This is a genomic window from Kitasatospora sp. SUK 42 (assembly GCF_015776785.2).
GTDB lineage: Bacteria > Actinomycetota > Actinomycetes > Streptomycetales > Streptomycetaceae > Kitasatospora.
This window is the reverse complement of record NZ_LFMD02000003.1, coordinates 978,187-1,033,359: the sequence shown is the minus strand read 5'-3', so window position 1 is coordinate 1,033,359 and position 55,173 is coordinate 978,187. Positions and strand designations below refer to the sequence as shown.

Here is a 55,173-nt window from a genome sequence, read left to right as displayed (position 1 = left end):
GGGCGGGGCCGGGCCGGGCCGGGCCGGGGGCGGCCGGGGGCGGCCGGGGGCGGTCAGGGGTTGGTCAGGGGGTCGCAATGCCCTGGTAAAGGTGGCGCCGGCACCGCCGTCGGCCCCCGGGAGGGGGGCTTGACGAGGCAAATCGCCGGGGCGAAGGTAAGCCGCTGACATGTCAGGTGTGCTGTTGCACCCTCCTCGGCGGCAGCCGCCCGGCGCCGCCGGCCGGGAGGGCCGGGCCGCGGTGCGAGGGGGAGAGCCATGGAGCTGGAGCTGCGGCACCTGAGGGTGCTGTGCACCATCGCCGACACCGGGAGCGTCGGCCGGGCCGCCGTCCTGCTGGGCGCCTCACAGCCGGCGACCAGTACCCAGCTGCGCCGGATCGAACGCCACCTGGGCGCGCCGCTGTTCGAACGCACCACCGCCGGGGTCGTGCCGACCTGTTTCGGGGTCGAGGTGGTGGCCGCCGCGCGCGACCTGCTCTCCCGCGCCGACGTCCTGGGCCGCCGTACGGAGCCCCTGGACGGGCCGGCCCGTCGGGACCTGCGGCTGGCCGCGACCATCTCGCCGATCCTGCCCTCGCTGGTCACCAGGACCCGGCAGCAGCGGCCCGACCAGCACCTCACGGTGACCTCCGTCTACCGCTCCTCGGACATCGTCGACCTGCTGGAGCGGGGCGAGGCGGATGCCGCGGTGGCCGTGGACTACCCGGGCCGGGAGCTGCGCCACTCGCCCGTCGTGGCGCATCGCGGGATCGTCACCGAGCCCGCCTTCGTGGTCCTCCCGGCCGGGCACCGGCTGCGCCACCGCACCGAGGTCGCCCTGGCGGACCTCGCGGACGAGGACTGGTTCCTCACCCCGGACGACGGCGCCGGCTGGCACAGCGTGTTCTACGGGGCCTGCGCGTCGGCGGGGTTCACCCCGGCGACCGTCCACGAGTTCCTCGGCGGCCGGCTGGAGCTCCAGGAGATGGTCGCCGCCGGTCTCGGGATCTCCGTCGTCCAGGCGACCACCCGGCAGCTCGCCGAGGTGGTGGTCAAGCCGCTCGCCGGGACCCCGATCTGGGTCCGCTACCTGTTGGCCTGGCGCTCGGCGGCGGTGGGCGCGGACGTGGTGGAGACCCTGTTCGGCGCGGCGGCCTCGGCGTACCGGGACCTGATCGCGGCGGCACCGGCGTTCCAGGCCTGGGCTGCGCGGACCTACCGGTCGAGCAGGTCGTAACCGGGCGTCAAGTCTCCTGCACAGGTGGGAGTTGTTCGGCGGTCCGCGGCGCGGGGGCGTGCTGCCGGTTCGTGGTGCCGGTTCGTGGCGCCGTGTTATGGGCCGTGTTATGGCCGGCCTCAGAAATGTCATATGACCTGTGACATTGTTCTGATGGATCGTCGCTGGCAGAGTCATGTCGCGTTCCCCCATGCCTCGGTAGTCGTCCAGCACTTCCCCCACAGGAGAAGGGCCCACACCAGTGCGCCTTCGCATACCCCTCCCCACCCTCATGGCCGGCCTCGTCGCGGGCTGCGCCACCGCCGCCACGCTGCTGCCGGTCCCGGCGCTCGCCGCCACCGCCACCGCCGCGACCGGCGCCACCGCCCGACCGGCGGCGACCGATCCGGCCAAGGTCGTCCCCAAGCCGCTCGGGGCCTTCCTCGCGGCCGACCCGTCCGAGTCCGTCGCCCCCGCCGCCAAGCCGGTGCCGCCGGCGGTGCTCGGCCAGGTCGTGATGGGCCAGCCGGCCGGCACCGCCGTGCAGATCGCGCCCCGGCCCGCCCGGCAGCAGACGCCCCCGGCGAAGCCGGTCGCCGCCGCCCGTTCCGCCGCCACCGCCGGTGCGGCCGCCGCCACCGCGCAGAGCTGCGCCCCGGCCGACTTCGGCAGCCGCAGCGGGGCCGACCTGGTCTCCTTCATCGAGGGCTCGACCCCGGACTGCGTCAACACGCTGTTCAACGTCACCGGCACCGATGCGGGCAACATCTTCAAGGAACCGAAGATGCTGGCCGTCGCCGGCGCCTTCCAGAACCTGGCGGCCAACTACACCGGCGACAACTCGGCGAACATCCTGCAGCTCGTGCTCTTCCTGAGGGCCGGCTGGTACGTGCAGTCCTACAACGCGGACGCCGTCGGCCCGTACGACGCCGCGCTGACCAGCGCCTCCAAGGCCGGCCTGGACGCCTTCTTCGGCAGTGCGCACTGGACGGACGTCAACGACGGCAACGGCACCGTGCTCAACGAGGTGCTGGTGCTGACCGACAGCGCCAACCTGCAGGGCGACTACCTGGGCGTCTACAAGCAGGTGCTGAACAGCTACAACAGCTCGTACAACGCGTTCCCGAAGATGCTCAAGTCGGTCAACGCCGTGCTGTCCGCGCCGCTGTGGCGGGGCAACTGGAACACCGACTTCGTCAACGCCGTCAGCGTCGACCCGAGCGTCGGCACCACGCTGGGCACCTTCGCGCTGAACCACAAGGACCTGCTCGGCACGGCGAACTCCTACCTGGACGTCAACGCGGGCAACGACCTCGGCCGGATGGCCGGTGACGGTCCGTCGGTCGAGGCCGCGCTCAAGGGGCAGGTCAAGGCGGTGCTCGACGGCGCCCAGATCACCGGCGTCACCGGCCCGCTGTACGTCCACACCGCCTTCCAGGCCAACTACTACGACGGCGGCCAGTGTTCGTACTACGGCACCTGCGACCTGCCGGCCAAGCTGACCGCCGCGGTGCTGCCGAACCAGCTGGTCTGTGACAACCGCACCATCCAGACCGAGGCCCTGTCGCCCGCGGACCTGTCGGCCGTCTGCGCCAGCCTGCGCGGCGAGGACACCTTCTTCCACAACCTGGTGAAGGACAACGGCCCGATCCCCGGCCAGTACGACAAGACCATCACCCTGGCGGTCTTCGCCAACCAGGCCGACTACCTGACCTACTCCTGGGCGATCTTCGGGAACTCCACCGACAACGGCGGACAGACCGTCATGGACCCGACCGACCCCAACAACCAGGCCGTGTCGGTGATGTACCAGAAGTCGTGGAACGACGGCTTCACCGGCAACGTGTGGAACCTCAACCACGAGTACACGCACTACCTCGACAACATCTACGACATGAAGGGCAACTTCTCCACCGAGATCTCCGTCCCGGACATCTGGTGGATCGAGGGCGTCGCCGAGTACGAGTCCTACGCGTACCGCGGTACCACCGACACCCAGGCGATGTCGGAGGCCGCCAAGCACACGTACAAGCTCAGCACCGTCTTCCAGAACACGTACGGCAACTCGGACTCGGTGCGCACCTACCCGTGGGGCTACCTCGCCGTCCGGTACATGTTCGAGAAGCACCCGGCCGACATCTACAACATGCTCGGGCACTTCCGCACCGGTGACTACCAGGGCGGCTACGCGGTCTACAACAACATCGGCACCGGCTACGACGCCGACTTCGACGCCTGGCTCGACGCCTGCGCCGGCGGCGCCTGCTACGCGGCCGGCCCGACCGCGCTGTTCAGCCAGTCCGTGAACGGCCAGACCGTCACCCTGACCGACAAGTCCGTCCAGACCGGCGCCGGCCAGATCACCGCCTGGCACTGGACCTTCGGCGACGGCAGCGCCTCCGACCAGCAGAACCCGACCCACACCTACGCGGCCACCGGCACCTACACCGTCGCGCTCACCGTCACCGACAACACCGGCAAGACCGCCAGCACCCCGGCCTCGGTCACCGTGACCGCCGGCGGCAGCGGCGGCGGCACCCTGCCGACCTGCTCCGACCCGCGCACCGACGCGCTCGGCCAGAACTGCTCCCGCGCCAACCTCTCCGCCACCGCCGGCAACCTGGACTACCTGTACGTCTACCTGCCGGCCGGCACCAGCACCCTGAAGATCACCACCTCCGGGGGCACCGGCACCGCCTACCTGTACTACAACGACGGCACCTGGGCCTCGCCGAGCGCCTACACCGCCTCGTCGACCAACTCCGGGACCACCCAGAGCATCACCGTGACCAACCCGACGGCCGGCTACCGCTACGTCAGCCTCTACGCGAAGACCGACTTCAGCGGGGTGACGGTCAGCACCCAGTTCTGATCCGGCACCTCCCCCTTCCCGTGAGGGCCACGCGCGCGGCATCCTGCTGCGGGCGCGGCCCTCACGGGTGTCGTGGCCGCGGATGACGGGCAGGTTGCACGGGGGCGTGCACGAGGTGTTCGGGCGGTGCGCGTGCGCCCTTGTTGCGCTAGCGCTTCAGCGCTAGCTTGAACGGCATGGGCAAGAAGCAGCTGAACGTCCGAGTGGACGCCACGACCGCGGAGATGGCCCGGGAACGGGCTGAGCAGCAGGGGATCAGCATGAACCAGTACATCGAGCGCCTGGTCCAGCAGGACATGGGCGAGTCCGGACGGGCCTTCGTCGACGCCGCCGCCCAGTTCATGAAGGAGTACGAGACGGCCTTCCTCGCCGAGTTCGGGGAGCCGGGCGAGCTCCAGGACGTGCGCCGTTGAAGCTGGAGGTCGACCTCTCGTGGCTGCTCATGACCGCCGAGCAGTACACGCCCGGTGACCCGCAGGTCACCGACTACGGCTCGCTGCTCGCGGCCGTCACCCGGCACCAGGCCGAGATCTTCGACATCGCCGTCTACCCCGAGCCGCAGGACCGCGCCGCCGCGTTGATGCACCAGTTGATCCGGGTCCCCGCCCTGGAGAAGACCAACGAGCTCTTCGCGACCGCCGTCGCCTACGCCTACCTCGTCGCCAGCGGTTGCACCGTCGCCACCACCGCCCGCGAGGTGCGCAGCCTCTCCCGGGCCATCCGGGAGGGGCGGCTGGGCGTGTCCGGGGTCGCGGAGCGGTTGGCGGCGTGGGTGGTGGACGAGGCCGAGGAGGAGGGCGTCAGCGGGGCGGACGACGAGGACGAGGACGACGACTGACCTGCTGCTTCCTGCCCGGGCCGGGCGAGCTCAGGATCGGGCTGGGCGGGCCTGGACCGGGCGGGCCCGGGCTCGGCGGGCGTGGCCGAGGGGGCGGGCCTAGGCCGAGGGGGCGGGCCTAGGCCGAGGGGGCGGGCTCCGCGATGAGGGCCGTCGCGAACGGTCGGAAGCCGGCCCGGCGGTAGATCCGGGCGACGTCCTCGTCGGCGGCGGACAGGAACACCGTCCGTACGCCGCCGGCCCGGGCCTGCGCCACCAGGGCCGAGGTGACCGCGAGGCCCAGGCCTCGGCGGCGCGCGGACGGGAGCGTCCCCACCCCGACCACCTCGGTGACCGGGCCCACCGGGTTGTGCTGGCCCGCGCACAGCGCCTCGCCGCCGTCCAGCGCGGCGGCCAGCACGGTGGTGCCGTCGGTGATCCGCTGCGCGATCCTCGCCACCGCGCCCTCGGCCGCCAACTCCGCCACCGCCGCTGCCAGTTCGACCGCGCCGGCCGGGCCGACGGCGGTGCCGGGGTCGGCGAAGGCCAGGTGCGGGACGGCCACCGCCGCCGCCAGCTCCGGCGCGTCCGCGGCCAGCACCCGTACCGCCACCCGCTCCGGGAGGTCCGGCGTCGGGACCGGACCGTCCAGCGGGCCCAGCACCAGCAGCGGGTGCGCGTGCACCGTCAGCCCGGCCGCCTCCACCGCCGCGCGCAGCTCGGGGTTCCGCTCGGCCACCCACTCGAAGGCCTCCGGCGCGCCCAGCGCCCGCTGCCGGTCCAGGACCCGGCGGACGTCCTCGGCGGTGGCGGGCGGACCGTCGTGGCCGAGCTTCGGACGGGCGTAGTACGGCCAGCCGGCGCCCTCGCGGACGAACAGGGTCAGCGGGCCGAAGTCCTCGGCACAGGCGGCGCTGCGGGGCACGGCGTCGTAGTAGCGCTCGATCTCGTCGAGCAGGGCGCGGTCAGGGACATGATCAGCAGAAGTCACGGCGTGCATCCAAGCAGGGGTGCCGGTGGGACGCCAGCGATTTGCCGGGCGCCGTCCCGCCGCTCCGTCCCGCCCCGCCCCGCTGTCCCGCCGCTCCGCCCGGTCCGGGGCGTCTTCGGCGGAGCGGGGGCGATGGCGGACCGTCCCGGGTCGTTAGGCTGGCTGGCGCCCCGAACGGCCGGGGCGAACGGCGAGAGAAGACGGAACGTTGCTGCAGGACATCGAGCCCTACCTGGCCTGCCCCCACTGCGCGCAGGCCCTCACCCGGCACGAGCGCAGCCTGCGCTGCCCCGCCGGGCACAGCTTCGACCTCGCCAAGCAGGGCTACGTCAGCCTCCTCGCCGGTGACGCCCACACCGGCACCGGCGACACCGCCGAGATGGTCGCCGCCCGCGCCGACTTCCTCGCGGCCGGCCACTACCGGCCGATCGCCGACGCCCTCGCCGAGGCCGCCGCGGCCGCCCTCCCCGCCGACCCCGAGGGCTTGGTCGCCGACCTCGGTGCCGGCACCGGCCACTACCTGGCCCACGTGCTCGACGCCCTGCCCGGCCGGGTCGGCGCCGCCCTCGACATCTCCAAGTACGCGCTGCGCCGCGCCGCCAAGGCCCACCCCCGGATCGGCGCGGTGGTCTGCGACGCCTGGCGCCCGCTGCCGCTGCGCGACGCCTCCGCCGAGCTGGTGCTCAACGTCTTCGCCCCGCGCAACGGCCCCGAGATCCGCCGCGTGCTGCGCCCCGGCGGCACCCTGCTGCTGGTCTCGCCCACCCCCCGTCACCTGCGCGAACTCGTGGACGCACTCGGGCTGTTGTCGGTGGACGAGGAGAAGCAGCGCCGGATCGACGAGAAGCTCGGCCCGTACCTGACGCCGGTCGGACAGCGGCAGGTCGAGTTCACCCTGCGGCTCTGCGCGCAGGACGTCCGCACCGTCGTCGGCATGGGGCCGAGCGCCTGGCACACCGACCCGGAGCGCCTCGCCGCCACGCTCGGGGACCTGCCGGACCCGGTCGAGGTGACCGCCTCGGTGACGGTGGCCGAGTACCGGCGCTGAGGGCGCCGGGCCGGTCCGGCGGTGCCGCCCGGGCCCGGTCAGCGGGGTGCGGCGCGGTCGCCACGTTGGGATGAATCTGCCGAGCAGGCACGTTTCGCCCGGCCGGGCCGGAGCTAACGTCCGACGGGTGAACCGCGACGCCACCGCGCCCGCCGGGCCGACCCACCCGCGACCGGGCGCCCCGGGGCCCGACCGTCCGCCCGTGCCACGTCCCACCGTCGAGGAGCTCCGGCTCACCGCCTTCAAGTCGTACCGGCGCGCGGTCCTGCCGCTCGCGCCGCTCACCGTGCTGCACGGGCCGGCCGGGGTGGGCAAGTCCAACGCCCTCGACGCGCTGGCCGTGCTGTCCCGGCTCGCCCTCGGCGAGGAGATCGCCGACTCCCTGGACGGGCTGCCGGACCGCACCGGCCCACTCGCCTCGCCCGTCCGCGGCGGCCTCAACGGGTGCGTGCCGCACGGGCGGGACGCCGTCATCCTCGGCTGCACCGTCCGCTCGCCGCGCGGCCGGATCCGGCTCGACCTCGTCATCCGCACCGACGGACCGGCCCGGATCGCCCGGGAGTCGCTCAGCCTCGACGGCCGGACGCTGGTGGACACCGGCGAGCAGGACGTGCGCAACCGGCGCGTCAACGTCTGCTGGCACAACGACACCCGGCAGGGGGACATCCGGGCGCCGTTCCCCAGCGGCACCCTGATCACCGCACAGCTGCCGCTGCGGGTGGCCGGCTCCTCCGGCGGCGAGCGGCTGGTCCTCGCCGCCACCGAGGACCTGCTCACCGCGCTGCGCGAGGTCTTCCCGCTGCACCCCGTCCCGGCCCTGATGCGCGGCTGGGCCAGGGCCGATCCGCAGGCCCGGCTGCGCACCAACGCCGCCAACATCTCGGCCGTGGTCCACCGGCTCGCCAACGAGTGCCCGCGCCGGTACGGGCGGCTCCTGCGGGCCGTCCAGGCCGCCGCACCGCACCCGCTGCTCGGGCTCACCCTCGCCGAGCGCGAGAGCGGCGGCGTACGGCGGGTGCTGGCGGTCTTCGACGAGGGTGTGCTCGGGCGCACCGGGGCCGACCAGGCCTCCGACGGCATGCTGCGCCACCTCGCCTTCGCGGCGGTGCTGCTGACCGGGGCCGGGGTGCTCGACCTCGACGTGGCCGCCGAGGTGCCGTGGGCGCACCGGCAGCTCACCGTGCTCGCCGAGGACCTCGGGGCCGGGCTCGCCATCGAGCAGACCGCCTCGCTGCTGCGGCTGGCGCGGGACATGGCGGGGCGCGGCCAGCTGCGGGTGGTGGCCGCGTTGCAGGAGCCGACGGCGGCGCGGGAGGCGTTCGGGGCGGGGGACGCGCGGTCGGTGGCGCTGGTGGAGTGCCGGCGCGATCCGGGGACGGGGTTCACCGTGCTGCGGCCGGAGGCGGCGCGGGTGCCGGTGCAGTGCGGGCGGGGGGACGGGGGTGGGCCGGAGGCGGTCGGAGAGGCGGATGCGGTAGACCTGGGGGCGTGAGCGAACGAGTGACGAGGTCGGAGAAGCCGGGGGAGCCGGGGGAGCCGGGGGACGTGGGGAGTCCGGGGGCGCCGACGCTGGAGGGGTTGCGGCTGCGGCTGGTGGACTTCGCGGCCGCCCGGCGCTGGGAGCCGTTCCACACGCCGAAGAACCTGGCGGCGGCGCTGAGCGTGGAGGCGGGCGAGCTGCTGGAGATCTTCCAGTGGCTCACGCCGGAGCAGGCGGCGGCGGTGATGTCCCACCCGGAACGGGCCCACCGGGTGCGCGACGAGGTCGCGGACGTGCTCGCGTACCTGTTGCAGTTCTGCACGGCGGTCGGGGTGGATCCGCTGACGGCGCTCGCGGCCAAGATCGAGCGCAACGAGCACCGCTTCCCGGTGCCGGGCGAGGCGGCCGACGTCAACCCTGACGAGGGCTGAGCACCCTTGTGAGGGACGAAAGTTATCCACAACCCCCGAGTTGTCCACAGCTTTCGATCCGGTGGATGCGGGCCGGTCCGCTTCCCCGCACGCTTTCGCCGTGACCACCCGACCGCTCCGGCGGCGGCCCTGGTCGACGGCGACAGCGAGCGGAAGGAGCGGGGGCCATGGAGGCACTGCGACTGATCAGGACGGCCCGGCACGCCCTGGCCGAGGCCAGGCAGGTGCCGGACGTGCTGGCCGAGGCGCGGCAGGCCGCGCTGCTCACCGAGGCGGTGGGCGCCAGGCTGGCGGAGTCGGTGGAGCCCGAGGGGGACGAGGAGGGCGAGGAGTTGGCCGGGCTCGGCCAGCAGCTCTCCGAAGCGGGGGCGCACGCGGCGGTCTGCCTGGACCGGTCCGGCGCCAGGGCGGCCCCGGTGGGTGGCGGCCGGGCCGGGCGGCTCACCGAACTGGGCGAGCTGGCACCGGCGTTGGTCGCGCTGGACGAACTGCTCCGGGACGTGGGGGAGACGCTGGTGGTGCTGGCCTGCGGGGCCGACACCGAGAGCCTCTACTGGACGTGCATCGACGGCGTGGACGCGATGTCGGAGTGCAAGGACCTGGCCGGGCGGCTGCGCGAGGCGGTGGGCCGGGGCGGGGGAGCGGAGCGTACGGCGCTCGGCGGGGCGGAGCCCGAACGGGCCGATCGCGGATCCCCGTTACTCGTGGTCCGGCTCGGCCCGCCGGGTGAGGGCGGGCCGACGGCGAAGGAGGAGGAGCTGGCTCCGGGCTACCAGGCGCCCGGTGCGGTCGGGGAGGCCGGCGCCTCGGAGGAGGTGTCCGTGTCGGCCGGGTAGGCGGGGTCGGGAGCGGTGTCCACGGTGCCGGACTGCAGTGCGGCGAGGTCCGCGGTCACCGAGGCGAGTAGCTCCTGCATCTGCTCCAGCAGGCTCTTGGGCGTCTCGGGCCCGGCCGAGGCGCTGGCGGCCGAGCCGGTGGGGCTGCTCGGGAGCTGCGGCGAGGCAGAGGGTTCGGACATGACGGGACCTCTTCGGATCGGTGGTGAGGTGTGCCGCAGCAACCAACGAACCGCGCCGACGGCCGGTCACCGCGCACCACCCGATGCGGTCCAACTCCGGTACGCCGTAAGCCTCTCGGGTGAGCCGGGCTTGCCGCCGCCGCGCGGCCTCGGCTAGGGCCTGTCCGGCTGATCTCTGCCGGGCCCGCGGCGCACCCCCAGCCTTCGGCCGGAAGGGGGGAGGGGGAGGGGGGAGAACCCACCCCTTGCCACTATCAACCTATAGCGCACCGGGGGTCTTGCGGCAAGGCCCCGGTGGTGGCGCACAATCGCAGGCCTCAGATCGGAGCTGATGCCATGAACCCCCTGACCACCAGTGCTTTCGACCTGCCCGAGCGCCTCTCCGCCAAGGCCGACCCGGTGCTGATCGCCGGAGACGAGCGGCACTTCACGGCCATCACGGAGAGCCTGGAGCAGACGATCGCCGAACTGTCCGACCGGCTCGACGAGGTGCGCCGGGCGCCGGGCGGGGCCGGGCGGGCGGCGATGGACCGGGACATCGAGGTTCACCGGCTGAGCGGCCGCCTGCGCGCCCTGCGCCGCTACGGACTGGACCTGTGCCTCGGGCGCATCGTCGCCGCGGACGGCGCCGAGCCGGTGTACATCGGCCGGCTGGGGCTCACCGACCGTGAGGGCCGCCGACTGCTGGTCGACTGGCGCTCGCCCGCCGCCGAGCCGTTCTTCGCGGCGACCCACGGCGACCCGATGGGCCTGGTCAGCCGCCGCCGGTACCGCTGGACGGGTGGCCGGATCGCCGACTACTGGGACGAGGTGTTCACCGTCGAGGCCCTGGAGGGGCACGCCGCACTCGACGACCAGTCCGCCTTCATCGCCAGCCTGGGCGGCCGGCGGTCGGCCCGGATGCGGGACGTGCTCGCCACCATCCAGGCCGACCAGGACGCCATCGTCCGGGCGGGTTCGCGCGGCGCCCTGGTGGTCGACGGCGGTCCGGGCACCGGCAAGACCGTGGTCGCCCTGCACCGCTCCGCCTACCTGCTGTACTCCGACCCCCGCCTCGGCCGGCGGCGCGGCGGCGTCCTGTTCGTCGGCCCGCACCAGCCCTACCTGGCCTACGTCTCCGACGTCCTGCCCAGCCTGGGTGAGGAGGGGGTGCGGACCTGCACCCTGCGGGACCTCGTCCCCGAGGGCGCGGGCGCGGCGGTCGAGGCCGACCCGGAGGTGGCCCGGCTGAAGTCCTCCGCGGGCCTGGTGCAGGCGATCGAGAAGGCCGTCCGGTTCTACGAGGAACCGCCCGCCGAGGGGATCGCGGTCACGACCCACTGGTCCGACCTGTGGCTGAGCGCCGAGGACTGGGCCGAGGCCTTCGACGCCCCGGATCCGGGCACCCCGCACAACGAGGCGCGCGAGCAGATCTGGGACGAACTGGTGGCGATCCTGATGGACAAGCTGGAGCGGGACGAGGAGGAGGTCTCACCCGAGCTGTTCCGGAGGTCGCTGCGGCAGGACCGTGAGCTGGTCGAGACCCTCAACCGCGCCTGGCCGCTGATCGACGCGGCCGACCTGGTCGGCGACCTCTGGTCGGTGCCCGCCTACCTGCGGATGTGCGCGCCCCACCTCGCCCCCGAGGAGGTCCGCAGGCTCCAGCGCAAGGACGCCCCGCAGGCCTGGACGGTCTCCGACCTGCCGCTCCTGGACGCGGCCCGGCAGCGCCTCGGGGACCGCGAGGCCTCGCTGCGCCGGCAGCGCCAGCGGGCCTCGGCGGCCGCCGAGCGCGAGCGGATGGCCGAGGTCATCGGCGACCTGCTGCGGGCCGACGACGACGGCGAGGGCGCGGTGACCATGCTGCGCGGCCGGGACCTCCAGGACACCCTGGTCGACGAGGGAGCGCTGCCCGCCGCCGACGGGGAGCCGCTGGCCGGCCCGTTCGCGCACATCGTGGTTGACGAGGCCCAGGAACTGACCGACGCGGAGTGGCAGATGCTGCTGCTGCGCTGCCCGTCCCGGAGCTTCACCATCGTCGGGGACCGCGCCCAGGCCAGGCACGGCTTCACCGAGTCATGGGAGCAGCGCCTCCGGCGGGTCGGGCTCGACCGGATCACCATGGCCTCGCTGAGCATCAACTACCGCACGCCGGAGGAGGTCATGGCGGAGGCCGAGCCGGCCATCCGGGCCGCGCTGCCTGACGCCAACGTGCCGACCTCGGTGCGCGGCAGCGGCATTCCGGTCCGGCACGGATCCGTGGCGGAGCTGGAGGCGGTCCTCGGCTCCTGGCTCGCCGAGCACGCCGAGGGGACGGCCTGCGTCATCGGCGCCCCGGACTTCCGGGAGCGGCCACGGGTCCGCTCGCTCACCCCGGAGCTGGCCAAGGGGCTCGAATTCGACCTGGTCCTCCTGGTCGACCCGGAGGCGTTCGGCGAGGGCGTCGAGGGAGCGGTCGACCGCTACGTCGCGATGACCAGGGCGACCCAGCAGCTCGTCGTCCTCCGGAGCTCCTGATGGCGCGCCGCCCGGCCCCCGCCCGAGGCCGCCGTGCCGGGCCGCCGTCCACCCCCGGGCGGGCGGCTAACCCGGTCGGGTGAAGGAGATGCGCCGATCAACGGTGCCCGGGGCCAGACTGGGGCGATGGACGAGGACGAACCGCTGGCTTCGTGGGCCGCGCGGCGGGAGCAACGGCTTCGGCCGGTCGGGCAGTTGAGGGCCGTGCGGCTCGTCGACGAACAGCGGCGGGGCGCCCATGTGGCGCCGGGCGAGCCGCGGCTGATCGTGCGCTGGGACGGCTACCAGTGGCTGCCGGAGACGGTGGCCGAGGACTACGCCGCCGCCCAGCGGATCCTGTACGGGATCGAGGGCGACGGTGTGCGGCGGCCGCCCCGCCCGGCGCCGCGGCAGCGGAAGGCGCCCGGGCGCCACCGCCGACCGTAGGACCCCTCCGGCCACGGGGCGCGCCACGCGTCGGGCGCGCCGCACGCCGGGAGAGCGGCCGCAACGGGCCGGGGCAGGCGAAAGGGGCCCGGCGCGCTCGGCGCCGGACCCCCAGGAGCCTTTGCCCGCAGGTCAGTTGTGGGCGTGCAGGTCCGCGTTCAGGCCGCCCCAGGAGCCGGAGCGGGCGATGACCTCGACCGCGCCGGTCTGCGAGTTGCGGCGGAACAGCAGGTTGTCCTGGCCGGACAGTTCGACGGCCTTGGCCACCGCGCCGTCCGGGGTGGTGACCCGGGTGCCGGCGGTGACGTACAGACCGGCCTCGACCACGCAGTCGTTGCCGAGCGAGATGCCGATGCCCGCGTTGGCGCCGAGCAGGCAGCGCTCGCCGACCGAGACGACCTGCTTGCCGCCGCCGGACAGGGTGCCCATGATCGAGGCGCCGCCGCCGATGTCGCTGTGGTCGCCGACCACGACGCCCGCGCTGATCCGGCCCTCGACCATCGAGGTGCCGAGGGTGCCGGCGTTGAAGTTGACGAAGCCCTCGTGCATCACGGTGGTGCCCGCGGCCAGGTGCGCGCCGAGCCGGACGCGGTCGGCGTGGGCGATGCGCACCCCGGTCGGGGCGACGTAGTCGGTCATCCGCGGGAACTTGTCGATCCCGTAGACGGCCAGCTGGCCGCCCTGGGCGCGGACGGCCAGGCGGGCCCGCTCGACCTTGTCCACCGGGACGGGGCCGATGCTGGTCCACGCGACGTTGGCGAGCAGACCGAAGATGCCGTCCAGGTTCTGGCCGTGCGGCTGGACCAGGCGGTGGCTGAGCAGGTGCAGGCGCAGGTACACGTCGTGGGTGTCGAGCGGCTTCTCGTCCAGCGAGGCGATGGTGGTGCGCACGGCCACCACCTCGACGCCACGGCGGGCGTCGGCGCGCAGGGCGTCGCCGGCGCCGGCGCCGAGCTCGGCCTCGGCCTGCTCGGCGGTCAGGCGGACGGTGCCGGCCGGGCCGGGTTCGGCGGCCAGCGCGGGGGCGGGGTACCAGGTGTCGAGGACGGTGCCGTCGGCGGCGATGGTGGCCAGGCCGGTGGCCACGGCGCCGTTCGGAAGGGAGGTGGATTCAGCAGTCACACCGAGCACGTTAACCAATGCGGAGCTCCGGTGCCGAACACGCCCGTCGTGCGGACGTGCCCTCCGCGCGCGTCTTCCGCGTCCGCCCGCAAGATGTGTCGCCGGAAGGCCGCCGGGCGGGAAAACCCGGTGCTCAGCGGGGGTGTGCTGGGCAATACTCGGACGGGTGTTCATGTCGATCTCCACCACCGGCAGCGCCGAGAGTCCGGCCACGGACCTCGGGTTCCTGCTGCACAAGCACCCAGGCAAGGTCCAGCGGTTCGCGACGTCGCACGGCGAGGCCCACGTCTTCTACCCGGAGGCGGGGGACGAGGTCTGCACGGCTGCGCTGCTGCTGGACATCGACCCGATCGCCCTGGTCCGCAAGGGCAGGGGCAACGGCAAGGGCCGCGGCGGCTCGCCCGACTTCGCGCTCGCCCAGTACGTCAACGACCGCCCCTACGCCGCGTCCTCGCTGCTCGCGGTGGCGCTGCGGACGGTGTTCCGGTCCGCGATGAAGGGCGCCTGCCCGGCCCGCCCCGAACTGCCGCTCCGGGCCCGCCCGTTGCGGATCGAGCTGCCCGCCGTGCCCGCGAACGGCGCGGGCGAGGGCGGCGGCCCGGCGATGGTGGCCAGGCTGTTCGAACCGCTGGGCTGGCGGGTCGAGGCGACGGCGATCCCGCTGGACGAGGCCTTCCCGGAGTGGGGCGAGTCCCGCTACGTGCGGATCGTGCTCGCCTCGGAGTCCGTCCGGCTCGCCGACGCGCTCCAGCACCTGTACGTCCTGCTGCCGGTGCTGGACGGGGCCAAGCACTACTGGGTCGCCCCGGACGAGGTGGACAAGCTGCTCGCCGCGGGTGAGGGCTGGCTGGCCGCCCACCCGGAGCGCGCCCTGATCGCCCGCCGCTACCTCTCCCGGCGCTGGTCGCTGACCCGGTCCGCGATGGAGCGGCTGGAGCTGGCCCGGCTGGCCGAGGCGGACGACCGCGAGGTCGAGGAGATCGACAACGCGGTCGACGACCGGCCGGACGAGGAGAAGCGGCCTGACGCCGAGCACTCCGACACCGGGCACTCCGACACCGAGCACTCCGACACCGGGCAGTCCGCCGATCGGTCCGCCGAGCCCAAGCAGCCCTCCCTCGCCGAGCAGCGCCGCACCGCGATCCTCACCGCCCTGCGGGAGACGGGCGCGGCCCGGGTCGCCGACCTCGGCTGCGGCCAGGGCGAGCTGATCGGCGAGCTGCTGAAGGACGCCCGGTTCACCGGGATCCTCGGCGTGGACGTCTCCGTCCGGGCACTGCAGGCGGCGAGCCGCAAGCTGCGCCTGGAGCGCCTGCCCGAGCGCAAGGCGGCCCGGGTGACGCTGGCGCAGGGCGCCCTGACGTACACCGACGCCCGGTTGAAGGGTTACGACGCGGCGGTGCTGTGCGAGGTGATCGAGCACCTGGACCTGCCGCGGCTGCCCGCCCTGGAGTACGCGGTGTTCGGCGCGGCCCGCCCCGGGACCGTCGTCGTCACCACGCCGAACGCCGAGTACAACGTCCGCTGGGAGAGCCTGCCGGCCGGTAGCGTGCGGCACGCCGACCACCGCTTCGAGTGGTCCCGCGCCGAGTTCCGCGGCTGGGCCGAGAAGGTCGCCGCCGCCTACGGCTACACGGTCGAGCTGCGCCCGGTCGGCCCGGAGGACGAGGAGGTCGGCGCCCCGACCCAGCTGGCCCTGTTCCGCACCGAGACCGCCACCGCACCGACCACCGCCACACCGACCACCGCCACACCGACCACCGCCACACCGACCACCACCACGCCCGAAGGAGGCGAGCCCCGATGACCGACGACGCGACGCAGCACACCGAGCGGACAGACCACAGCGACCACACCGACCACGACGACGACCGCCCCGAGAGCATCGCCCCCCGCCGCCTCCCCGTCACCGACGTCTCCCTCGTCGTCCTGATCGGCACCAGCGGCGCGGGCAAGTCCACCTTCGCCCGCCGCCACTTCCTGCCCACCCAGGTGGTCTCCTCCGACTTCTGCCGCGGCCTGGTCGCCGACGACGAGAACGACCAGTCCGCCTCCGCCGAGGCCTTCGACGTCCTGCACTACATCGTCGGCAAGCGCCTCGCGGCCGGCCGCCTCACCGTGGTGGACGCCACCAGCGTCCAGCCGGAGGCCCGCCGCCAGCTGGTCGCGATCGCCCGCGAGCACGACGTGCTGCCGATCGCGATCGTGCTGGACGTCCCGCCCGGCGTGTGCGCCGAGCGCAACCGCGCCCGCCCGGACCGCCAGCTGCCCGCCCACGTCGTCCCGCGCCAGCACCGCGAGCTGCGCCGCTCCCTGCGCGGCCTGGAGCGCGAGGGCTTCCGCAAGGTGCACATCCTGCGCGGCGAGGCCGAGGTGGCGGCCGCCGAGATCGAGCTGGAGAAGCGCTACAACGACCTGCGCCACCTCACCGGCCCGTTCGACATCGTCGGCGACATCCACGGCTGCCGCTCCGAGCTGGAGACCCTGCTGACCCGCCTCGGCTACACCCTCACCCGGGACGCCGAGGGCCGCCCGGTGGACGCCGCCCACCCCGCGGGCCGTACCGCCGTCTTCGTCGGCGACCTGGTCGACCGCGGCCCCGACACCCCGGGCGTGCTGCGCCTGGTGATGGGCATGGTGGCGGCCGGTCATGCGCTCTGCGTGCCCGGCAACCACGAGAACAAGCTGGGCCGGGCGCTGGACGGCAAGAAGGTCACCGTCGCCTACGGCCTGCAGGAGTCGCTGGACCAGCTGGCGGGGGAGAGCGAGGAGTTCCGGGCCGAGGCGCGCGCCTTCATGCGCGGCCTGGTCAGCCACTACGTGCTGGACGGCGGCGCCCTGGTGGTCTGCCACGCCGGCCTGCCGGAGAAGTACCACGGCCGCAACTCCGGCCGGGTCCGCTCGCACGCGCTGTACGGGGAGACCACCGGCGAGACCGACGAGTACGGCCTGCCGGTGCGCTACCCGTGGGCCGAGGAGTACCGGGGCCGGGCCCTGGTGGTCTACGGCCACACCCCGGTGCCGAGCGCGAGCTTCGCCAACAACACCATCTGCCTGGACACCGGCTGCGTCTTCGGAGGCAGCCTGACCGCGCTGCGCTACCCCGAGCGCGAGCTGGTGAGCGTCGAGGCCGAGCGGGAGTGGTACGCGCCGGTGCGCCCGCTGCTCACCGATGCGCCGGGCGCCCGCGAGGGCCGTCCGCTGGACCTCGCCGACGTGGCCGGGCGCCGGATCGTCGAGACCGGCCTGCACGGGCGGGTCGCCGTCCGGGAGGAGAACGCGGCGGCCGCGCTGGAGGTGATGAGCCGCTTCGCGCTGGACCCGAGGCTGCTCGCCTACCTGCCGCCGACCATGGCGCCGAGCCCGACGTCCCGCCGGGACGGCTACCTGGAGCACCCGGAGGAGGCCTTCCTCGCCTACCGCGCGGACGGCGTCCGGCACCTGGTCTGCGAGGAGAAGCACATGGGCTCGCGCGCGGTGCTGCTGGTCGCCCGGGACGACGCCGCGCTGGAGCGGCGCTTCGGGGTGTCCGGTCCGGGCGCGATCTGGACCCGCACCGGCCGGGCCTTCCTCACCGACGGGGAGCTGGCCGCCGCGGTGCTCGGCCGGGTCCGGTCGGCCGCCGAACGCGCCGGACTGTTCGAGGAGTTGGGCACCGACTGGCTGCTGCTGGACGCCGAGCTGATGCCCTGGTCGCTGAAGGCGGTGGAGCTGCTGCGCCGTCAGTACGCGGCGGTCGGCGCGGCCGCCGGGGCCGCCCTGCCCGAGGCGCTCTCCGCACTGCGGCGGGCGGCCGAACGCGGACTGGACCTGGCCGGGCTGACCGCCCGCCAGCACCGCCGGGCCGCCGACGCGCAGGCCTTCACCGAGGCGTACCGGCGCTACTGCTGGCCGACCGAGGGCCTGTCGGGCATCCGGCTCGCGCCGTTCCAGGTGCTGGCCGCCGAGGGCGCGAACCTGGCGGTGCGCCCGCACGACGAGCACCTGGCCTGGATCGACCGCCTGGTGGCGGCCGACGACGGCGAGGAGCCGGTGCTGCACCGCACCGGCCGGGTCCTGGTGGACACCGAGGACGAGGACTCCGTGGCCGCCGCCACCGCCTGGTGGGAGGAGCTGACCGGGGCGGGCGGCGAGGGCATGGTGGTCAAGCCGCTGGCCTCGGTGGTGCGCACCGTGCGCGGCGAGGGCCGCCCGGGCGGGCTGGTCCAGCCGGGGGTGAAGGTGCGCGGCCGGGAGTACCTGCGGATCATCTACGGCCCGGACTACACCGAGCACCTGGACCGGCTGCGCCTGCGCTCGCTGGGCCACAAGCGCTCGCTGGCGCTGCGCGAGTACGCGCTCGGCCTGGAGGCGCTGGACCGGCTGGCGGCCGGGGAGCCGCTGTGGCGGGTGCACGAGCCGGTGTTCGCGGTGCTGGCGCTGGAGTCCGAACCGGTCGACCCGCGCCTGTGACGGCCGACCGGCCCGAGGGGCGCCGAAGGGGGAGTCCCGCCCCGGACTCCCCCTTCGTCCACCCCCGTTCCGTATAGAAATTCCGACTGTCGTATACACTTGCCACTTTCCGCAGCCCCGTCACCCCCAGGAGCCCGGTATGGCCTTCAACCTCCGGAACAGGCACTTCCTCAAGGAGCTCGACTTCACGCCCCAGGAGTTCCGCTTCCTGGTGGACCTCGCCGCCACCCTCAAGGCGGCCAAGTACGCGGGCACCGAGCAGCCCCGGCTGCGCGGCAGGAACATCGCGCTGATCTTCGAGAAGACCTCCACCCGCACCCGGTGCGCCTTCGAGGTCGCCGCGCACGACCAGGGCGCCACCACCACCTACCTGGACCCCTCCGGTTCGCAGATCGGGCACAAGGAGTCGGTCAAGGACACCGCCCGGGTGCTCGGCCGGATGTTCGACGGCATCGAGTACCGGGGGCACGGCCAGGAGATCGTCGAGGAGCTGGCCGAGTACGCCGGGGTCCCGGTCTGGAACGGCCTGACCGACGAGTGGCACCCCACCCAGATGCTGGCCGACGTGCTCACCGTCACCGAGCACACCGCCAAGCCGCTCCCCGACGTCGCCCTCGCCTACCTCGGCGACGCCCGCTCCAACATGGGCAACTCGCTGCTGGTGACCGGCGCCCTGCTCGGCATGGACATCCGGATCGTCGCCCCGCGCGCCCTCTGGCCGACCGAGGAGGTGCGGAAGGCCGCGCAGTCGCTGGCCGAGCAGACCGGCGCCCGGATCACCCTGACCGAGGACGTGGCCGCGGGCGTGGCCGGCGTCGACTTCCTCTACACCGACGTCTGGGTCTCGATGGGCGAGCCCAAGGAGGTCTGGGCCGAGCGGATCGAGCTGCTCAAGCCGTACCAGGTCTCCATGGACACCGTCCGGGCCACCGGCAACCCGGACGTCAAGTTCCTGCACTGCCTGCCCGCCTTCCACGACCTCGGCACCGCGGTCGGGCGGCAGATGTACGAGGCGACCGGCATGACCGAGCTGGAGTGCACCGACGAGCTCTTCGAGTCGGCGCACTCCATCGTGTTCGACCAGGCCGAGAACCGCCTGCACACCATCAAGGCGGTCCTGGTGGCCACCCTCGGCTCCTGACGGAGCGCCGGGCGCCCCCGGGAGGCCCGGTGCGAACGCCCGGCGCGAGCGGCCTCAGCGCTCCAGCTTGACGCAGGCCACCCGGTCGCCCGCCCCGTGCGGCCCGGCCGGGGTGCCCGCGTGCAGCACCAGCGAGCGGGCCTGGCCCGGCCGCGGCCGCCAGCCCACCGCCGCGGTGGCGGCGCCGTCGCCCCGCCCGTCGGTGCGCAGCACCAGCCGCAGCTCGTTGCGGTCGTTGGCGTACGCCGGGTCGGTGGACGGCTGCACCGGGTCGGGCACGTCCTGGTAGTGCGGCCCGGAGGCGGCGGGGTCGGCCCCGCAGTCGCCGGTGTGCAGGTGCACCGGGAACTCGTGGTCGGGGGCGAGCCCGGTGGCGATCAGCGTGAGCGCCGTGCGCCCGGGCGTCGAGCGGTCGGTGACGAGCCGGGCGTGCGAGCCGTACGGCACCAGGTCCTGCGCGTAGCTGATCGCGGCCGGCGGGACGAAGGCGGTGGCCGGGTCGAAGTCGGCCTCCTGGACGGAGACCGGCGAGGCGGCGGGGGCGAGCAGGGCCAGCGGCAGCAGCGCGGCGGCGAGCGGTGCGGTCATCGGTCGGGCCTTCCACGGGCGGGGCGACGGTCTCCCTGCTAACGGCGTCGGGCCGGGAAGGACACCGCCGCGCCCGGTCCGCACCGCACCGGAGGACCGCCTCGTCAGCGGTTCCGCCGGGGCGTTCGTCCCCTCGCCGACGGGCGGTTCCGGTGGTGAGCTGGTGGTGGTGCCATGCCCGCGGTGGTGATGGCGGCGGCATGCACTATGGTTTATCTCGACATCGAGATAACTTGCCCATACGATATATCTCGACATCAAGATACTTGCCGAGAGGCGCTCGCCGGCGATGCGGGCAAGGTAAGCCTAAGTAAGGCTGACCTTACCACCGCGTGGCGGCCGGATACCGCACGAAGCATCCAGAAGGAGTCAGTCGTGTCCGCGAACAGCTTCGACGCCCGCAGCTCGCTGCAGGTGGGCGACGAGTCGTACGAGATCTTCAAGCTCTCCGCCGTCGAGGGTTCCGAGCGGCTGCCCTACAGCCTCAAGGTGCTGCTGGAGAACCTGCTCCGCACGGAGGACGGCGCGAACATCACCGCCGACCACATCCGGGCCCTCGGCAACTGGGACGCCGACGCCCAGCCGAGCCAGGAGATCCAGTTCACCCCGGCCCGCGTGATCATGCAGGACTTCACCGGCGTGCCGTGCGTGGTCGACCTCGCCACCATGCGTGAGGCCGTCAAGGAGCTGGGCGGCGACCCGGACAAGATCAACCCGCTGGCCCCGGCCGAGCTGGTCATCGACCACTCCGTCATCGCCGACAAGTTCGGCACCAAGGACGCGTTCACCCAGAACGTCGAGATCGAGTACGGCCGCAACAAGGAGCGCTACCAGTTCCTGCGCTGGGGCCAGACCGCCTTCGACGAGTTCAAGGTCGTCCCGCCGGGCACCGGCATCGTCCACCAGGTGAACATCGAGCACCTGGCCCGCACCGTCATGGTCCGGGGCGGCCAGGCCTACCCGGACACCTGCGTCGGCACCGACTCGCACACCACCATGGTCAACGGCCTGGGCGTGCTGGGCTGGGGCGTCGGCGGCATCGAGGCCGAGGCCGCCATGCTCGGCCAGCCGGTCTCCATGCTGATCCCGCGCGTGGTCGGCTTCAAGCTGACCGGCCAGCTGCCGGCCGGCACCACCGCCACCGACCTGGTCCTCACCATCACCGAGATGCTGCGCAAGCACGGTGTGGTCGGCAAGTTCGTCGAGTTCTACGGCGACGGCATCGGCGCCATCCCGCTGGCCAACCGCGCCACCATCGGCAACATGTCGCCGGAGTTCGGCTCGACCTGCGCGATCTTCCCGATCGACGCCGAGACCATCAACTACCTGAAGCTCACCGGCCGCGACGAGCAGCAGCTCGCCCTGGTCGAGGCGTACGCCAAGGAGCAGGGTCTCTGGCACAACCCGTCGCACGAGCCGGTCTACTCCGAGTACCTGGAGCTGGACGTCTCGACCGTCGTCCCGTCGATCTCCGGCCCGAAGCGCCCGCAGGACCGCGTCGTCCTGGCCGAGGCCGCGCAGAAGTTCGCCGAGGCGCTGCCGACCTACTCGGCCGAGGCCTCGAAGCCGACCGCCGTCACCGCCCCCGACGGCTCGACCTACGAGATCGACAACGGCGCGGTCGTGATCGCCTCGATCACCTCCTGCACCAACACCTCCAACCCCTCCGTCATGCTGGGCGCCGCCCTGCTGGCGAAGAAGGCCGTGGAGAAGGGCCTCCAGGTCAAGCCCTGGGTCAAGACCACCCTGGCGCCGGGCTCCAAGGTCGTCATGGACTACTACGAGAAGGCCGGCCTGCTCCCGTACATGGAGAAGCTGGGCTTCAACCTGGTCGGCTACGGCTGCGTCACCTGCATCGGCAACTCGGGCCCGCTGCCCGAGGAGGTCTCGGCCGCCGTCAACGAGTCCGACCTCGCGGTCGTCTCGGTGCTCTCCGGCAACCGCAACTTCGAGGGCCGGATCAACCCCGACGTCAAGATGAACTACCTGGCCTCCCCGCCGCTGGTGGTCGCCTACGCCCTCGCCGGCAACATGAACGTCGACATCACCAAGGACGCCCTGGGCAAGGACGCCGACGGCAACGACGTCTTCCTCGCCGACATCTGGCCGTCGGAGCAGGAGGTCGCCGACGTCGTCGCCGCCTCCATCGACCAGGACATGTTCGACAAGGGCTACCAGGACGTCTTCGCCGGCGACCACCGCTGGCAGTCGCTCCCGGTCCCGACCGGCAACACCTTCGAGTGGGACGCCGAGTCCACCTACGTCCGCAAGCCCCCGTACTTCGAGGGCATGGCCAAGACCCCGAGCCCGGTGACCGACATCGCCGGCGCCCGCGTCCTGGCCAAGCTGGGCGACTCGGTCACCACCGACCACATCTCCCCGGCCGGCAACATCAAGCCGGGCACCCCGGCGGCGCAGTACCTGACCGCCAACGGTGTCGAGAAGCGCGACTTCAACAGCTACGGCTCGCGCCGCGGCAACCACGAGGTCATGATCCGCGGCACCTTCGCCAACATCCGCCTGCGCAACCAGATCGCGCCGGGCACCGAGGGCGGCTACACCCGCGACTTCACCCAGGCCGACGCGCCGGTGTCGTTCATCTACGACGCCTCGCAGAACTACCAGGCCGCCGGCATCCCGCTGGTCGTCCTGGCCGGCAAGGAGTACGGCTCCGGCTCCTCCCGCGACTGGGCCGCCAAGGGCACCGCGCTGCTGGGCGTCAAGGCCGTCATCGCCGAGTCCTACGAGCGCATCCACCGCTCGAACCTGATCGGCATGGGCGTCCTGCCGCTCCAGTTCCCGGAGGGCGAGAACGCCGAGTCCCTCGGCCTGACCGGCGAGGAGACCTTCTCCATCACCGGCGTGACCGAGCTCAACGAGGGCCGCACCCCGAAGACCGTCAAGGTCAAGGCCGGTGACAAGGAGTTCGACGCGGTCGTCCGCATCGACACCCCCGGTGAGGCGGACTACTACCGCAACGGCGGCATCCTGCAGTACGTGCTGCGCTCGCTCATCGGCTGAGCTCCGCACTAGCGCCTGAAGGGGCCGGACCGCACCTCGCGGTCCGGCCCCTTCCGCGTGCTCCCGCGCACACCCGCCTTTTGCATACTGCGCCGGATGCCGCCGACCCCTTGTGCGGTGAACGGGAGATGGACTAAACCTCTGTGCCATCTGGTCCAGACCATTTGACGCCGCCTCAGAGAACAGGTCCGGTATGCCCACTCGCGCCTCAGCCCTGCTCGCCGCAGCCACCGCCGCCGCGCTGCTCGCCGCCCCCGCCACCGCCAGCGCCGCCGGCGGGCACGGCCCGAAGCTGAAGGGCCAGCGGGTCGGCTACTTCACGCAGTGGGGCGCCGACAGCTCCGCCAAGCGGGTCCAGGACTCCGGTCAGGCGGCCAAGCTCACCGTCATCAACTACGCCTTCGGCAACGTCTCCGCCGACGGCACCTGCTACGAGTCCAACGAGGCCGGCCAGGGCGACGCCCACAACGACTACCAGCGCTCCTTCTCCGCCGCCGACTCGGTGGACGGCGTGGCCGACGCCCCAGGCCAGCCGCTGAAGGGCCACTTCAACCAGCTGCGCAAGCTCAAGGCGAAGAACCCGCAGCTGCGCACGGTCATCTCGCTGGGCGGCTGGACCTGGTCCAAGTACTTCTCGGACGCGGCCGCCACCGACGCCGCCCGCAAGAAGTTCGTCTCCTCCTGCATCGACCTCTACCTCAAGGGCAACCTGCCGGTCCTGCCCGGCTCCCCGGAGGGCGGCACGGGCGCGGCCGCCGGCGTCTTCGACGGCATCGACATCGACTGGGAGTACCCGGGCGGCGGCGGGGACGCGGGCAACGTGGTCCGCCCCGAGGACGGGCACAACTACACCCTGCTGATGCAGGAGTTCCGCCGTCAGCTGGACGCGCTGAGCGGCAAGAAGGGCAAGCACTACCTGCTCACCGCCGCCGTGGCCGCCAACGAGACCGTCGCCGACCGGCTCGAATTGCCCGAGCTGAGCGAGTCGATGGACTGGCTCAACCTGATGACCTACGACCTGCACGGCCCCTGGGAGGGCAAGGGCCCGGCCAACCACCAGGCCAACCTCTACTCCGACCCGGCCGACCCGGACGCCCGCCGGCGCAGCGCCGACCTCGCCGCCACCCACTACCAGGAGCGTGGCCTGCCCTCCGAGCAGCTCGTCCTGGGCGCCCCGCTCTACGGCCACGGCTGGACCGGCGTCGCCCCCGGCAAGCGCGGCGGCCTCTACCAGAGCGCCACCGCCGCGGCGCCCGACCACTCGTACCAGGAGCTCAACGCGCTGCCCGGCAAGGTGTACGTGGACCGCGACCACGGCGCGTCCTGGAAGTACGACGGCACCAACTTCTACAGCTACGACACCGCCGAGGTGCTCACCCAGAAGGCCCGGTACACGCGCTGGAACGACCTGGCCGGGGTGATGGTCTGGTCGCTCGACGGCGACGACGCCCAGGGCAGCGCGATCGCCGCCCTGGACCGCGGTCTGAACCGCGACTGACGCCCGGAAACGCGAAGGGGCCCGCCGTGGACAACACGGCGGGCCCCTTCGCGATCCGTCAGGCCCGGTCGCAGGCCTGCGCCCGCAGCGCGCGGGCCAGGTCGTCCCGGTGCTCCAGCACCAGGCGGCGCAGGGCCGGCGCGGCCTGCGGGTGGCCGTCCAGCCAGGCGTCGGCCTCGGCCAGGGTCTGCTCACCGGTCTGGGCGATCGGGAAGAAGCCCCCGACGATCAGCACCGCGGTCTCGATGCTCCGCTCGGTCCAGACCTTCTCCAGCAGCTTGAAGTACGGCGCCGCGTAGAGGGAGGTCAGGTCGCGCTGGGCGGGGATCGAGAAGCCCGCGGCGTTGGCCCGGACCAGGGCGCCCGGCAGCTCGTCCGAGTCGATCACCGCCGACCAGGCGGCGGCCTTGGCCTCCGGCGTCGGCCGGGCGGCCAGGCACTGGGCGTACTGGCGCTGCCCGCCCGCGGTGTTGTCGGCGGCCAGCTCCGCGGCCAGCTCCTCGTCGCCGGCCTGCCCGGCGGCGGCCAGCGCCAGCCACAGCGCCCAGCGCAGCTCCTGGTCGACCTCCAGGCCGTCGATCCGGGCGCTGCCGGCCAGCAGGCCGCGGACCAGTCCGAGGTGCTCGGCGCCGCCCGCGGTCTGGGCGAGGAAGCGGGCCCAGGCCAGCTGGTGGTCGCTGCCGGGGACGGCCTCGCGCAGCTCGCGCAGGGCGCCGTCGGCGAGCTGCCGGGCGCCCTCGGCACGCCAGGCCGGGTCGGCGTACAGGTCGACGGCGGTCCTGGCCTGGGCGTGCAGCGACTGGAGCACGCCGATGTTGCCCTCCCGGCCGGCGAAGCGCAGCACCAGGGCGACGTAGTCGCGGGCCGGCATCAGGCCGTCCCGGGTGAGGTTCCAGACGGCGGACCAGGCGAGCGCGCGGGCCAGTTCGTCGCGGATGCCGCCGAGGTCGCCGCGCAGGGTCTCCAGGGAGTCGGCGTCGAAGCGGATCTTGCAGTACGTCAGGTCCTCGTCGTTGAGCAGGACCAGGGCCGGGCGCGGGCGGCCGAGGGCCTCGGCGACGACCGTGCGGGCGCCGGTGACGTCCAGCTCGATCCGCTCGGTGCGCACCAGGGCGCCGTCGGCGTCCCGGTCGTACAGGCCGACCGCGATCCGGTGCGGGCGCAACACGTCGCCGTCCTGCAGCACGGCCAGCTCGGTGATCCGACCCTCGGCGTCGGTGGTGACCTGCGGGGTGAGTGCGTTGACCCCGGCGGTCTGCAGCCAGGCGGCCGACCAGCTCTTCAGGTCGCGGCCGCTGGTCTCCTCCAGCACGCCCAGCAGGTCGGCCAGCTCGGTGTTGCCGAAGGCGTGCCGCTTGAAGTAGCGGCGGGCGCCCTCGAAGAAGGCGTCCGAACCGACGTACGCGACCAGCTGCTTGAGGACGGAGGCACCCTTGGCGTAGGTGATCCCGTCGAAGTTGAGCTTGGCGTCCTCAAGGTCGCGGATGTCCGCGGTGATCGGGTGGGTGGTGGGGAACTGGTCCTGCTCGTAGGCCCAGGCCTTGCGCTGGTTGGCGAAGGTGACCCAGGCGGAGGAGTACCGGGTGTGGGCGCCGATCAGGCCGTAGGAGCCCATGAAGTCGGCGAAGGACTCCTTCAGCCACAGGTCGTCCCACCAGCGCGGGGTGACCAGGTCGCCGAACCACATGTGCGCCATCTCGTGCAGGACGACGTTGGCACGGGACTCGTAGGCGGCGTCGGTGACCTTCGAGCGGAAGACGAACTCCTCCTTGAAGGTGACGCAGCCCGGGTTCTCCATCGCGCCGATGTTGTACTCCGGGACGAAGGCCTGGTCGTACTTGCCGAAGGGGTACGGGTAGTCGAACTCCTCGTGGAAGAAGTCGAGTCCGAGCTTGGTGACGCCGAGGATCTCCTCCGCGTCGAAGTACGGGGCGAGCGACTTGCGGCACAGCGCGGAGAGCGGGATCTCCAGGGTGGTGCCGTCGGCGAGCTCGCGGCTGTAGTGGTCGGTGGCGACGTGGTACGGGCCGGCCACCACGGCGGTGAGGTAGGTGGAGATCGGCCTGGTCGGCGCGAACTCCCAGGTGCGGGCGTCGCCCTCCACGGTGACGTTCTCGTGCACGGCGTTGGAGCGCACGTCCCAGGCGGCCGGGGCGGCCACGGTGAAGCTGAACGCGGCCTTCAGGTCGGGCTGCTCGAAGTTCGCGAACACCCGGCGGGCGTCGGCCGGCTCGAAGTGGGTGTAGAGGTAGGTCTCGCCGTCCGCCGGGTCGACGAAGCGGTGCAGGCCCTGGCCGGTGCGGCTGTAGGCGCAGTCCGCCTCGACGGTCAGGACGTTCTCGGCGGCCAGTCCGTCGATGTGCACCCGGGCGCCGTCGTAGGCGGTGGCCGGGTCCAGGGTGCGGCCGTTGAGAGTGACCGAGCGGACGGCGGGGGCGAGCAGGTCGAGGAAGGTGCCGGCGCCGGGCTGGGAGCAGCGGAAGGCGACGGTGGTGGTGGACCGGAAGGTGGCGGCCGCCGGATCGGGGGCCGAGGTCACGTCCAGCCGGACCCGGTAGCTGTCCACGGCCAGGATGCCAGCCCGCTGCTGGGCTTCCTCGCGACTCAGGTTCTTGCCCGGCACGGCGGTACTCCTTTGTCCGGCTCGCACGGTGGTGCGTCTGTGGATGGTGCGGTTCCGCGCGCGGTGTGGCCGCGTACGCGGGAGCATCCTTTCACGCCCTCCACCAACGCGAGGAGGCCTGGCACCAGCTGGTACCAGGCCTCGGGTCCGTCTTCAGAACTCGCGTCAGCGGGCGGCGGCCGCGTCCCGGCGCTGCTTGAGCAGGCCGGCCCCGCTGAGCAGCGCGACCAGCACCCCGGCCGCGTACAGCTGCTGGCGGTTGCCCGCGGTGGTGGTCATCAGCGCGAGGATGCCGGCCACGGCGGCCATCGAGATCCAGGTCAGGTACGGGTAGCCCCACATCTTCACGGTGAGCAGCTCGGGCGCCTCGCGCTCCAGCCGGCGGCGCATCCGCAGCTGGACGATGCAGATGAAGAGCCAGACCACGAGTATCGCCACACCGGTGGTGTTCATCAGCCAGGTGAACACGGTGGCGGGCCAGAACTTGGCGGCCAGCACGGCGCCGAAACCGAACGTGCAGGAGGCCAGCACGGCCCGGCGCGGCACCCCGCCGCTGACCTTGGCCAGCGCCCTGGGGCCCTGGCCGCGGCCGACCAGCGAGTACGCCATCCGGGAGGCGCCGTAGATGTTGGCGTTCATGGCGGACAGCAGCGCGACCAGCACCACCACCTCCATGATCGTCCCGGCCGCGGGCACCCCGAGGTGGCGCAGCACCGTGACGTACGGGCCGTTGGCGACGACTGCGGGGTCCTTCCAGGAGACCAGGGTGACGATCAGGGCCATCGAGCCGATATAGAAGATCGCGATCCGCCACACCGCCGTGCGCACCGCGTTGGCGACGTTCTTCTTGGGGTCCGAGGACTCGGCCGCGGCGATGGTCACCGTCTCCAGGCCGCCGTAGGCGAAGACCGAGGCGAGCAGGCCGACGATCAGCCCGCTGACGCCGGTGGGCAGGAAGCCGCCCTGGCCGGTGAGGTTGCTGGTGCCCGGGGCACCGGGGCCGATCACACCGGCGATGCCGAGCCCGCCGAGGACCAGGAAGGCGACGATCGCCGCGATCTTGATGGCGGCGAACCAGAACTCGAACTCGCCGAAGTTCTTCACCGCGGTCAGGTTGCTGGCGCAGAAGAAGGCCATGAACAGGGCGACCCAGATCCAGGCGGAGACACCGGGGATCCAGCCGTTGACGATCTTCCCGGCCGCGGTGGCCTCGGCGGCGACGCCGCAGCAGAGCATCACCCAGTACATCCAGCCGGCCGTGATGCCGGCCCAGGGGCCGATCTCCTTCTCGGCGTGCACCGAGAACGACCCGGAGGCCGGGCGGGCGGCGGACATCTCACCGAGCATCCGCATGATCAGCATGACCAGCAGGCCGGAGAAGGCGAAGGCGAGGATGATCGCCGGTCCGGCGGCCGCGATGCCGGCGCCGGAGCCGACGAAGAGGCCCGCGCCGATGACGCCGCCGAGGGCGATCATCGACAGGTGGCGCTGCTTGAGCCCGTGGGAGAGCTGCTGGCCGGACGCCGGGGGATTCCCGGTGTGGGCGGTCCCGGGCGTCGAGCGCGCGGAGGTACGGGCCATGAAGGGTGGATCCAGACTGTGCGAAATTCGGTGCTAGTTGTCCAATATCCGGCGACGCTGCTGAGCATGCCAAAAATGTCCGGTTCGGGACCACGATGCGGACCGGGTCGCGACGTTACGTGTCGGTATATTGACGGACCGTTGTCACGGGTCGGACCCGACAACGCCCGGGGGCGGGGCTTTGTTCGAAACCGTGGCGGCGGCGCAGTGGATCACCACGTAGGTTCACAGGTGTTCACTCACCTGGACCCTCCTGGAGGAGCCCCCGATGGCCACTGCCACCACCCCGACACCGCGCCGCGCCGTCCTCGCCGACCTGCTGCCCGCCGCTTCCACCCGCCTCGGCGCCCAGGCCCGCGACCTGGCCCTGGTGGTCGGCGGCGCCGCGCTGACCGGCGTGGCCGCCCAGCTGTCGGTGAACGTCCCCGGCTCGCCGGTGCCGGTCACCGGCCAGACCTTCGCCGCCCTGCTGGTCGGCACCGCGCTCGGCGCCCGCCGCGGTGTCGCCTCGCTGGCCCTCTACCTGCTGGCCGGCATGGCGGGCCTGCCCTGGTTCGCCGAGGGCACCTCCGGCTGGGCCATGCCCTCCTTCGGCTACGTGCTCGGCTTCGTCCTCGCCGCCGCCGTGACCGGCGCGCTGGCCCGCCGCGGCGCCGACCGCACCCCGGTGAACACCGCCGTCACCATGGTCCTCGGCAGCCTCGCCATCTACGCGGTCGGCGTGCCGTACCTGGCCCTCACCCTGCACGTGTCGCTGGCCCGCGCCGCCGAGCTGGGCCTCTACCCGTACCTGGTCGGCGACGCCCTCAAGGCCGCCTTCGCCGCCGGCGCCCTGCCGCTGGCCTGGAAGCTGCTCGGCCGACGCTGACGCCCCCGTTGTCGGGCCCGGGCGCACCCGCGTGCCACACTCATGGCATGCGCGTGTACCTGGGCTCCGACCATGCCGGATACGAACTGAAGAACCACCTGGTGGAGTGGCTGAAGGAGGCCGGCCACGAGCCGGTCGACTGCGGGCCGCACATCTACGACGCCGAGGACGACTACCCGCCGTTCTGCCTGCGCGCCGCCGAGCGCACCGCCGCCGATCCGGAGGCCCTGGGCATCGTGATCGGCGGCTCGGGCAACGGCGAGGCGATCGCCGCCAACAAGGTCAAGGGCGTCCGTGCGGCGCTGGCCTGGAGCGTGCAGACCGCCGAGCTCGGCCGCCAGCACAACAACGCCAACGTGATCTCCATCGGCGGCCGGATGCACTCCGAGGAGGAGGCCACCCGGTTCGTCGAGGTCTTCCTCAACACCCCCTACAGCGGCGAGGAGCGGCACACCCGCCGGATCCAGATGCTGAGCGAGTACGAGACCACCGGCGAGCTCCCGCCGATCCCGGCCCACCACCCGCAGGGCTGATCCCGTCACCCACCGTCCTCCGGCGGCCGGTCGCACCTCCCGTGCGGTCGGCCGCCGTCGTTCGCGGCCCTCTCCGGCACCTGTGGGATCGGCCACAGGCCCCCGGCGCGCGGACATACCCGCACGCGGGGCGCGCACGCTGCCCGCTGGATCCGTACACCCAACCGGCGCACGCCTTCTGACGCCGCACCCGCCACCGGCCCGATCGGCCGAAACCCGCTGAACGGCAGGCGCGCCGATGCCGCCGCCCGCCCCCGAGCCGTCGACGCCGGGCCGTACCCGTGGATAGGGTCGGACCCCATGGCTGGCAGAGCGCCGGGCCCAGAGCCCCAGACGACTGCGACGAGGCCCGGCGCCAACCCGGCGTCCGGCCCCGTGACGGCCCGGCTGCGCAAGAGGCTCCGCCGGGTCCGCCGGAGGCTGCGCACCGCCCTGGTGGACTACTTCCGCGGCGGCGCCGCCGACTGGCCGGTGCTCTGCGCGCTCGCCCTGCTCGTCCCGCTGCTGATCGTGCTCAACGTCTGGATCCCCGACTGGGCCCCGCCCACCGCCCTGGTCCTGCCGATCCTGGCCGGCGCCCTGCTGCTGCGCCCCGGCAGCCTGGTGGTGCTCTACGCGCTGGGCGCCCTCGGCCTCTCCGCCGAGTCCGTGATCCACACCGGCCAGCGGGTCGCCAGCTCGAACCCGGAGGCCTACATCTACGGGGTGACCCCGGGCGCGGCCCTGGTGGTCGGCGCCGCCGGGGTCGGCGGCCTGCTGCTGGCCCAGTTCCGGGCCCGGGTCGGCGTCCCCTGGTGGGGCGGCTCCACCATGCTGTTCGACCTGCGCGAGCGGCTGCGGGTGCAGAGCCGGGTGCCCGAGCTGCCGACCGGCTGGCACGCGGACATGGCGCTGCGCCCGGCCGGCGGGCAGTCCTTCTCCGGGGACTTCGTGGTCGCCGCCCGCACCGGGCCCGGCCAGCGACTGCTGGAGGTGGTCCTCGCGGACGTCTCCGGCAAGGGCATGGACGCCGGCTCCCGCGCCCTGCTGCTCTCCGGCGCCTTCGGCGGCCTGGTCGGCTCGCTGCCCGCGCACGACTTCCTGCCCGCCGCCAACGGCTACCTGCTGCGCCAGTCCTGGGAGGAGGGCTTCGCCACCGCCGTCCACCTGGTGCTGGACCTGGACACCGGCGAGTACGAGCTGCTCTCCGCCGGGCACCTGCCGGGCATGCAGCGCCTGGCCGGCGCGGGGCGCTGGGAGGTCAAGGAGGCCGAGGGCCCGCTGCTCGGGATCTACGACGGCGCCAAGTTCGAGGGCGTGCGCGGCCGGCTGAACCGCGGCGACGTGCTGATGCTGTGCACCGACGGCATGGTCGAGGCGCCGGGCCGGGACCTCACCGAGGGCATGGACCGGCTGATGGGGGAGGCGGACCGGCTCGTCCCCGGCGCCGCCCCGGGCTCCGGCGTGGGCGCGGCCGCCGCCCTGATCGAGACGGTGGCCCGGGACATCAACGACGACCGCGCCGTCCTGCTGCTCTGGCGCGACTGACGTCCGGCGAGGACGTCCCGTGATGACGTCCCGTGAGGCGTCGGTCCGCGGCGGCTTTCCGCGACTGATATTCATCGTCGTCCGTCACATGCCACCGGCAGCCGCTGTCAAGCCTGGGAGCTGATCTTCAGCCAAATCGGACGCCCCGTCGGCAGACCGGATCAGTGGCTTCCGTTCCCCGCCGCCGGGTGTTTCCCGGCCGCTCAGCCCCGCCCCGCCGACGATTCGTCAGGACGGCTCCGCTATCGTCCCGGTCGGCGGAAACTCGTCTCGCATCGCAGGATGTCGGCGTTGGACTGACTTTCAGACCTTTACGCAATCGGCACGGTCGACCACACTGAGTCCGGGCGGGACTGTTCAGGATTCGGGGGATGGGGGGCGACACGTGCGGCACCACAGACAGCCGTTCACCGTGGGCTCCCTCACCGGCACTGCGCCGGGCGGTCCGCGATTCCGCCTCGGGACCGTCGGGCAGGCCGGGGTCCGGCTTCGCAGGTGTCGCCGGGCGGCGGCACCACGCTATGAAACGAGGAAGTGAGTCCGGGTGGCACTCTCCGTCTCCGCGCTGGTCCTGTTCGCGATCCTGTGCATCATCTTCATCCGGAACAAGCAGATGAAGATTCCGCACGCGATCGTCGCCGCCCTCTTCGGCTTCATGCTGCACGAGACCACGGTCGCGACCTCGATCAACCAACTGCTGGCCAACCTGGCGCACAGCATCTCCGGCATCACCGGCGGCTGATCGGCCGGGCCGCCCGGCCCCCGCGGGGGTCACCGGCCGGCCCGCCTGGCTTCCCGCCAGCGAGCGAACAGACCCCGGGGGCGTGCCGCCGCCGGGGCCGGGGAGCGCATCGGTACGGGTGCCGAGGCACCCGTCGGCGCGGCCGGTGAAGCCGCCCGATCCTCCGTCAGCAGCACGAACAACCGTGCCCAGCACAGCCGTTCGCCGCGCGGCCAGTCCAGCGCCCGCAACGCCGCGGACGCCGCCTCCGACACCTCGCCGCCCACCCGGACCTCGGCGACGTCGTCGCCCGCCTTCCCGCCCAGGAAGAGCTTCACGCCCACCGGCCCCGGACCGGTCAACTCCGGACGCAGCGCGGGCGCCAGCGCCGACAGCACCCGGTGCTCGGCGAGCCAGGCCGCCAGGTGCTCGTTGCCGAAGCCGAACACCGCCGCCGGCCCCTGCAGCGCGTGCCAGCCCGGGAGTTCCGGCAGGTCCTCGTGGTCCGCGTGCACCCCGCGCCCGTCCGCCAGCTCGACCAGCACCGAGGCGGTGGTGGTCGCCCACATCTTCACCGCGTTCGCGAGCTTCTCCTCCTCGGTCTTGCCGAGGCCCGCCGCGCAGTCCCACACCACCGGCGCGTCCGCCCGGCCCAGCCGCAGCACGAAGCCGAGGTCCACGTGCCCGGCGCCGTCGTCCCCGGGGTGCTCGCGTACCGCCACCGCCGTGGTTCCCGGGCCGCGCACCACCTCGCCGTCCGGATGGAACTCCTGGCCCAGTCGTGCCATCTCCCGGACCACACAGCGCTGAATGACGGCCAGTCGCTCCTGCGGACGCACCGGGACTCCTCCACCTCGGGAGCGCGGCGGCTGAGCTCGCGCTCGAACTGCGCTCGAACGCCGCCGAGGCTATCGGCCCGACACCCGAGCGGGAAACCGTTCGACCGACCCGGCCCCATCGATGAACTCCGGTCGCGGAAATGCCCTGAATGCCCCACTTTGGGGAGCGGAACCTGAAGGCCGTCCGCTCGGAGAGCCCGCATGCCCCGCACCGCCCCGACCACCCACCCGTCGATATCCGCCGTCCCCCCGATACCCGCCGTCCCACTCGTCCCCACCGTCCCGACGTGGCCTCCGGCCGGCCCGGACGACTCCGGCCTGGTCGCCGAGATCGAGGCCTACCTCGCCTCGCTGCCCGCCCCCGCGCGCACCCCGGTGCCGTACGTCTGCCGGTACGGCAGCACCCCGCGCCCCTGGAACGCCGGCCACCCCGAGCCCAGAGCCACCCTGCTCGACCGGACGCTGCGCCGCCCGGCGCGGCCCGTCCCGGTCAGCGCCGCCGACCACCTGCGGCTCGCCTCCCGCTACATCGGCGCCCACGGCTGGCTGCAGGGCGCGATGTGGGACGGCTCCGGACGGGTCTGCCTGCTCGGAGCCCAGGCCGTCGTCCTGGCGCGCGGCTACGGCACCCCGGCCACCGTGCGCACCGCCAGGGTCCAGCTGATGGAGGTGCTGCACGCCACCGGCCGCCCGGCGCGCTCCCCGGACGAGTTCAACGACCGCCCCACCACCCGGGAGGGTGACGTGCACCAGCTGCTCGACCGGGCCGCCGCCCGGGCCGCCCGGCTCGGGCTCTGACACGCCGCCCGGGCCCGGAAACGCCGACGGCCCCGGTGCACTGGAGCGCACCGGGGCCGAACCGGAGAGCGGGCGACGAGAATCGAACTCGCGTGACTAGTTTGGAAGACTAGGGCTCTACCATTGAGCTACGCCCGCACGACCCCCCAGCCGTCACCGGCCGGAAGTCCGGGGGACAGCGTACCTGGTCCGACCGCTCCCGTGCACACCGCATTCCGCGCGCCCCCTCTTCCGCCCCGCCCCGAAATAGTCGGCGAGCCGTACAGGCCCGGCGTGTACGCTTCCTCTCGGCACCACGGGGTGTGGCGCAGTTTGGTAGCGCGTCCGCTTTGGGAGCGGAAGGCCGTCGGTTCGAATCCGGTCACCCCGACAGTGCGGCAGGGTCTCGCCCACCGGGGCGGGGCCCTGTTCTGTTCGGACGGTACGGTGGCGCCTGGCGTCCGCCTTTCGTGGTACCGGTAGGATGGGGCGCTGGCGGTAGTCCCTGTGGCGTCCACCCAGGTCAACCGCACGAGGGCGAGGAGTCAAGCTCACCGTCCACCCACGGGAGATGCAGCTCCAACCGCCCATCGCCCGTCTCGCCCGAACCACCCGCCCCGGCCCCGGCCGGGAGGCCGGGGAGGGCGGAGACAAACTGACCGCAAGCCCATAGGAGACGTAACCGTGAAGAGCGCCGTCGAGACTCTGAACCCGACCCGGGTTCGACTCACCGTCGAGGTGCCCTTCGAGGAGCTCAAGCCCAGCCTCGACGCGGCGTACAAGAAGATCAACCAGCAGGTCACGGTTCCGGGCTTCCGCAAGGGCAAGATCCCGGCTCGCGTCATCGACCAGCGCTTCGGCCGTGGTGCCGTGCTGGAGGAGGCCGTCAACGACGCCCTGCCGCGCTTCTACACGCAGGCCGTCGACGAGGGCAAGATCGAGGTCCTCGGCCAGCCCGACATCACCAACATCGAGGGTGTCGAGACGATCGCCGATGGCGGCGACCTGAAGTTCACCGCCGAGGTGGACGTCCGTCCCGAGGTCACCCTGCCGGAGTTCTCCTCCATCGAGGTGACCGTCGACCCGATCGTCGTCGCCGACGAGGACATCGAGAAGTCGCTGGAGCAGCTGCGCGAGCGCTTCTCCTCGGTCAAGGACGTCGAGCGCGCCGCGGCCGCCGGCGACATCGTGGTCGTGGACCTCGTCGCCAAGGTCGACGGCGAGGTGCCGGAGGACGGCACCGCCAACGGCGTCAGCTACGAGATCGGCTCGGGCCGCCTGATCGACGGCATCGACGAGGCCGTGACCGGCCTGTCCGCCGGCGAGGAGAAGACCTTCGAGACCGAGCTCAAGGGTGGCACCCAGGCGGGCAAGACCTCCGAGGTCACCGTCGTCGTCACCGCCGTCCAGGAGAAGGAGCTGCCGGAGCTGGACGACGAGTTCGCCCAGCTGGCCAGCGAGTTCGACACCCTGGAGGAGCTGCGCGCCGACTCCCGCAAGCGCCTGGAGCGCATGAAGGAGTACGACCAGGCCACCCAGGCCCAGGAGAAGGTGCTCGACGCCCTGCTCGCGCTGGTTGAGATCGAGTACCCCGAGAAGCTCCTCAAGGACGAGATCGAGACCCGCAAGCACAACGTGGAGCACCACCAGCTGGAGCCCATGGGTCTGAACCTCGACACCTACCTGGAGACCCAGGGCAAGACCCGCGAGGAGTGGGACGCGGAGATCGAGGAGCAGGCGAAGAAGGGCATCAAGACCCAGTTCGTCCTGGACCAGATCGTCGCCAACGAGGAGCTGGGTGTTAACCAGGAGGAGCTCACCGAGCACCTCATCCGCCGCGCCGCCGGCTCCGGCCTCACCCCGGACCAGTTCGCCCAGCAGGTCGTCCAGGGCGGCCAGGTTCCGCTGCTGGTCGGCGAGGTCGCCCGCGGCAAGGCGCTGGCCACCGTGGTCGAGGCCGCCAAGGTCGTCGACACCGAGGGCAACGAGGTCAACTTCGACGACGACGAGACCGACGAGTCGGGCGAGACCGTCGAGGCCGCCGCCGAGGAGAAGACCGAGGCCTGAGCGCCCCGGTAGCCCCTCCAGGCTGTAGCGGGCCCGGACGCCGTACGGTGTCCGGGCCCGCTGTCGTCCCACCCGCGGCCCCTGCGACCCTGCGCTCACAGCGAACAGTTCTGCGTGAGGGATTCTGCGGCCCGGCCTGCGCGTTAGGGTCCTTGGACAGCAACAATCACGACGTGATACCCGGAAGCTGTGCGACACCGTGACGGCCGTGGAGCGACCGTCCAAACCGACTGAGCAGGTGGCTAAGTGACGTTCCCGCAGATGCAGATGCCTGGCCCGATGGCGCCGCACGCCGCCGCTGGTGACGTGCTCGGCGGCCTTGGCGACCAGGTCTACAACCGGCTGCTCAACGAGCGGATCATCTTCCTCGGCCAGCAGGTCGACGACGACATCGCCAACAAGATCACCGCCCAGCTGCTGCTGCTGGCCGCGGACCCGGAAAAGGACATCTTCCTCTACATCAACTCCCCGGGCGGCTCGATCTCGGCCGGCATGGCGATCTACGACACCATGCAGTACATCAAGAACGACGTCGTCACCATCGCGATGGGCATGGCCGCCTCGATGGGCCAGTTCCTGCTGACCGCCGGCGCCAAGGGCAAGCGCTTCTCGCTGCCGAACGCGAACATCCTGATGCACCAGCCCTCCGCGGGCCTCGGCGGTTCCGCCACCGACATCCGCATCCAGGCCGAGCAGCTGCTCCGCACCAAGAAGCGGATGTCCGAGCTGATCGCCTTCCACAGCGGCCAGTCCTTCGAGCAGATCACCCGGGACTCCGACCGCGACCGCTGGTTCACCCCGGAGGAGGCCCTGGAGTACGGCCTCATCGACGCGATCATGCACAGCGCCGCGGACGTCCCCGGCGGCGGCGGCACGGGCGCCTGAGCCTCGGCCCGGCCCACGAGACCACAGCCACAACGCCCCGGAGGACAAGAACCCCCATGAACATCCCCAGCCTGTCGGCCGCCAAGGCCCGCGTCGAGGACATGCGTGCCGAGGGCCGCTACATCGTCCCGCGCTTCGTCGAGCGCACCACGCAGGGCATCCGTGAGTACGACCCGTACGCCAAGCTGTTCGAGGAGCGCATCATCTTCCTCGGCTCGCAGGTCGACGACGTCTCGGCGAACGACATCATGGCGCAGCTGCTGTGCCTGGAGTCGATGGACCCGGACCGCGAGATCCAGATGTACATCAACTCGCCCGGCGGCTCGTTCACGGCCCTGACGGCCATCTACGACACGATGCAGTACGTGAAGCCGGACATCACCACGGTCTGCATGGGCCAGGCGGCCTCCGCCGCGGCCGTGCTGCTCGCCGCCGGCACCCCCGGCAAGCGGATGGCGCTGCCGAACGCCCGCATCCTGATCCACCAGCCGTACACCGAGACCGGCCGCGGTCAGGTGTCCGACCTGGAGATCCAGGCCAAGGAGATCTTCCGGATGCGTGAGCAGCTGGAGGAGATGCTCTCGAAGCACTCCAACAAGTCGATCGAGCAGGTGCGCGACGACATCGAGCGCGACAAGATCCTGACCGCCGAGGAGGCCGTCGAGTACGGCCTGGTCGACCAGATCATCTCCACCCGCAAGACCTCGCTGACCTCCTGAGGCCGGCACCGCAGGGGCGGGGCGCGCACCCGGTTGCGCGTCCCGCCCCGGCCCGTAGGCGGGCCCTGTCACGGCATCTGTTCGGTATCAATTCGCCCAGGGCGTAGGGCAGACCTGGCGAAGAGGACGGAATCACGGGCCCGGCAGAGTACCGTCGGATAGCGAGACCGAGCGCCGTCGGCGCGGACGGTCCACAGCACCAGGCCCCGGAACCCCCGCGGGGCCCCTGGCGAAGGGGAAGCACCTCGTGGCACGCATCGGAGACGGTGGCGACCTGCTCAAGTGCTCGTTCTGCGGCAAGTCGCAGAAGCAGGTGAAGAAGCTGATCGCCGGCCCAGGCGTGTACATCTGCGACGAGTGCATCGACCTGTGCAACGAGATCATCGAGGAGGAACTCGCCGAGACCTCCGAGGTCCGCTTCGAGGAGCTTCCGAAGCCGCGCGAGATCTACGAGTTCCTGGACCAGTACGTGGTCGGCCAGGACCTCGCCAAGAAGGCGCTGTCGGTGGCCGTCTACAACCACTACAAGCGCGTGCAGGCGGGCGAGGCGGGCCGCAGCGGGGGCAACGGCCGCGACGACGCGATCGAGCTCGCCAAGTCCAACATCCTGCTGCTGGGCCCCACCGGCTCCGGCAAGACGCTGCTGGCGCAGACCCTGGCCCGGATGCTCAACGTGCCGTTCGCGATCGCGGACGCCACCGCGCTGACCGAGGCCGGGTACGTCGGCGAGGACGTCGAGAACATCCTGCTCAAGCTGATCCAGGCGGCCGACTACGACGTCAAGAAGGCCGAGACCGGGATCATCTACATCGACGAGATCGACAAGGTCGCCCGCAAGAGCGAGAACCCGTCGATCACCCGTGACGTCTCCGGCGAGGGCGTGCAGCAGGCGCTGCTGAAGATCCTGGAGGGCACCACCGCGTCGGTGCCGCCGCAGGGCGGGCGCAAGCACCCGCACCAGGAGTTCATCCAGATCGACACCACCAACGTGCTGTTCATCGTCGGCGGCGCGTTCGCCGGCCTGGAGCGGATCATCGAGGGCCGCGCGGGTGCCAAGGGCATCGGCTTCGGCGCCAACATCCGCTCCAAGCGCGAGTCGGACGCCAGCGACCACTTCCGCCAGGTGATGCCCGAGGACCTGGTGAAGTTCGGCATGATCCCCGAGTTCATCGGCCGCCTCCCCGTGATCACCAGCGTGCACAACCTGGACCGCGAGGCGCTCCTGCAGATCCTCACCGAGCCGAAGAACGCGCTGGTCAAGCAGTACCGCAAGCTCTTCGAACTGGACGGCGTGGAGCTGGAGTTCTCCCGGGACGCGCTGGAGGCGATCGCCGACCAGGCGATCCTGCGCGGCACCGGCGCGCGCGGTCTGCGGGCCATCATGGAGGAGGTGCTGATGTCCGTGATGTACGAGGTCCCCTCGCGCCAGGACGTCGCCCGCGTGGTGGTCACCGGGGACGTCGTCTCCAAGCACGCCATCCCCACCCTCGTCCCACGCGACATGATCAAGCGCGAGCGCCGCGAGAAGAGCGCCTGAGCCGAGAGCTCCGAACGGAGGGGCCCCGCACCGGATCCGGTGCGGGGCCCTGCGCGTGGCGTGCGGGTGCTACTTGGCGACCTTCATGGCGTCGCGGATCGCCCGGGTCTTCTCCGCGGCCTGGTCCGGGGTGATGCCCTGGTTGCCGCCGTCACCGGTGCTGCCCAGGCTGAGCCTGGTGAAGGTGACCCGGCCGTAGGTGGACTTGTCCGCCCACACGCAGACCGTCGGCCCTGGCTTGCCCGCGATGACGCCGGCGACGCCGCAGCTGAGCTTCCCCGAGGACGCGTGGGCGTCCTTGGCGGGGTAGTCGGTCATCGGGGTGGTCCAGGTCAGCCCGCCGCTCTCCTTCTTCGAGTCGGCGATGATCTGGTCCGGGTCGTTGATCTCCCCGTAGATGCCGATGATCGAGAGCGAGTCCAGGTTCTTGACGTCGGTGCCCTTGCCGTAGCTGGCCCCCAGCCCGTGCAGGTCCTTGCCGAACTTCGCGACCTCGGGCTTGCTCATGTCGGCGGCCTCGTCCTTCGCCGACTTCTGGACGTAGCCGTCCAGCAGCGTCTGCGGGGCGCTGAGCTTGTACCGGCCGCCCTCGTCACCGCTTGCGCCCAGGAACTTCCACGCGGCGAAGCCGCCGCCGCCCAGCACCAGCGCGCCGACCACCAGGCCGATCACCAGCCCGCCCCTGCCCTTCGACGGGGGCGGCGGGTAACCCGGCTGGCCGTACGGCGCCTGCGGCGGGTAACCGTACGGGGGCTGCGGCTGCGGAGGGCCGTAGTGCTGCTGGGGCGGGTAGCCGTACGGGGGCTGCTGCGGCGGCGCGCCGTAGGGCGGCTGCGGCTGCGGCGGTCCGTACGGGGGCTGGCCCCCGTAGGGCTGCGGCTGACCTTGCGGGTACTGCTGTCCCTGGCCGTACATGTGTCCTCGTGCTCCCCCGCCGCACCCGCGGCCTGTCATGGTTCGGGTCGTTCCGTGTGCGCCCCGTCACCCGGACGAGCGCCCGGGCACGCTACCGCACGGCGTCCGGGCAGGGCCCCTCGGGCGGGGCGGGTCCGGGGACCGAAAGCGGTTCGTTACCAGCGCCCCCGGTTACGTAAACTGTGCGTCGTGACCGACACGACGAACCAGCGCCCCGTGAGCACCACCGGGGACGATGCGGCAACCCTCCCGACGACCTACACCCCCGCGGACGTAGAGGGCGAGCTGTACGAGCGCTGGGTAGAGCGTGGCTACTTCACCGCGGACGCCAAGAGCGACAAGCCCGCGTACACCATCGTCATCCCCCCGCCGAACGTCACCGGCGTCCTGCACCTGGGCCACGCCTTCCAGCACACGCTGATGGACGCGCTGACCCGCCGCAAGCGCATGCAGGGTTTCGAGACGCTGTGGCTGCCGGGCATGGACCACGCCGGCATCGCCACCCAGAACAAGGTCGAGCAGCAGCTCGCCGAGTCCGGCCTCTCCCGCCACGACCTGGGCCGCGAGGCCTTCGTCGAGAAGGTCTGGGAGTGGAAGAAGAGCTACGGTGGCCGCATCCTCGGCCAGATGCGCCGCCTCGGTGACGGCGTGGACTGGTCGCGCGAGCGCTTCACCATGGACGAGGGCCTCTCCCAAGCGGTCCAGACCATCTTCAAGCGCCTCTTCGACGACGGCCTGATCTACCGTGCCGAGCGCATCATCAACTGGTGCCCGCGCTGTCTCACCGCGCTGTCCGACATCGAGGTGGAGCACGAGGAGGTCCCCGGCGAGCTGGTCTCGATCCGCTACGGCGAGGGCGAGGACTCGATCGTCGTCGCCACCACCCGGGCCGAGACGATGCTGGGCGACACCGCCGTGGCCGTCCACCCGGAGGACGAGCGCTACAGGCACCTGATCGGCCGGACCATCAAGCTGCCGCTGACCGACCGTGAGATCCCGGTCGTCGCGGACGAGCACGTCGACCCGGAGTTCGGCACCGGCGCCGTCAAGGTGACGCCCGCGCACGACCCGAACGACTTCGCGATCGGCCAGCGCCACGGCCTGCCCAACCTGACCGTCATGGACGACCGCGGTGCGATCACCGTGCACGGCCCCTTCCTGGGCATGGACCGGCTGGAGGCCCGCTCGGCCGTTGTCGGCGCGCTGCGCGAGCAGGGCCGGATCGTCGCCGAGAAGCGCCCGTACATGCACGCCGTCGGCCACTGCTCGCGCTGCCACACGGTGGTCGAGCCGCGGCTGTCGCTGCAGTGGTGGGTCAAGGTCGAGCCGCTGGCCAAGGCCGCCGGCGACGCCGTCCGCGACGGCAAGGTGGAGATCCACCCGAAGGAGCTGGAGCGCCGCTACTTCGACTGGGTCGACAACATGTACGACTGGTGCATCTCGCGCCAGCTCTGGTGGGGCCACCGGATCCCGGTCTGGTACGGCCCCGACGGCGAGGTCGTCTGCGTCGGACCGGACGAGCAGCCGCCGACCGGAGAGGGCTGGCACCAGGACCCGGACGTCCTGGACACCTGGTTCTCCTCCGGCCTGTGGCCGTTCTCCACGCTCGGCTGGCCGGAGCGGACCCCGGACCTGGAGAAGTTCTACCCGACCGACGTCCTGGTGACCGGCCACGACATCATCTTCTTCTGGGTCGCCCGGATGATGATGTTCGGCCTGTACGCGATGGACGGCGAGGCGCCGTTCAAGACCGTTGCCCTGACCGGTCTGGTGCGCGACGAGTTCGGCAAGAAGATGTCGAAGTCCTCCGGCACCGCGGTCGACCCGCTGGACTGGATGGACGCCTACGGCGCCGACGCCGTCCGCTTCACCCTGGCCCGCGGTGCCAACCCGGGCGCCGACGTGCCGATCGGCGAGGACTGGGTCAAGGGCTCGCGCAACTTCTGCAACAAGATCTGGAACGCGACCCGCTTCGCGCTGATGAACGGCGCCACCGTCGAGGGCCCGCTGCCCGCGCCGGAGGAGCTGACCGCAGTCGACCGCTGGATCCTGTCGCGGCTGAACGCCACCGTCGCCGAGGTGGACGCGCTGTACGACGACTACCAGTTCGCCAAGGCCACGGACGCGCTGTACCACTTCGCCTGGGACGAGGTCTTCGACTGGTACGTCGAGCTCTCCAAGACCACCCTGGCCAAGGGCGGCCCGCAGGCGGACGCTTCGCGCCGGGTGCTCGGCGAGGTCCTGGACGTCACGCTGCGGCTGCTGCACCCGGTCGTCCCGTTCGTCACCGAGGCGCTGTGGACGGCCCTCACCGGCGCCGAGTCGCTGGTCGTCACCGAGTGGCCGAAGGACGGCGGCTACCGTGACGCGGCCGCCGAGTCGGAGATCGCCACGCTCCAGCAGGTGGTCACCGAGGTCCGCCGGTTCCGTTCGGACCAGGGTCTCCAGCCCGCGCAGCGGGTCCCGGCACAGCTGGAGCTGGCCGGCACCGTGCTGGCCGTCCACGAGGACGCGATCCGCTCGCTGCTGCGGCTGACCGTCCCCGAGGAGGGCTTCGCGGCCACCGCCTCGCTGCCGGTCGCCGGTGCCACCGTCTCGCTGGACCTCTCCGGCACCATCGACGTCGCGGCGGAGCGCAAGCGCCTCGCCAAGGACCTCGCGGCCGCCGAGAAGGAGAAGACCCAGACCACCGCCAAGCTCGGCAACGAGGCCTTCCTGGCCAAGGCGCCGGACGACGTGGTCGCCAAGATCCGGGGCCGTCAGGAGGCCGCCGAGGCCGACATCGCCCGGATCACCGCCCAGCTGGCGGCGCTGCCGCAGGGCTGATCCGCCCGAGCCGACGAGGGGCCGCACTCCGCGACGCGCGGGGTGCGGCCCCTCGGCGTTTCCCGGCGCGTCGTCCGGGGTGTCTCCCGGCGCGTCTTCCAGGGTCTGTTTTCGCTACGCCTAATAGCCCAGCCGCATTGCTCCCTTCCGGCGAATATTCATCCCGGACCGGGTGAGGTCCTATTCCGAGCGAATTGATTCCGGTCTTGCCCGCGCGCGTTCGCGGAAGTTTGCAGGTCCGATGTGTACGGTGTGCACGGAGTTTCCGAAGGTGTTTCCGCTGAGCGTTCCTGCTGAGCGACGAACGGGAGGGCATGGCGTGGTGGTGACCGAGGAGTTGGCCCAGGAACTGCCTGCCGAGGCGGTCGAGGAGGCCAAGGCCAGGGCGGCGACGCTGTTGCTCGCCTTCCGGCACGGGAACCAGATCGCGTTCGACCACGAGCTGGACCTGCTGTTCGAGGAGAACGTCGAGCGGGAGGTGGCCACCCTGCTGGCCTGGATCGCCGCCGAGGCCGTCCGCAAGGCGTACGCTCCCGAGGTCGGCGACCGGGTGCTGCGGGCGATGGCCCGGCGGGCGCCGGAGGACACCGGCGCGGTCCAGGTGGACGAGGAGACCGCGAACGCCGCCCAGCTGATCGAGGCGGTCGCGGCCGGCGAGGTCGCCGAGGTGCGCGGCCTGGTCGCCTCGACCCCGGACACCACCTACCTGCTCGGCGGTCTGCTGCAGGGCGTGGCGATGATGCTGCCGCTGCTGCCCGAGGGCGAACTGGACGAGATCACCGCCGAGTTGCGCCGCCGGCACGGCGGCACCGCGCACGTCCCGGAGGCCCGGGCCGGGGGCTGACCCCCGGGCCCGGGCCGCCGGAGGGCCGCTACGGCATGGCGTGCAGGTGGCCGCCGATGGTGTTGGCGACCGGGTTGCCCGCCTTGGCGTCCCAGTTGGTCGACCAGGTCATCGCCCCGCCGATGCCGGGCCAGGTGGTGTCCGGCTTGTAGCTGCCGCAGCCGGTGCCGGCGGCCAGGCAGTCCAGCGCGCTGTTGACGACGCCCGGGTCGACGTAGCCGCCGCCCGCCGCGCTGGTGGAGGCCGGCACCCCGAGGCCCACCTGGTCGGGCCGCAGCCCGCCCTTGAGCTGGATGCAGGCCAGGCCGGTGAGGAAGTTCTCGGTGCCCTGCGAGTAGACGTTGCCGTCGCAGCCGTTCATCGCGCCGGAGTTGTAGTACTGCATGTTGACGATGGTGAGGATGTCCTTCACGTTCAGCGCCAGCTTGAAGTACTCCATCCCGGTCGACTGCATGTCGATGGTCTGCGGCGCCATGGTGAGGATGAACCCGCTTCCCGCCTTTGCGGCCAGGGAATGCAGCGCCTGCGCCATGTAGGTGGAGTTGATGCCGTTCTCCAGGTCGATGTCGATCCCGTCGAAGCCGTAGTTCTGCATCAGCGTCCAGGCGCTGTTGGCGAAGTTGGCGGCGGAGGTGGAATCGCTCACCGAGACCGTGCCGTTCTGGCCGCCGATCGAGAGCACCACGCGCTTTCCGGCCGCCCGCTTGGCCGCGATGTCGGCCTTGAACTGGGCGTCGGTGTAGCCGCCGAGGTGGGAGGAGAGCGTCGGGTCGAGGGTGAAGCTCAGGCCGCCGGGCGTGGTGGTGGCGTCGGCGAAGGAGACCGCGATGACGTCGTAGGCGGCCGGGACGTCGCTGATCCGCTGCACGGTGGCGCCGTTGTCGAAGTTCTGCCAGTAGCCGGTGAGGATGTGCTTGGGCAGGCCGGGCGGCTTCCCGGTGGAGGTGGCGGTCGGGCTGCCGCTGCCGGTGCCGGTGGGGGAGGGGCTGCCGGTGCCGGTGCCGGTCGGGCTGGGGCTCGGGGAGGAGGAGCCGGTCGGGCTGGGGGAGGACGGCGTGCCGCCGGGCCCGAGCAGGGAGACGTCGTCGGCGAGGAAGGGCTGCTGCCCGTACCAGCCGTGCAGGTAGACGGTGACGCTGGTGGTGCCCGGACCGGTGGTGAAGGAGGTCGACAGCTGGGTCCAACTCGGCGAGCTGGTCCAGGTGCTGGGGTCGGTGCCGCCGGTGCCGCGGGCACCGAGGTAGATGTACGAGCCCTGCACCCAGGAGCTCAGGGTGTACGTGGAGGAGGGCTGCACGGCGACGGTCTGGGTGCACTCGCCGGTGTCGCCCGCGCCCGGGGTGGACTGCAGGGCGTAGGTGCCGGAGTGCGCGGTGGTGCTCTGGACGGTGCCGTTGGTGCAGGTCCAGCCGCTGAGGTTGCCGGTCTCGAAGCCGCCGTTGGTGATCAGGTCGGTGTCGGCGGCGTGGGCGCCGGGGCCGTTGGCCAGGACGAGTCCGCCCAGGCCGAGGGCGATGGCGCTCGCCCCGGCGAGCAGGGAGTGGACGGCGCGCGGGCGCCGGTGTCGGGCAGGTGGCATGACTCCATCTCCAGTGGGGGAGGCCCGGCGGCGCCCTGTGGGGGAGCGCCGTCCGGGGGTGTCGATGGTGCGCGTGCGGGAGCTACCGACAGCTCAAGTCCCTGTTGGGAACGGAGACTTGCCTCACAAGGTGGAGTAGACCAATTCGACTGTCAAGAGCACCTACGCGGCCAGCGGCACGGCCCCGGCCCGGCCGGGCCCGGCGAGTGCGCTGGTCAGCGCGGCGATCCGGGCCGAGGCGCGGCCGTCGCCGTACGGGCTCGGGGTGGCCGCGAGCCGGGCCAGCCGGTCGGGGGTGTCGGACAGCCAGGCACGGGCCAGCCCGCCCAGCTCCTCGCCGGGCTGCACGAGCGCGGCGAAGCCCGCCGCCACCGCCTCCGGGCGCTCGGTGGAGCGGCGCACCACCAGCAGCGGGCGGCCGAGGACGGTGCACTCCTCCTGCACGCCGCCGGAGTCGGAGACCAGCAGCGCGGCGTGGCTCGCCAGGCCCAGGAAGTCGCCGTAGCCGACCGGCCCGGTGACGGCCAGGCGCTCCAGCAGGCCGTCCAGCCCGAAGCGCTCGACGGCGGCCCGGGTGCGCGGGTGCATCGGGAACAGCACGGGGGTGCCGGCCCCGGCGATCCGGTCCAGCTCGGCGAGCACCGCGCCGAGCGCCTCGGCGGTGTCGGTGTTCTCCGGGCGGTGCACGGTGGCCAGCACGTATCCGTCCGGGCGCAGTCCGTGCCCGGCGAGCAGCGCGGCGCGGGCCGCCCCGTCCGGCAGCTGACGGCGGACCACCTCGACCACGGTGTTGCCGGTGAGCTCGATCCGGCCCTGGTCGAGCGACTCGGCGCGCAGGTTGGCGACGTTGTCCTCGGTGGCGGCGCAGAGCAGGTCGGAGACGTGGTCGACCATCACCCGGTTGTGCTCCTCGGGCATCGCCCGGTCGTAGCTGCGCAGCCCGGCCTCGACGTGCACCAGCGGGATCTCCCGGGCGTTGGCGGCCAGTGCTCCGGCGAGGGTGGCGTTGGTGTCGCCCTGGACGACCACGGCGGCGGGGCGGTCCTCGGCGAAGGCGGCGTCCAACTGGCCGAGGGACTGGGCGATCTGGCCGGCCCGGGGGCGGCCGCCGACCCCGGTGAGCAGCTCCGGCCGGGGCAGGTTCAGGTCGCGCAGGAACCGGCCGGACATCGCCTCGTCCCAGTGCTGACCGGTGTGCACCAGCCGGGTGGCGTCGCCGAGTTCGTGGATCAGCGGGGCGAGCTTGACCAGTTCGGGGCGGGTGCCGAGGACGACGGCGACGCTGGACGGCGGCAGGCAGGTGCTCAAGGGGGGCTCCGGTGGGGGAGGAGGTGCGGGGCGGCGGGGGAGGGGGTACCGGGGCGGCTCAGGATTCGAGCGCGGTCGGGGCGCCGAGGGCGACCTTCTCGGCGTTGCGCCGGGTCTTGGCCCAGCCGTTGCGGCCGAGCAGCATCCGTAGGGCGGCCCGGGTCGCGACCACGAACAGGTGGTAGGCGTAGAGCCAGACCAGGAGGCCCCAGACCAGCCCGGTGAGCCGGCGGCGGTCGGGGTGGACGGCCTTGCGGTAGGCGAGGCCCCAGAGGACCATCGGCAGCGCGGCGAGCGCGAAGGCGAGCAGCATCCACGGGCCGAACCGGAGCTGGAACTCGACGGTCTCGGCGGGGAAGAGCACCAGCCCGGCGCCGGTGATCCCGAGGGACAGCGGGAAGAGCAGCACCAGCAGCACGCAGACCACGGGCTGCAGGAAGGTGTACATCACCTCGGCCTTGCCGGACGGGGTGTAGTGCGGTGAGCGCAGCACCCGGCCGGTGTAGCGCAGGCACTGCATGTTGCCCTGGGCCCAGCGGGTGCGCTGGGTGAGGAAGCGGCGCAGCGAGATCAGGGCCTCCTGGGAGACCTGGGCCTCGGTGACGTGGGTGAGCCGCCAGCCGGCCAGCCGCAGGTCGAGGCCGGACTCGTAGTCCTCCAGTAGGGCGCGCTCGGGCCACGGGCGGCCGGCCCGGCCCTCCTCGACGGTGAGCGAGTCGAGCGCGGAGAGCCGGACGAACTGGCCGTTGCCGCCGAGGCCGACGCTGCCGGTGCGGCGGCGCAGCAGCTGCATGCCGGTGTTGTTGGCCTGGAACTCGACGTCCTGCATCCGCACGAGCGCGCGGGCGAGGGCGTTGGCGGTGCGGCCGCGGCCGGGCAGCGGGCGCTCGTCGTCGGCGTTGCGCATCCGGACGCCGATCTGCACCGCGCCGGTGTCGGGGCGGCCGAGCGCCTTGGGGTTGCAGACCTGGTCGAGGGTGCCCGGGTCGAGCCGGCCGTCGGCGTCGACGACGCCGATCACCACCCGGGAGCGGTCGGTGGACTCGGGGAGCCAGGCGGAGATCTCGCGGTAGGCGGCGTTGAGCGCGGCGCCCTTGCCGATCCGGGCGTGCGGGCGGCGGCGCTGGACGAGGTGGACGCGCGGGTCGTGGGCCGCGGCGGCGAGGACGAGCTCGCGGGTGGCGTCCTCGCTGTCGTCGTCGATCACCCACAGGTGGGCCCCGGGCGCGCTGGTCCGCAGGCCGTCCAGGGTCTGGGTGACCACGGCCTCCTCGTCGCGGCAGGGGATGACCAGGTGCCACTGGAAGGCGGACGGGTCGCCGGGCTCGGCGGGCAGGTTGTGCCGGAAGGCGTGGCGGGAGCCGGCCCAGTACACGAGGAAGCGTCCGAAGACGAGGGCCATGTAGCCGACGAGCGCCAGGGAGATCAGTCCGGCGAACCAGACGATGACGTCCTGGCGGAGCACGATCCAGTCGTGCATGACGTCGGGCATGGCGGGGTGCTCCTCATGATCAAAGGCAGACGGCTCCTGGAAATTGCGAATCGATGCTTCATTGCCGTTCAAACTCGCTGAATCGATAGTAAAGGGATCAAATTAGGTGATCATGGCAAAGAGTGGACAAAGTGGTCGTTCTCACCCCGTGAGAACACACCGCCGCCGCTCCGTAGACTGTGGTCGTGAGCGACAAGGCCGACCCGAACCCGTACACCCTCCGCCCCTCCGACGGCGGTCCCGGCGACACCCTGCGGGACGTCGAACTGGAGCTGTCCAAGCGCTGGCCGGAGAACAAACTGGAGCCCTCGCTCGACCGGATCGAGGCGCTGATGGACATCCTGGGCCAGCCCCAGCGGTCCTTCCCCTCCATCCACGTCACCGGCACCAACGGCAAGACCTCCACCGCCCGGATGATCGAGCAGCTGCTCAACACCTTCGAGCTGCGCACCGGGCGCTACACCAGCCCGCACGTGGAGAGCGTCACCGAGCGGATCAGCCTGGACGGCGCCCCGATCACCCCCGAGCGCTTCGTCGAGGTCTACCGCGACATCGAGCCCTACGTGCAGATGGTCGACGCGGCGCAGCCGGTGGCGATGTCCTTCTTCGAGGTGCTGACCGGCATGGCCTACGCGGCCTTCGCCGACGCCCCGGTGGACGTCGCCGTGGTCGAGGTCGGCATGGGCGGCACCTGGGACGCCACCAACGTCATCGACGCCGCCGTCGCGGTGATCACCCCGATCGGTCTGGACCACACCGACAAGCTCGGCGAGACCACCGGCGAGATCGCGGGCGAGAAGTCCGGGATCATCAAGTCCGGTGCCGTCGCCGTGGTCGCCCAGCAGCAGCTGGACGCCGCCCAGACCATCCTGCGCCGGGCCGTCGAGGTGGACGCCACGGTCGCCCGCGAGGGCATGGAGTTCGGCGTGATCCGCCGTGAACTCGCCGTCGGCGGCCAGCTGGTGACCCTGCGCGGGCTCGGCGGCGAGGAGTACGAGGACGTCTTCATCCCGCTGCACGGCGAGTACCAGGCGCACAACGCGGCGCTGGCGCTGGCCGCGGTCGAGGCCTTCTTCGGCGTCGGCGGCGCCCGCGGCGGCCAGCTCGACGTCGACAAGATCCGCCAGGCCTTCTCCGGCGTCTCCTCGCCGGGCCGCCTGGAGATCGTCCGCCGCAGCCCCACGATCATCCTGGACGCCGCGCACAACCCGCACGGCGCCCAGGCCACCGTCGCCGCGATCTCCGAGTCCTTCGGCTTCACCCGCCTGGTCGGCGTGGTCGGCACCTCCGGGGACAAGGACGTGGCCGGCGTGCTGGAGGCCTTCGAGCCGATACTGGCCGAGGTCGTCGTCACCCAGAACTCCACCCACCGCGCGATGGACGTGGACGCGCTCGCGGCCCTGGCCGTCGAGATCTTCGGCGAGGACCGCGTCCAGGTCGAGCCCCGGCTCGACGACGCCATCGCCGCCGCCGTCACCCTGGCCGAGGAGGAGGGCGACCTCGGCGGCGCCGGGGTGCTGGTCACCGGTTCGGTCATCACGGTGGGCGAGGCCCGCCTGCTGCTCGGGAGGAAGTGACATGAGGACGCTCTGCTCCTCGACACTGATCGGCGAGGCGTTGCTGATCATGTTCGCGGCGCTGGTCGCGATGCGGCTCTCCGACGTCTCCACCGGGGAGATCTGGACGGTCAGCGGCATCGCGATGGCCCTGTGCATCGTGCTCTGCGGCATGATCAACCGGCCCGGCGCGGTGCAGATCGGCTGGGCGCTCCAGATCGGCCTGATCGCCAGCGGCTTCATCCTGCCGACCATGTTCGGCCTCGGCCTGGTCTTCGCCGGCCTGTGGTGGTGCTCGGTGCACTACGGCCGCAAGGTCGACGAGTTCAAGGCCGCCCGCGCGGCCGCGGAGGCCGTGCCCGTACAGGCATAGATGCCGGACCGGCGAGCCGACACGCCGTGTACGCAAGGTAACCTCTGCCGTGTCGGCTCCCGCTCCGTCGGCCCGACCGTCAGCCGTACCGAACACCCAGGAGACGCACCGTGTCCCAGCGCACTCTCGTCCTGCTCAAGCCCGACGCCGTCCGCCGCGGCCTGGCCGGCGAGATCATCAGCCGCATCGAGCGCAAGGCCGGCTGGCGGTTCGCCGCCGTCGAGCTGCGCACCTTCGACCGGGCGACGCTGGAGCAGCACTACGCGGAGCACGTCGGCCGCCCGTTCTACGAGCCGCTGCTGGAGTTCATGACCTCCGGTCCGTCGATCGCGCTGATCGTCGAGGGCGAGGAGGTCGTGCGCGGCATCCGCATGCTGGCCGGGGCCACCAACCCGCTGGAGGCCGGGGCCGGCACCATCCGCGGCGACTACGCGACGATCACCCGCGAGAACCTGATCCACGCCTCCGACTCCCCGGAGTCCGCCGAGCGCGAGATCAAGATCTTCTTCCCGGCGCACGCCTGATCCGGGGCCGGGACGGCCGCCCGGGAGACCGGGCGACACGCCCGGAAGGACGTTCGTACCGCCCCGGTCGGGACCATTGGCCCGGCCGGGGCATTCTTATCGTGAAATAGGGAACTGGGGGCGCCGACACGGCGTCCCAATCCTCGGAGAAGCGATCACGCTCCGGACAATGGACGGTATGCCCCACGTCGACGTCCGTACCGCGCGGCGTGACTACGATGGACGCGACTCAAGGGCCCGGTAAGGCAGCTCAGCTGGTCTCCGCCCAAGCGTGGGCGCGCGCATCCGTCCACCCCCATGAACTCCGAGCCCGGGAAGGCACCTACACCCCATGGCGAGCAACCTGTCGTTCATCGGCCGCGACTTGGCGATCGACCTCGGAACAGCCAATACGCTGGTGTACGTCAGGGGCAAGGGCATCGTCCTCAACGAGCCGTCCGTCGTCGCGGTCAACACCAACACCGGTGGGATCCTCGCGGTCGGCGCCGAGGCCAAGAAGATGATCGGCCGCACGCCGGGCAACATCGTCGCCATCCGCCCGCTCAAGGACGGCGTGATCGCCGACTTCGAGATCACCGAGCGGATGCTGCGCTACTTCATCCTCAAGATCCACCGCCGCCGCTACCTCGCCCGCCCGCGCGTCGTGGTCTGCGTGCCCTCCGGCATCACCGGGGTCGAGCGCCGCGCCGTCATCGAGGCCTCCTCGCAGGCCGGCGCCCGCCAGGTGCACATCATCGAGGAGCCGATGGCCGCCGCGATCGGCGCCGGACTCCCCGTCCACGAGGCCACCGGCAACATGGTCGTCGACATCGGCGGCGGCACCACCGAGGTCGCCGTCATCTCCCTCGGCGGCATCGTCACCGCCCAGTCCATCAGGGTGGCCGGCGACGAGCTCGACAACGCGATCGTCCAGCACATCAAGAAGGAGTACTCCCTCCTCCTCGGCGAGCGCAGCGCCGAGCAGATCAAGATGAGCATCGGCAGCGCCTTCGGCGCGGAGGGCGAGAAGGACGAGCACGCCGAGATCCGCGGCCGCGACCTGGTCAGCGGCCTGCCCAAGACCGTGGTCATCTCCGCCGCCGAGGTCCGCGAGGCCATCGACGAGCCGGTCAACGCCATCATCGACGCGGTCAAGACCACCCTCGACCAGTGCCCGCCCGAGCTGGCCGGCGACGTCATGGACCGCGGCATCGTGCTCACCGGCGGCGGCGCCCTGCTGCGCGGCCTGGACGAGCGGCTGCGCCGCGAGACCGGCATGCCGATCCACATCGCCGAGAACCCGCTCGACTCCGTCGCGCTCGGCTCCGGCAAGTGCGTCGAGGAGTTCGAGGCGCTCCAGCAGGTACTGGACGCCTCGCCGCGCCGTTAGCACCACGACGAATCCGACACTCAACTGAACGGGCCGCCGCCCGGGCCCCACAGCCCCGGGCGGCCGCCCGGTACGAAGGGGCAGTACCAGCACCGTGAGGGACACACGAGAGAGCCGGCTGCTGCTCATCCTGCTGGTGGCCGTCGCCTTCGCGCTCATCACCGTGGACATCAAGGGCGGTGAGGACTCCCCGCTCGGCCCGGCCCGGCACGCGGCCGCCAGCGTCCTCGGTCCGGTCGAGCGCGGCGCCGCCACCGTCGTGGACCCGGTGGCCAACACCGTCCGGGCCTTCCGCGACGCCGCCACCGACAGCGGCCGCGCGGACCAGCTCGCCCGCGAGAACACCGAACTACGGCAGAAGCTCGCCTCCTCCGACATGGCCGCCGGGCGCACCAAACAGCTGGACGACCTGCTGCGCACCGCCGGCGCCGGCGGCTACACCGTCAAGGCCGCCCAGGTCATCGCGATCGGCCCGGCCCAGGGCTTCTCCTGGACCATCACCATCGACGCGGGCAGCGACGACGGCCTGACCCGCGACATGACGGTGATCAACGGCCAGGGCCTGGTCGGCCGGATCACCACCGTCGCCCCGACCACCTCCACCGTGCTGCTCGCCTCCGACCCCGGCTTCTCGGCCGGCACCCGGCTGGAGGGCAGCGGCGAGATCGGCTTCGCCTCCGGCGGTGGCGACAGCCCGATGAAGGTCTCCCTGCTCAACGGAAAGGCGCAGGTCAAGGCTGGCGACCGGCTGGTCACCTTCGGCTCGCAGAGCGGCCGCCCGTTCGTGCCCGGCGTCCCGGTCGGCAAGGTCGTCGAGGTCCAGGCCAACGCGGGCCAGCTGACCAAGACCGTCCTGGTCGAGCCGTTCGTCCAGTTCACCCGGCTGGACCTGGTCGGTGTGGTGGTGGTGCCGCCGCGCGCCGACCCGCGTGACGCCGTCCTGCCGCCGGCCCAGGGTCAGGCGCCGGCCACCGCGCCCGCCGCCTCGCCCGCCAATCCCACTGGGGGGAACTGAGCCATGCGCCTCGCCCGCATCCCCGTCTCCGCCGTCCTGATCCTGCTCGGCCTGATCCTCCAGGTCAGCGTGTTCGGCCGGCTCCAGCTCCCGGGGGCCACCCCGGACATACTGCTGCTGGTCGTGGTCGGCCTGGCCATGGTCTACGGCCCGACCGGCGGCTGCCTGGTCGGCTTCTCGGCCGGCCTGCTGGCCGACCTCGCGCCGCCCTCCGACCACGCGATCGGCCGCTACGCGCTGGTGCTCTGTCTGATGGGCTACGCCGCCGGGCTGCTGCGCTCCGAGTACGGCCGCCAGCGCTCCGTCTTCGGCTCGCTGCTGGTGGTCGGCGCCGCGTCGATCGCCTCCACCCTGCTGTACGCGACGGTCGGCGCCCTGGTCGGCGACACCGCGGCCCGGCACGTCGGCCTCGGCGGCCTGGTGATCAGCGCCCTGCTGTACGACCTGCTGCTGGCCCCGTTCGTGGTGCCGCTGGTGATGATGTTCGGCCGCCGCTTCGGCCGCGACCCGGTGGCCGCCGCCAGCGACGACGACGAGGGCGGCCCGGGCCTGGGCTCGCTGGCCCGCTACCGGACCACGCGTGACATCTCGTCCGGCCCGTCCTACAAGAAGCGGCGCGTGCCCGGCTTCGCCCGGCGCCCGTAACCGGCCCGTCCCGGCCCCCGACCTCCTGACCTTCCCGTATCCTGGAGCGCACGAGACGTGAGCAACATCCCCGAGACCGGCCGCACCCGGCGGGTGACGATCCGTCTGGTGGTGCTGCAGATCCTGGTGCTGTCGCTGCTCGCCACCCTCGGCGGGCGGCTGTGGTACCTGCAGATCCGCAACGCCAAGGAGTACACCGCCAAGGCGACCGGCAACCACATCCGCGAGGTGGTCGAACCGTCCGTCCGCGGCGAGATCCTGGACGCCTCCGGGCGGGTCCTGGCCGGCAACGAGACCCGGCTGGTGGTCTCCGTCAGCCGCACCTCGCTGCTCCAGCAGAAGGACGGCGGCAAGGCGGTCCTGGCCCGGCTGGCCGACGTGCTCGGGATGCCCGCCAAGGACGTGCAGGAGAAGGTCCGGCTCTGCGACGCCAAGACCCCGCAGCCCTGCTGGAACGGTTCTCCCTACCAGCCGATCCCGGTCACCAAGGACGCGACCACCCAGCAGGCGATGCAGATAATGGAGCGCCGCGAGGACTTCCCCGGGATCACCGCGCAGCCCACCGCCCTGCGCCGCTACACCGGTGCCGAGGGCGCGAACATGGCCCAGGTGCTCGGCTACCTCTCGCCGGTCACCGACGACGAGGTCAGCAAGACCGCCGACAAGAGCGGACTGGACCGCTACCTGCCGGCCGACCAGATCGGCCGGGCCGGCCTGGAGTCGGTGTACGACCGCGACCTGCGCGGCACCGCGGGCGTCACCAAGCTGGAGGTGGACAACCTCGGCCGGGTGATCGGCACCGCCGGCACCGTCGCCCCGCAGACCGGCAACAACCTGGTCACCAGCATCGACGCCCGGGTGCAGAAGGTGGTCGAGGACAACCTGGCGCAGGCCATGGCCGACGCCCGGAACACCTTCGACAAGGTCACCAACCGCAACTACGAGGCCGACTCCGGCGCCGCCGTCGTGATGGACGTGCACACCGGCCGGATCATCGCGATGGCGAGCGCGCCGACGTACGACCCCAACCTCTGGGTGGGCGGCATCAGCGGCAAGGACTACCAGACGCTGACCGGCAAGGACTCCAACTTCCCGCTGCTGAACCGGGCCATACAGGGCCAGTCCGCCCCCGGCTCGACCTTCAAGGTCGTCTCCACCACCGCCGCCGTGCAGGCCGGCTACTCGCTCGACGGCCACTACGACTGCCCGAAGAGCATGACCATCGGCGGTCGCGAGTTCAAGAACTTCGAGAGCGAGAACTTCGGCCAGATCTCCCTGGAGAAGGCGCTGGAGGTCTCCTGCGACACCGTCTTCTACGGCCTGGCGTACGACCAGTGGATGAAGGACGGCGGCATCAAGCCGAAGAAGGATCCGGGCGACTGGTTCTTCAAGACCGCCCACGAGTTCGGCCTCGGCGCCAAGACCGGCATCGACCTGCCGTCCGAGGTCCCC

At 72.2% G+C, this 55,173-nt stretch carries 44 protein-coding genes and 2 tRNA genes (1 of these 46 only partly in view); 34 read left to right on the top strand and 12 right to left on the bottom strand.

Features of this window, described 5'->3' with window-relative positions; all coding sequences use genetic code 11:
- Positions 1-258 precede the first annotated feature (258 nt).
- The 4 genes from RZ50_RS14315 (at position 259) to RZ50_RS14300 (ending at position 4,907) form a co-directional block, all read left to right on the top strand.
- Positions 259-1,218 carry a LysR family transcriptional regulator gene (locus RZ50_RS14315; RefSeq protein WP_196947317.1) on the top strand — a complete coding sequence of 320 codons (960 nt, stop codon included), beginning with the start codon at positions 259-261 and terminating at the stop codon, positions 1,216-1,218.
- 271 nt (positions 1,219-1,489) lie between these two features.
- The gene (locus tag RZ50_RS14310; protein ID WP_254802486.1) at positions 1,490-4,069 is read left to right on the top strand and encodes a collagenase; all 2,580 of its coding nucleotides are present in this window, start codon (positions 1,490-1,492) and stop codon (positions 4,067-4,069) included.
- A gap of 176 nt (positions 4,070-4,245) precedes the next feature.
- Positions 4,246-4,482, top strand: coding sequence for a toxin-antitoxin system HicB family antitoxin (locus RZ50_RS14305; RefSeq protein ID WP_196947319.1), 237 nt, complete (start codon positions 4,246-4,248; stop codon positions 4,480-4,482).
- Positions 4,479-4,907 carry a fic family toxin-antitoxin system, toxin component gene (locus RZ50_RS14300; RefSeq protein WP_196947320.1) on the top strand — a complete coding sequence of 143 codons (429 nt, stop codon included), beginning with the start codon at positions 4,479-4,481 and terminating at the stop codon, positions 4,905-4,907. Before RZ50_RS14305 ends, RZ50_RS14300 begins: the two co-directional genes overlap by 4 nt.
- Before the next feature lie 118 nt (positions 4,908-5,025).
- Here RZ50_RS14300 and RZ50_RS14295 read toward each other — a convergent pair whose 3' ends face one another.
- A complete protein-coding gene (locus RZ50_RS14295; RefSeq protein WP_308271627.1) occupies positions 5,026-5,877 on the bottom strand; it encodes a GNAT family N-acetyltransferase in 852 nt (283 codons plus the stop codon).
- A gap of 208 nt (positions 5,878-6,085) precedes the next feature.
- Here RZ50_RS14295 and RZ50_RS14290 point away from each other — a divergent pair, with 208 nt between their 5' ends.
- The 4 genes from RZ50_RS14290 to RZ50_RS14275 all read left to right on the top strand — a co-directional run bounded on the left by RZ50_RS14290 (position 6,086) and on the right by RZ50_RS14275 (position 9,672).
- On the top strand, positions 6,086-6,925 hold the full coding sequence (locus RZ50_RS14290; protein ID WP_196947322.1) for a putative RNA methyltransferase: 840 nt from the start codon (positions 6,086-6,088) through the stop codon (positions 6,923-6,925).
- A 202-nt stretch (positions 6,926-7,127) separates the two neighbouring features.
- Positions 7,128-8,417 carry an AAA family ATPase gene (locus tag RZ50_RS14285; protein ID WP_196947323.1) on the top strand — a complete coding sequence of 430 codons (1,290 nt, stop codon included), beginning with the start codon at positions 7,128-7,130 and terminating at the stop codon, positions 8,415-8,417.
- 53 nt (positions 8,418-8,470) lie between these two features.
- Entirely contained in the window at positions 8,471-8,836 is a 366-nt protein-coding gene (locus RZ50_RS14280) for a nucleotide pyrophosphohydrolase (RefSeq protein ID WP_308271798.1), read from the top strand.
- Positions 8,837-9,003: 167 nt separating this feature from the next.
- A complete protein-coding gene (locus RZ50_RS14275) occupies positions 9,004-9,672 on the top strand; it encodes a DUF6099 family protein (protein ID WP_196947324.1) in 669 nt (222 codons plus the stop codon).
- Here the strand turns inward: RZ50_RS14275 and RZ50_RS14270 are convergent.
- Positions 9,606-9,854, bottom strand: a complete 249-nt coding sequence (locus RZ50_RS14270) for a hypothetical protein (protein ID WP_196947325.1) — start codon at positions 9,852-9,854, stop codon at positions 9,606-9,608. The two genes, RZ50_RS14275 and RZ50_RS14270, sit on opposite strands and share 67 nt — an antisense overlap.
- A gap of 336 nt (positions 9,855-10,190) precedes the next feature.
- Between RZ50_RS14270 and helR the strand changes: the two genes are divergently transcribed.
- On the top strand, positions 10,191-12,350 hold the full coding sequence (helR, locus tag RZ50_RS14265) for an RNA polymerase recycling motor ATPase HelR (RefSeq protein ID WP_196947326.1): 2,160 nt from the start codon (positions 10,191-10,193) through the stop codon (positions 12,348-12,350).
- 126 nt (positions 12,351-12,476) lie between these two features.
- On the top strand, positions 12,477-12,776 hold the full coding sequence (locus tag RZ50_RS14260; RefSeq protein WP_196947327.1) for a DUF6087 family protein: 300 nt from the start codon (positions 12,477-12,479) through the stop codon (positions 12,774-12,776).
- 132 nt (positions 12,777-12,908) lie between these two features.
- On the opposite strand, the gene dapD is transcribed toward RZ50_RS14260, so the two are convergent.
- Entirely contained in the window at positions 12,909-13,898 is a 990-nt protein-coding gene (gene dapD, locus RZ50_RS14255; protein WP_196947328.1) for a 2,3,4,5-tetrahydropyridine-2,6-dicarboxylate N-succinyltransferase, read from the bottom strand.
- Between the two features lie 166 nt (positions 13,899-14,064).
- Here dapD and RZ50_RS14250 point away from each other — a divergent pair, with 166 nt between their 5' ends.
- The 3 genes from RZ50_RS14250 to argF all read left to right on the top strand — a co-directional run bounded on the left by RZ50_RS14250 (position 14,065) and on the right by argF (position 19,491).
- Positions 14,065-15,705, top strand: a complete 1,641-nt coding sequence (locus tag RZ50_RS14250; protein WP_196947329.1) for a 3' terminal RNA ribose 2'-O-methyltransferase Hen1 — start codon at positions 14,065-14,067, stop codon at positions 15,703-15,705.
- Positions 15,702-18,350, top strand: coding sequence for a polynucleotide kinase-phosphatase (locus RZ50_RS14245; protein WP_196947330.1), 2,649 nt, complete (start codon positions 15,702-15,704; stop codon positions 18,348-18,350). Before RZ50_RS14250 ends, RZ50_RS14245 begins: the two co-directional genes overlap by 4 nt.
- A gap of 139 nt (positions 18,351-18,489) precedes the next feature.
- Positions 18,490-19,491 carry an ornithine carbamoyltransferase gene (argF, locus tag RZ50_RS14240; RefSeq protein ID WP_196947331.1) on the top strand — a complete coding sequence of 334 codons (1,002 nt, stop codon included), beginning with the start codon at positions 18,490-18,492 and terminating at the stop codon, positions 19,489-19,491.
- A 54-nt stretch (positions 19,492-19,545) separates the two neighbouring features.
- Here argF and RZ50_RS14235 read toward each other — a convergent pair whose 3' ends face one another.
- Positions 19,546-20,079, bottom strand: coding sequence for a superoxide dismutase family protein (locus tag RZ50_RS14235; RefSeq protein WP_254802483.1), 534 nt, complete (start codon positions 20,077-20,079; stop codon positions 19,546-19,548).
- 375 nt (positions 20,080-20,454) lie between these two features.
- Between RZ50_RS14235 and acnA the strand changes: the two genes are divergently transcribed.
- Together acnA and RZ50_RS14225 are read left to right on the top strand one after the other, a co-directional pair.
- Complete coding sequence (gene acnA / locus RZ50_RS14230) at positions 20,455-23,100, top strand: aconitate hydratase AcnA (RefSeq protein ID WP_196950267.1); 2,646 nt, start codon at positions 20,455-20,457, stop codon at positions 23,098-23,100.
- A 193-nt stretch (positions 23,101-23,293) separates the two neighbouring features.
- The gene (locus RZ50_RS14225; protein ID WP_196950266.1) at positions 23,294-24,598 is read left to right on the top strand and encodes a glycoside hydrolase family 18 protein; all 1,305 of its coding nucleotides are present in this window, start codon (positions 23,294-23,296) and stop codon (positions 24,596-24,598) included.
- Positions 24,599-24,656: 58 nt separating this feature from the next.
- On the opposite strand, the gene pepN is transcribed toward RZ50_RS14225, so the two are convergent.
- Positions 24,657-27,221, bottom strand: coding sequence for an aminopeptidase N (gene pepN / locus RZ50_RS14220; RefSeq protein ID WP_196950265.1), 2,565 nt, complete (start codon positions 27,219-27,221; stop codon positions 24,657-24,659).
- A gap of 165 nt (positions 27,222-27,386) precedes the next feature.
- Entirely contained in the window at positions 27,387-28,802 is a 1,416-nt protein-coding gene (locus tag RZ50_RS14215; RefSeq protein WP_196950264.1) for an amino acid permease, read from the bottom strand.
- A gap of 268 nt (positions 28,803-29,070) precedes the next feature.
- Between RZ50_RS14215 and RZ50_RS14210 the strand changes: the two genes are divergently transcribed.
- The 4 genes from RZ50_RS14210 (at position 29,071) to RZ50_RS14195 (ending at position 32,472) form a co-directional block, all read left to right on the top strand.
- On the top strand, positions 29,071-29,670 hold the full coding sequence (locus tag RZ50_RS14210) for a biotin transporter BioY (protein ID WP_196950263.1): 600 nt from the start codon (positions 29,071-29,073) through the stop codon (positions 29,668-29,670).
- Between the two features lie 47 nt (positions 29,671-29,717).
- Positions 29,718-30,203 carry a ribose-5-phosphate isomerase gene (locus RZ50_RS14205; RefSeq protein ID WP_196950262.1) on the top strand — a complete coding sequence of 162 codons (486 nt, stop codon included), beginning with the start codon at positions 29,718-29,720 and terminating at the stop codon, positions 30,201-30,203.
- 387 nt (positions 30,204-30,590) lie between these two features.
- Positions 30,591-31,730: a PP2C family protein-serine/threonine phosphatase gene (locus tag RZ50_RS14200; RefSeq protein WP_254802701.1), complete on the top strand. Its 1,140-nt coding sequence runs from the start codon at positions 30,591-30,593 to the stop codon at positions 31,728-31,730.
- A 544-nt stretch (positions 31,731-32,274) separates the two neighbouring features.
- Positions 32,275-32,472 carry a hypothetical protein gene (locus RZ50_RS14195; protein WP_196950260.1) on the top strand — a complete coding sequence of 66 codons (198 nt, stop codon included), beginning with the start codon at positions 32,275-32,277 and terminating at the stop codon, positions 32,470-32,472.
- A gap of 29 nt (positions 32,473-32,501) precedes the next feature.
- Here the strand turns inward: RZ50_RS14195 and RZ50_RS14190 are convergent, their stop codons facing one another.
- On the bottom strand, positions 32,502-33,290 hold the full coding sequence (locus tag RZ50_RS14190; RefSeq protein WP_196950259.1) for a DUF6348 family protein: 789 nt from the start codon (positions 33,288-33,290) through the stop codon (positions 32,502-32,504).
- A gap of 201 nt (positions 33,291-33,491) precedes the next feature.
- On the opposite strand from RZ50_RS14190, the gene RZ50_RS14185 reads away from it, so the two are divergent.
- A complete protein-coding gene (locus RZ50_RS14185; RefSeq protein WP_196950258.1) occupies positions 33,492-34,088 on the top strand; it encodes a hypothetical protein in 597 nt (198 codons plus the stop codon).
- Between the two features lie 67 nt (positions 34,089-34,155).
- Here RZ50_RS14185 and RZ50_RS14180 read toward each other — a convergent pair.
- Positions 34,156-34,226 (bottom strand) — tRNA-Gly (locus RZ50_RS14180).
- 158 nt (positions 34,227-34,384) lie between these two features.
- Between RZ50_RS14180 and RZ50_RS14175 the strand changes: the two genes are divergently transcribed.
- From RZ50_RS14175 to clpX, 5 genes are all read left to right on the top strand, one after another.
- Positions 34,385-34,458 (top strand) — tRNA-Pro (locus tag RZ50_RS14175).
- Positions 34,459-34,751: 293 nt separating this feature from the next.
- Positions 34,752-36,134: a trigger factor gene (gene tig, locus RZ50_RS14170; RefSeq protein ID WP_196950257.1), complete on the top strand. Its 1,383-nt coding sequence runs from the start codon at positions 34,752-34,754 to the stop codon at positions 36,132-36,134.
- A gap of 267 nt (positions 36,135-36,401) precedes the next feature.
- The gene (locus RZ50_RS14165; protein WP_046386806.1) at positions 36,402-37,019 is read left to right on the top strand and encodes an ATP-dependent Clp protease proteolytic subunit; all 618 of its coding nucleotides are present in this window, start codon (positions 36,402-36,404) and stop codon (positions 37,017-37,019) included.
- Between the two features lie 56 nt (positions 37,020-37,075).
- Positions 37,076-37,738 carry an ATP-dependent Clp protease proteolytic subunit gene (locus RZ50_RS14160; protein WP_196950256.1) on the top strand — a complete coding sequence of 221 codons (663 nt, stop codon included), beginning with the start codon at positions 37,076-37,078 and terminating at the stop codon, positions 37,736-37,738.
- Between the two features lie 247 nt (positions 37,739-37,985).
- Positions 37,986-39,275: an ATP-dependent Clp protease ATP-binding subunit ClpX gene (gene clpX / locus RZ50_RS14155; protein ID WP_196950255.1), complete on the top strand. Its 1,290-nt coding sequence runs from the start codon at positions 37,986-37,988 to the stop codon at positions 39,273-39,275.
- Positions 39,276-39,344: 69 nt separating this feature from the next.
- On the opposite strand, the gene RZ50_RS14150 is transcribed toward clpX, so the two are convergent.
- On the bottom strand, positions 39,345-40,190 hold the full coding sequence (locus RZ50_RS14150; protein WP_196950254.1) for a hypothetical protein: 846 nt from the start codon (positions 40,188-40,190) through the stop codon (positions 39,345-39,347).
- A gap of 189 nt (positions 40,191-40,379) precedes the next feature.
- On the opposite strand from RZ50_RS14150, the gene RZ50_RS14145 reads away from it, so the two are divergent.
- Both RZ50_RS14145 and RZ50_RS14140 read left to right on the top strand, forming a co-directional pair.
- Entirely contained in the window at positions 40,380-43,016 is a 2,637-nt protein-coding gene (locus RZ50_RS14145) for a valine--tRNA ligase (protein ID WP_196950253.1), read from the top strand.
- A gap of 319 nt (positions 43,017-43,335) precedes the next feature.
- Positions 43,336-43,860, top strand: coding sequence for a hypothetical protein (locus RZ50_RS14140; protein ID WP_196950252.1), 525 nt, complete (start codon positions 43,336-43,338; stop codon positions 43,858-43,860).
- A gap of 28 nt (positions 43,861-43,888) precedes the next feature.
- On the opposite strand, the gene RZ50_RS14135 is transcribed toward RZ50_RS14140, so the two are convergent.
- The 3 genes from RZ50_RS14135 to RZ50_RS14125 all read right to left on the bottom strand — a co-directional run bounded on the left by RZ50_RS14135 (position 43,889) and on the right by RZ50_RS14125 (position 48,239).
- Positions 43,889-45,439, bottom strand: a complete 1,551-nt coding sequence (locus RZ50_RS14135) for a chitinase (RefSeq protein ID WP_196950251.1) — start codon at positions 45,437-45,439, stop codon at positions 43,889-43,891.
- 162 nt (positions 45,440-45,601) lie between these two features.
- A complete protein-coding gene (gene wecB, locus RZ50_RS14130) occupies positions 45,602-46,747 on the bottom strand; it encodes a non-hydrolyzing UDP-N-acetylglucosamine 2-epimerase (protein ID WP_254802482.1) in 1,146 nt (381 codons plus the stop codon).
- Positions 46,748-46,805: 58 nt separating this feature from the next.
- Positions 46,806-48,239 carry a glycosyltransferase gene (locus RZ50_RS14125; protein ID WP_254802481.1) on the bottom strand — a complete coding sequence of 478 codons (1,434 nt, stop codon included), beginning with the start codon at positions 48,237-48,239 and terminating at the stop codon, positions 46,806-46,808.
- Between the two features lie 185 nt (positions 48,240-48,424).
- On the opposite strand from RZ50_RS14125, the gene RZ50_RS14120 reads away from it, so the two are divergent.
- The 7 genes from RZ50_RS14120 to mrdA form a co-directional block, all read left to right on the top strand.
- Positions 48,425-49,816 (top strand): folylpolyglutamate synthase/dihydrofolate synthase family protein, encoded by a 1,392-nt coding sequence (locus RZ50_RS14120; RefSeq protein WP_196950250.1) that lies wholly within the window; start codon positions 48,425-48,427, stop codon positions 49,814-49,816.
- A gap of 1 nt (position 49,817) precedes the next feature.
- A complete protein-coding gene (locus RZ50_RS14115; protein ID WP_196950249.1) occupies positions 49,818-50,168 on the top strand; it encodes a DUF4233 domain-containing protein in 351 nt (116 codons plus the stop codon).
- Between the two features lie 110 nt (positions 50,169-50,278).
- A complete protein-coding gene (ndk, locus tag RZ50_RS14110) occupies positions 50,279-50,692 on the top strand; it encodes a nucleoside-diphosphate kinase (protein ID WP_196950248.1) in 414 nt (137 codons plus the stop codon).
- Between the two features lie 343 nt (positions 50,693-51,035).
- The gene (locus RZ50_RS14105; RefSeq protein ID WP_305853043.1) at positions 51,036-52,061 is read left to right on the top strand and encodes a rod shape-determining protein; all 1,026 of its coding nucleotides are present in this window, start codon (positions 51,036-51,038) and stop codon (positions 52,059-52,061) included.
- Between the two features lie 94 nt (positions 52,062-52,155).
- A complete protein-coding gene (mreC, locus tag RZ50_RS14100) occupies positions 52,156-53,076 on the top strand; it encodes a rod shape-determining protein MreC (RefSeq protein ID WP_196950246.1) in 921 nt (306 codons plus the stop codon).
- A gap of 3 nt (positions 53,077-53,079) precedes the next feature.
- Positions 53,080-53,721, top strand: a complete 642-nt coding sequence (gene mreD / locus RZ50_RS14095) for a rod shape-determining protein MreD (RefSeq protein WP_196950245.1) — start codon at positions 53,080-53,082, stop codon at positions 53,719-53,721.
- A 57-nt stretch (positions 53,722-53,778) separates the two neighbouring features.
- Positions 53,779-55,173: the 5' portion of a penicillin-binding protein 2 gene (mrdA, locus tag RZ50_RS14090; protein ID WP_196950244.1), read on the top strand. Its footprint extends 906 nt past the window's final position; only the first 1,395 of its 2,301 coding nucleotides appear in the window; it begins with the start codon at positions 53,779-53,781; its stop codon lies off the right edge, out of view.

Coding starts and splice junctions, on each gene's coding strand:
- RZ50_RS14315 (WP_196947317.1), top strand. CDS start 259: ATGGAGCTGGAGCTGCGGCACCTGAGGGTGCTGTGCACCATCGCCGAC.
- RZ50_RS14260 (WP_196947327.1), top strand. CDS start 12,477: ATGGACGAGGACGAACCGCTGGCTTCGTGGGCCGCGCGGCGGGAGCAA.
- RZ50_RS14310 (WP_254802486.1), top strand. CDS start 1,490: ATGGCCGGCCTCGTCGCGGGCTGCGCCACCGCCGCCACGCTGCTGCCG.
- RZ50_RS14135 (WP_196950251.1), bottom strand. CDS start 45,439: ATGCCACCTGCCCGACACCGGCGCCCGCGCGCCGTCCACTCCCTGCTC.
- RZ50_RS14270 (WP_196947325.1), bottom strand. CDS start 9,854: ATGTCCGAACCCTCTGCCTCGCCGCAGCTCCCGAGCAGCCCCACCGGC.
- RZ50_RS14210 (WP_196950263.1), top strand. CDS start 29,071: ATGGCCACTGCCACCACCCCGACACCGCGCCGCGCCGTCCTCGCCGAC.
- RZ50_RS14185 (WP_196950258.1), top strand. CDS start 33,492: ATGCCCCGCACCGCCCCGACCACCCACCCGTCGATATCCGCCGTCCCC.
- RZ50_RS14275 (WP_196947324.1), top strand. CDS start 9,004: ATGGAGGCACTGCGACTGATCAGGACGGCCCGGCACGCCCTGGCCGAG.
- helR (WP_196947326.1), top strand. CDS start 10,191: ATGAACCCCCTGACCACCAGTGCTTTCGACCTGCCCGAGCGCCTCTCC.
- RZ50_RS14150 (WP_196950254.1), bottom strand. CDS start 40,190: ATGTACGGCCAGGGACAGCAGTACCCGCAAGGTCAGCCGCAGCCCTAC.
- RZ50_RS14215 (WP_196950264.1), bottom strand. CDS start 28,802: ATGGCCCGTACCTCCGCGCGCTCGACGCCCGGGACCGCCCACACCGGG.
- RZ50_RS14235 (WP_254802483.1), bottom strand. CDS start 20,079: ATGACCGCACCGCTCGCCGCCGCGCTGCTGCCGCTGGCCCTGCTCGCC.
- RZ50_RS14125 (WP_254802481.1), bottom strand. CDS start 48,239: ATGCCCGACGTCATGCACGACTGGATCGTGCTCCGCCAGGACGTCATC.
- RZ50_RS14160 (WP_196950256.1), top strand. CDS start 37,076: ATGAACATCCCCAGCCTGTCGGCCGCCAAGGCCCGCGTCGAGGACATG.
- RZ50_RS14115 (WP_196950249.1), top strand. CDS start 49,818: ATGAGGACGCTCTGCTCCTCGACACTGATCGGCGAGGCGTTGCTGATC.
- mreD (WP_196950245.1), top strand. CDS start 53,080: ATGCGCCTCGCCCGCATCCCCGTCTCCGCCGTCCTGATCCTGCTCGGC.
- RZ50_RS14205 (WP_196950262.1), top strand. CDS start 29,718: ATGCGCGTGTACCTGGGCTCCGACCATGCCGGATACGAACTGAAGAAC.
- RZ50_RS14245 (WP_196947330.1), top strand. CDS start 15,702: ATGACCGACGACGCGACGCAGCACACCGAGCGGACAGACCACAGCGAC.
- argF (WP_196947331.1), top strand. CDS start 18,490: ATGGCCTTCAACCTCCGGAACAGGCACTTCCTCAAGGAGCTCGACTTC.
- RZ50_RS14165 (WP_046386806.1), top strand. CDS start 36,402: ATGCCTGGCCCGATGGCGCCGCACGCCGCCGCTGGTGACGTGCTCGGC.
- RZ50_RS14305 (WP_196947319.1), top strand. CDS start 4,246: ATGGGCAAGAAGCAGCTGAACGTCCGAGTGGACGCCACGACCGCGGAG.
- RZ50_RS14225 (WP_196950266.1), top strand. CDS start 23,294: ATGCCCACTCGCGCCTCAGCCCTGCTCGCCGCAGCCACCGCCGCCGCG.